This is a genomic window from Asticcacaulis solisilvae (assembly GCF_052327315.1).
GTDB lineage: Bacteria > Pseudomonadota > Alphaproteobacteria > Caulobacterales > Caulobacteraceae > Asticcacaulis > Asticcacaulis solisilvae_B.
Genome location: NZ_CP166197.1, coordinates 634,388 through 690,014, shown reverse-complemented (window position 1 = coordinate 690,014; position 55,627 = coordinate 634,388). Strand labels below are relative to the sequence as shown.

General features: G+C 64.7%; 51 protein-coding genes (1 of these 51 only partly in view). 26 read left to right on the top strand and 25 right to left on the bottom strand.

All coding sequences use genetic code 11. From position 1 onward, the window contains the following. From AB8717_RS21765 to AB8717_RS21755, 3 genes are all read right to left on the bottom strand, one after another. Window positions 1–658 carry the 5' portion of a tetratricopeptide repeat protein gene (locus tag AB8717_RS21765; RefSeq protein ID WP_443751136.1) on the bottom strand. Its footprint begins 869 nt before the window's first position, so the window shows 658 of its 1,527 coding nt (coding positions 1–658); its start codon is at window positions 656–658; its stop codon lies beyond the left edge, outside the window. Continuing rightward, window positions 648–2,471 carry a tetratricopeptide repeat protein gene (locus tag AB8717_RS21760; protein ID WP_443751135.1) on the bottom strand — a complete coding sequence of 608 codons (1,824 nt, stop codon included), beginning with the start codon at window positions 2,469–2,471 and terminating at the stop codon, window positions 648–650. The genes AB8717_RS21765 and AB8717_RS21760 overlap by 11 nt, the downstream gene beginning before the upstream one ends. Window positions 2,472–2,545: 74 nt before the next feature. After that, the gene (locus tag AB8717_RS21755; protein WP_443751134.1) at window positions 2,546–3,004 is read right to left on the bottom strand and encodes a hypothetical protein; all 459 of its coding nucleotides are present in this window, start codon (window positions 3,002–3,004) and stop codon (window positions 2,546–2,548) included. A 486-nt stretch (window positions 3,005–3,490) separates the two neighbouring features. Between AB8717_RS21755 and cyoA the strand changes: the two genes are divergently transcribed. The 4 genes from cyoA to cyoD are packed head-to-tail and all read left to right on the top strand — an operon-like array spanning window position 3,491 to window position 7,450. Next, window positions 3,491–4,366: a ubiquinol oxidase subunit II gene (cyoA, locus tag AB8717_RS21750; protein ID WP_443751133.1), complete on the top strand. Its 876-nt coding sequence runs from the start codon at window positions 3,491–3,493 to the stop codon at window positions 4,364–4,366. A gap of 38 nt (window positions 4,367–4,404) precedes the next feature. Continuing rightward, a complete protein-coding gene (gene cyoB / locus AB8717_RS21745; protein ID WP_443751429.1) occupies window positions 4,405–6,396 on the top strand; it encodes a cytochrome o ubiquinol oxidase subunit I in 1,992 nt (663 codons plus the stop codon). Further along, complete coding sequence (gene cyoC / locus AB8717_RS21740) at window positions 6,396–7,052, top strand: cytochrome o ubiquinol oxidase subunit III (protein WP_443751132.1); 657 nt, start codon at window positions 6,396–6,398, stop codon at window positions 7,050–7,052. Before cyoB ends, cyoC begins: the two co-directional genes overlap by 1 nt. Then, on the top strand, window positions 7,052–7,450 hold the full coding sequence (gene cyoD / locus AB8717_RS21735; RefSeq protein WP_443751131.1) for a cytochrome o ubiquinol oxidase subunit IV: 399 nt from the start codon (window positions 7,052–7,054) through the stop codon (window positions 7,448–7,450). Before cyoC ends, cyoD begins: the two co-directional genes overlap by 1 nt. Window positions 7,451–7,522: 72 nt before the next feature. Here the strand turns inward: cyoD and AB8717_RS21730 are convergent, their stop codons facing one another. Continuing rightward, window positions 7,523–7,684 carry a DUF6496 domain-containing protein gene (locus AB8717_RS21730; RefSeq protein WP_443751130.1) on the bottom strand — a complete coding sequence of 54 codons (162 nt, stop codon included), beginning with the start codon at window positions 7,682–7,684 and terminating at the stop codon, window positions 7,523–7,525. A 316-nt stretch (window positions 7,685–8,000) separates the two neighbouring features. Here AB8717_RS21730 and AB8717_RS21725 point away from each other — a divergent pair, with 316 nt between their 5' ends. From AB8717_RS21725 to AB8717_RS21715, 3 genes are all read left to right on the top strand, one after another. Beyond that, the gene (locus AB8717_RS21725; RefSeq protein ID WP_443751129.1) at window positions 8,001–11,576 is read left to right on the top strand and encodes a carboxypeptidase regulatory-like domain-containing protein; all 3,576 of its coding nucleotides are present in this window, start codon (window positions 8,001–8,003) and stop codon (window positions 11,574–11,576) included. 86 nt (window positions 11,577–11,662) lie between these two features. Next, complete coding sequence (locus AB8717_RS21720; RefSeq protein ID WP_443751128.1) at window positions 11,663–12,679, top strand: hypothetical protein; 1,017 nt, start codon at window positions 11,663–11,665, stop codon at window positions 12,677–12,679. Window positions 12,680–12,759: 80 nt separating this feature from the next. Next, window positions 12,760–14,484 carry a glycoside hydrolase family 43 protein gene (locus tag AB8717_RS21715; RefSeq protein WP_443751127.1) on the top strand — a complete coding sequence of 575 codons (1,725 nt, stop codon included), beginning with the start codon at window positions 12,760–12,762 and terminating at the stop codon, window positions 14,482–14,484. A 2-nt stretch (window positions 14,485–14,486) separates the two neighbouring features. Here the strand turns inward: AB8717_RS21715 and AB8717_RS21710 are convergent, their stop codons facing one another. Together AB8717_RS21710 and AB8717_RS21705 are read right to left on the bottom strand one after the other, a co-directional pair. Next, on the bottom strand, window positions 14,487–16,616 hold the full coding sequence (locus AB8717_RS21710; protein WP_443751126.1) for a Sip1-related alpha-galactosidase: 2,130 nt from the start codon (window positions 16,614–16,616) through the stop codon (window positions 14,487–14,489). Window positions 16,617–16,625: 9 nt separating this feature from the next. Further along, entirely contained in the window at window positions 16,626–19,457 is a 2,832-nt protein-coding gene (locus tag AB8717_RS21705) for a TIM-barrel domain-containing protein (RefSeq protein ID WP_443751125.1), read from the bottom strand. A 159-nt stretch (window positions 19,458–19,616) separates the two neighbouring features. On the opposite strand from AB8717_RS21705, the gene AB8717_RS21700 reads away from it, so the two are divergent. Beyond that, window positions 19,617–20,957 (top strand): glycoside hydrolase family 27 protein, encoded by a 1,341-nt coding sequence (locus AB8717_RS21700; protein ID WP_443751124.1) that lies wholly within the window; start codon window positions 19,617–19,619, stop codon window positions 20,955–20,957. Here AB8717_RS21700 and pdeM read toward each other — a convergent pair. Beyond that, complete coding sequence (pdeM, locus tag AB8717_RS21695) at window positions 20,944–21,612, bottom strand: ligase-associated DNA damage response endonuclease PdeM (RefSeq protein WP_443751123.1); 669 nt, start codon at window positions 21,610–21,612, stop codon at window positions 20,944–20,946. The two genes, AB8717_RS21700 and pdeM, sit on opposite strands and share 14 nt — an antisense overlap. After that, a complete protein-coding gene (locus AB8717_RS21690) occupies window positions 21,596–24,034 on the bottom strand; it encodes a ligase-associated DNA damage response DEXH box helicase (protein WP_443751122.1) in 2,439 nt (812 codons plus the stop codon). Before AB8717_RS21690 ends, pdeM begins: the two co-directional genes overlap by 17 nt. 47 nt (window positions 24,035–24,081) lie before the next feature. On the opposite strand from AB8717_RS21690, the gene AB8717_RS21685 reads away from it, so the two are divergent. After that, window positions 24,082–25,098, top strand: coding sequence for a ligase-associated DNA damage response exonuclease (locus AB8717_RS21685; RefSeq protein ID WP_443751121.1), 1,017 nt, complete (start codon window positions 24,082–24,084; stop codon window positions 25,096–25,098). Next, the gene (locus AB8717_RS21680; protein ID WP_443751120.1) at window positions 25,095–26,672 is read left to right on the top strand and encodes a cisplatin damage response ATP-dependent DNA ligase; all 1,578 of its coding nucleotides are present in this window, start codon (window positions 25,095–25,097) and stop codon (window positions 26,670–26,672) included. The genes AB8717_RS21685 and AB8717_RS21680 overlap by 4 nt, the downstream gene beginning before the upstream one ends. Here the strand turns inward: AB8717_RS21680 and mobA are convergent. The 3 genes from mobA to AB8717_RS21665 all read right to left on the bottom strand — a co-directional run bounded on the left by mobA (window position 26,659) and on the right by AB8717_RS21665 (window position 29,274). Beyond that, window positions 26,659–27,165, bottom strand: coding sequence for a molybdenum cofactor guanylyltransferase (gene mobA / locus AB8717_RS21675; protein ID WP_443751119.1), 507 nt, complete (start codon window positions 27,163–27,165; stop codon window positions 26,659–26,661). The genes AB8717_RS21680 and mobA overlap by 14 nt on opposite strands. A 38-nt stretch (window positions 27,166–27,203) precedes the next feature. Continuing rightward, entirely contained in the window at window positions 27,204–28,175 is a 972-nt protein-coding gene (locus tag AB8717_RS21670) for a quinone oxidoreductase family protein (protein ID WP_443751118.1), read from the bottom strand. 73 nt (window positions 28,176–28,248) lie between these two features. Continuing rightward, on the bottom strand, window positions 28,249–29,274 hold the full coding sequence (locus AB8717_RS21665; protein WP_443751117.1) for a LacI family DNA-binding transcriptional regulator: 1,026 nt from the start codon (window positions 29,272–29,274) through the stop codon (window positions 28,249–28,251). A 274-nt stretch (window positions 29,275–29,548) separates the two neighbouring features. Here AB8717_RS21665 and AB8717_RS21660 point away from each other — a divergent pair, with 274 nt between their 5' ends. Both AB8717_RS21660 and AB8717_RS21655 read left to right on the top strand, forming a co-directional pair. Continuing rightward, window positions 29,549–30,658 carry an acyltransferase family protein gene (locus AB8717_RS21660; protein WP_443751116.1) on the top strand — a complete coding sequence of 370 codons (1,110 nt, stop codon included), beginning with the start codon at window positions 29,549–29,551 and terminating at the stop codon, window positions 30,656–30,658. 29 nt (window positions 30,659–30,687) lie between these two features. Next, window positions 30,688–31,272, top strand: a complete 585-nt coding sequence (locus AB8717_RS21655) for a sugar O-acetyltransferase (RefSeq protein ID WP_443751428.1) — start codon at window positions 30,688–30,690, stop codon at window positions 31,270–31,272. Here AB8717_RS21655 and AB8717_RS21650 read toward each other — a convergent pair. From AB8717_RS21650 to AB8717_RS21640, 3 genes are all read right to left on the bottom strand, one after another. Then, on the bottom strand, window positions 31,259–31,465 hold the full coding sequence (locus tag AB8717_RS21650; protein ID WP_443751115.1) for a hypothetical protein: 207 nt from the start codon (window positions 31,463–31,465) through the stop codon (window positions 31,259–31,261). The two genes, AB8717_RS21655 and AB8717_RS21650, sit on opposite strands and share 14 nt — an antisense overlap. 108 nt (window positions 31,466–31,573) lie before the next feature. Then, complete coding sequence (locus AB8717_RS21645) at window positions 31,574–32,353, bottom strand: hypothetical protein (RefSeq protein WP_443751114.1); 780 nt, start codon at window positions 32,351–32,353, stop codon at window positions 31,574–31,576. Between the two features lie 100 nt (window positions 32,354–32,453). Next, window positions 32,454–33,215: a LytTR family DNA-binding domain-containing protein gene (locus tag AB8717_RS21640; protein ID WP_443751113.1), complete on the bottom strand. Its 762-nt coding sequence runs from the start codon at window positions 33,213–33,215 to the stop codon at window positions 32,454–32,456. 119 nt (window positions 33,216–33,334) lie between these two features. Between AB8717_RS21640 and AB8717_RS21635 the strand changes: the two genes are divergently transcribed. After that, complete coding sequence (locus AB8717_RS21635; RefSeq protein ID WP_443751112.1) at window positions 33,335–34,345, top strand: alpha/beta hydrolase; 1,011 nt, start codon at window positions 33,335–33,337, stop codon at window positions 34,343–34,345. A gap of 1 nt (window position 34,346) precedes the next feature. Here AB8717_RS21635 and AB8717_RS21630 read toward each other — a convergent pair whose 3' ends face one another. Together AB8717_RS21630 and AB8717_RS21625 are read right to left on the bottom strand one after the other, a co-directional pair. Continuing rightward, window positions 34,347–34,904 carry a type 1 glutamine amidotransferase domain-containing protein gene (locus AB8717_RS21630; RefSeq protein WP_443751111.1) on the bottom strand — a complete coding sequence of 186 codons (558 nt, stop codon included), beginning with the start codon at window positions 34,902–34,904 and terminating at the stop codon, window positions 34,347–34,349. A gap of 174 nt (window positions 34,905–35,078) precedes the next feature. Next, a complete protein-coding gene (locus AB8717_RS21625; protein WP_443751110.1) occupies window positions 35,079–35,741 on the bottom strand; it encodes a TetR/AcrR family transcriptional regulator C-terminal domain-containing protein in 663 nt (220 codons plus the stop codon). A 134-nt stretch (window positions 35,742–35,875) separates the two neighbouring features. Here AB8717_RS21625 and AB8717_RS21620 point away from each other — a divergent pair, with 134 nt between their 5' ends. Genes AB8717_RS21620 through AB8717_RS21610 form a run of 3 tightly spaced genes read left to right on the top strand, consistent with a single transcriptional unit; the run spans window position 35,876 to window position 37,686 of the window. Beyond that, window positions 35,876–36,502 carry a DUF2306 domain-containing protein gene (locus AB8717_RS21620; RefSeq protein ID WP_443751109.1) on the top strand — a complete coding sequence of 209 codons (627 nt, stop codon included), beginning with the start codon at window positions 35,876–35,878 and terminating at the stop codon, window positions 36,500–36,502. Between the two features lie 40 nt (window positions 36,503–36,542). Further along, window positions 36,543–36,968, top strand: coding sequence for a YybH family protein (locus tag AB8717_RS21615; protein ID WP_443751108.1), 426 nt, complete (start codon window positions 36,543–36,545; stop codon window positions 36,966–36,968). Between the two features lie 52 nt (window positions 36,969–37,020). After that, window positions 37,021–37,686 carry a hypothetical protein gene (locus AB8717_RS21610; RefSeq protein WP_443751107.1) on the top strand — a complete coding sequence of 222 codons (666 nt, stop codon included), beginning with the start codon at window positions 37,021–37,023 and terminating at the stop codon, window positions 37,684–37,686. On the opposite strand, the gene AB8717_RS21605 is transcribed toward AB8717_RS21610, so the two are convergent. Both AB8717_RS21605 and AB8717_RS21600 read right to left on the bottom strand, forming a co-directional pair. Then, window positions 37,683–37,943 (bottom strand): hypothetical protein, encoded by a 261-nt coding sequence (locus tag AB8717_RS21605; RefSeq protein WP_443751106.1) that lies wholly within the window; start codon window positions 37,941–37,943, stop codon window positions 37,683–37,685. The genes AB8717_RS21610 and AB8717_RS21605 overlap by 4 nt on opposite strands. Next, window positions 37,933–40,251 carry a TonB-dependent receptor gene (locus AB8717_RS21600; RefSeq protein WP_443751105.1) on the bottom strand — a complete coding sequence of 773 codons (2,319 nt, stop codon included), beginning with the start codon at window positions 40,249–40,251 and terminating at the stop codon, window positions 37,933–37,935. The genes AB8717_RS21605 and AB8717_RS21600 overlap by 11 nt, the downstream gene beginning before the upstream one ends. 232 nt (window positions 40,252–40,483) lie before the next feature. Between AB8717_RS21600 and AB8717_RS21595 the strand changes: the two genes are divergently transcribed. From AB8717_RS21595 to AB8717_RS21585, 3 genes are all read left to right on the top strand, one after another. Further along, window positions 40,484–40,963, top strand: coding sequence for a hypothetical protein (locus AB8717_RS21595; protein WP_443751104.1), 480 nt, complete (start codon window positions 40,484–40,486; stop codon window positions 40,961–40,963). Window positions 40,964–41,039: 76 nt separating this feature from the next. Next, a complete protein-coding gene (locus AB8717_RS21590; RefSeq protein ID WP_443751103.1) occupies window positions 41,040–41,783 on the top strand; it encodes an SDR family NAD(P)-dependent oxidoreductase in 744 nt (247 codons plus the stop codon). 5 nt (window positions 41,784–41,788) lie between these two features. Then, window positions 41,789–42,697 (top strand): sigma-70 family RNA polymerase sigma factor, encoded by a 909-nt coding sequence (locus AB8717_RS21585; RefSeq protein WP_443751102.1) that lies wholly within the window; start codon window positions 41,789–41,791, stop codon window positions 42,695–42,697. Here the strand turns inward: AB8717_RS21585 and AB8717_RS21580 are convergent. Then, entirely contained in the window at window positions 42,694–43,647 is a 954-nt protein-coding gene (locus AB8717_RS21580; protein ID WP_443751101.1) for a TraB/GumN family protein, read from the bottom strand. The two genes, AB8717_RS21585 and AB8717_RS21580, sit on opposite strands and share 4 nt — an antisense overlap. A 141-nt stretch (window positions 43,648–43,788) precedes the next feature. Here AB8717_RS21580 and AB8717_RS21575 point away from each other — a divergent pair, with 141 nt between their 5' ends. Then, window positions 43,789–45,888: a TonB-dependent receptor domain-containing protein gene (locus tag AB8717_RS21575; RefSeq protein ID WP_443751100.1), complete on the top strand. Its 2,100-nt coding sequence runs from the start codon at window positions 43,789–43,791 to the stop codon at window positions 45,886–45,888. Here AB8717_RS21575 and AB8717_RS21570 read toward each other — a convergent pair. The 4 genes from AB8717_RS21570 to AB8717_RS21555 form a co-directional block, all read right to left on the bottom strand. Continuing rightward, on the bottom strand, window positions 45,876–46,631 hold the full coding sequence (locus tag AB8717_RS21570) for an AraC family transcriptional regulator (RefSeq protein WP_443751099.1): 756 nt from the start codon (window positions 46,629–46,631) through the stop codon (window positions 45,876–45,878). The genes AB8717_RS21575 and AB8717_RS21570 overlap by 13 nt on opposite strands. Beyond that, window positions 46,632–46,934 (bottom strand): putative quinol monooxygenase, encoded by a 303-nt coding sequence (locus AB8717_RS21565; RefSeq protein ID WP_443751098.1) that lies wholly within the window; start codon window positions 46,932–46,934, stop codon window positions 46,632–46,634. It lies immediately after the preceding gene. 105 nt (window positions 46,935–47,039) lie between these two features. Beyond that, window positions 47,040–47,522: a YybH family protein gene (locus AB8717_RS21560; protein WP_443751097.1), complete on the bottom strand. Its 483-nt coding sequence runs from the start codon at window positions 47,520–47,522 to the stop codon at window positions 47,040–47,042. A 169-nt stretch (window positions 47,523–47,691) separates the two neighbouring features. Then, window positions 47,692–48,246 carry an HAD domain-containing protein gene (locus tag AB8717_RS21555; protein ID WP_443751096.1) on the bottom strand — a complete coding sequence of 185 codons (555 nt, stop codon included), beginning with the start codon at window positions 48,244–48,246 and terminating at the stop codon, window positions 47,692–47,694. Between the two features lie 161 nt (window positions 48,247–48,407). On the opposite strand from AB8717_RS21555, the gene AB8717_RS21550 reads away from it, so the two are divergent. From AB8717_RS21550 to AB8717_RS21540, 3 genes are read left to right on the top strand one after another with little or no spacing between them, the layout of a single operon-like run. After that, on the top strand, window positions 48,408–49,172 hold the full coding sequence (locus AB8717_RS21550) for an SDR family NAD(P)-dependent oxidoreductase (RefSeq protein ID WP_443751095.1): 765 nt from the start codon (window positions 48,408–48,410) through the stop codon (window positions 49,170–49,172). After that, window positions 49,169–50,143: a hypothetical protein gene (locus tag AB8717_RS21545; protein ID WP_443751094.1), complete on the top strand. Its 975-nt coding sequence runs from the start codon at window positions 49,169–49,171 to the stop codon at window positions 50,141–50,143. Before AB8717_RS21550 ends, AB8717_RS21545 begins: the two co-directional genes overlap by 4 nt. 4 nt (window positions 50,144–50,147) lie before the next feature. Further along, window positions 50,148–50,516 (top strand): sensory rhodopsin transducer, encoded by a 369-nt coding sequence (locus AB8717_RS21540; protein WP_443751093.1) that lies wholly within the window; start codon window positions 50,148–50,150, stop codon window positions 50,514–50,516. A 102-nt stretch (window positions 50,517–50,618) separates the two neighbouring features. On the opposite strand, the gene AB8717_RS21535 is transcribed toward AB8717_RS21540, so the two are convergent. After that, window positions 50,619–52,370, bottom strand: coding sequence for a hypothetical protein (locus AB8717_RS21535; protein WP_443751092.1), 1,752 nt, complete (start codon window positions 52,368–52,370; stop codon window positions 50,619–50,621). A gap of 176 nt (window positions 52,371–52,546) precedes the next feature. Between AB8717_RS21535 and AB8717_RS21530 the strand changes: the two genes are divergently transcribed. The 3 genes from AB8717_RS21530 to AB8717_RS21520 are packed head-to-tail and all read left to right on the top strand — an operon-like array spanning window position 52,547 to window position 54,631. Then, window positions 52,547–52,912 (top strand): terminase small subunit, encoded by a 366-nt coding sequence (locus AB8717_RS21530; RefSeq protein ID WP_443751091.1) that lies wholly within the window; start codon window positions 52,547–52,549, stop codon window positions 52,910–52,912. Continuing rightward, the gene (locus AB8717_RS21525) at window positions 52,909–54,222 is read left to right on the top strand and encodes a terminase large subunit domain-containing protein (RefSeq protein ID WP_443751090.1); all 1,314 of its coding nucleotides are present in this window, start codon (window positions 52,909–52,911) and stop codon (window positions 54,220–54,222) included. The genes AB8717_RS21530 and AB8717_RS21525 overlap by 4 nt, the downstream gene beginning before the upstream one ends. 58 nt (window positions 54,223–54,280) lie before the next feature. Next, window positions 54,281–54,631, top strand: a complete 351-nt coding sequence (locus AB8717_RS21520; RefSeq protein ID WP_443751089.1) for a hypothetical protein — start codon at window positions 54,281–54,283, stop codon at window positions 54,629–54,631. A gap of 77 nt (window positions 54,632–54,708) precedes the next feature. Here the strand turns inward: AB8717_RS21520 and AB8717_RS21515 are convergent, their stop codons facing one another. Continuing rightward, complete coding sequence (locus AB8717_RS21515) at window positions 54,709–55,539, bottom strand: HAMP domain-containing protein (RefSeq protein WP_443751088.1); 831 nt, start codon at window positions 55,537–55,539, stop codon at window positions 54,709–54,711. Window positions 55,540–55,627 lie beyond the last annotated feature (88 nt).

Here is a 55,627-nt window from a genome sequence, read left to right as displayed (position 1 = left end):
GCAGGCGCGTGACGTAATCGACCTCGCCCAGGGTGCCCCGCTTGTGCCGGCCTTCGTACCAGCGCCAGCCGGCTGAAAGATCGCCGGTGCCGAGCGCCATGTGCGCGGCGGTCAGCTCCGCCGAGGCGCGGTTGCCTGCGTCCTTGAAACCCTTGGCGCACGTCGTCACGTCATCGAGCGCACCCCGGACATCGCCTTCGTCGAAGCGCACGGCGCCGCGATGGAAGCGGGCGTTAAGATTGCCGGGATCGAGGCGCAAGGCTTCATCGAGGAAGATCAGGGCGGTCGGCCGGTCGCCCTTGGCGACCATGGTCGTTCCAAGCGTTTCCCAAAGCGGCGCAAGCGTCGGGTTGGCGGCAAGGGTCGGTTTCAGGAGGTCGATGGCGGCATCGACCTGGCCGGATTCTCGCAAGGCCTCGGCATAGGCGCGCACGGTCAGCGGGTCATGATCGCCCTGGGCCAGCAGGTGGGCATAGAATTTCGCGGCCATGTCGAACTGGCCGATGCGGAAGGCTATGTCGGCCAGGAGGTGGACGGTTTCATGGGAGGCGGGATCGAGGCCCAGCGCGGTCTGGCAGGCGTCGAGCGCGGCGGGCAGGTCGCCCCGCGCCTGGAAGGCCCTGGCCTTCCGGCGCCAGGCGTCGGCATCACGCGACACGGTTGTCGAACAGTCCCGGCGCGAACCGGTCCTCGACGGCGGCCTTGACCGCGCCCATGACCTCGGTCCAGTCGGTCATCGACGGAGAGAAGAAGACCCTGGACTTCGGATACCACGGGAAGCGGTCGGTACCGAGGCTGTTCCAGGCGTGGGCCTGGGAAACGATCCAGATTTCGGTGCCGACGGCGCCGGCGATATTGCTGGTGGCGTTGGCCGGGCCAAGCACGCAGTCGAGCGCGGCGGTCAGTGCCGCCAGGTCGTCGAGGTCCTGTTTGAGATCGATGTCGGGTGGCGTCCAGATGTCGAGACCGAGCGCGGCCGCCTGTTCCATTTCCTCGGTGGTATCGCCGTACTGGAGATTGATGAACTGCACGCCCGGGACCGACAGGACCTCCTGCCATTGGCTGAAGGGCGAATAGTAGCGGTCGCGGCGCGAGTGCTTGATCAGCGACTTCCACAACAGGCCGACCTTGGGCTGGTCGTTCAGCTCGGCCAGCTGTGCCTTCCAGTAGGCCACGCGTTCCGGATCGGCCTTGAGGAAGGCCGGCTGGTCGAAATCGGAGACCTGCGTGCGGTAGCGCGGCAGGAACTGGCCCATCGTCGCCCAGGCATCGACCTGCGACCAGTCTTCCATGTCGGGGAACAGCCGCACGGGCCGGGTCCTGTATCGCGTGGTGTGGTGGCGCGTTACCGTGCATTGCGGGAAGGACCGCGCGAACAGCGACACCAGGCGTGGCTCGACGCCGATCGTTACATGTCCCTCCGGACCGACCTCATCGAGCAGATCGGGCAGGATGCCGGCGAACATGATTTCGTCGCCCAGGCCCTGTTCGGCCGACAGGAACAGGCGCTTGCCCGCAAGACTGTCGCCCGGCTGCCATTGCGGCCGGTCGATCAGGTACTGCATGTTCTCGTCGGTGCCGTCCTTGTCGCGCGCCTTGTACCAGTCCCAGCCGGGAACGAGGTCGCCGGCGGCCAGATACGAGAAGGCGATCGACAGCTTGCAGGTATGGATGTTGATGGCGTCGGCGAAGATCGGCAGCGCCGTCATCAGGTGGTCGCGGCCCTCGTCGAACTGGCCGAGATTGCACTGGGCATTGCCGAGATTGTAATGGGCATGAACGTGGCGGGGATCGTGGCGCAGGGCCTCGGTATAGAAGATGACGGAATTGGTAAGGTCCCCGCGCGCATTGACCACCGTGCCGAGCGCATTCCACAGCTGGGCGCTGTCGGGCGTCAGCTGGATGGCGCCGCGCAACAGCTCGACGGCGTCGTCGAGGCGATTGCCCTCGCGCCAGACGCTGGCCAGGTTGTTGACGGCTTCGACGTGGCCGGGGCTCATCTCGATGAAGCGCAGGAAGAATTTTTCCGCCAGGTCGTTGAGATCGAGGCGGTAGGCGAGGCGGCCGAGATCATTGATGATCGCGGCATTGTCCGGCATCAGCTTATGGGCGCTTTCGTAGCAGGTCAGGGCGGTGGCGAGGTCGCCGAGCTTTTCGCGCGCCACGGCGAGGTAGTGCCAGGCGTCGCCGCACTTTTCGTCGACGTGCAGCGCTTTCAGCGCCATTTCGCCGCCCTTTTCCCAGTTGCCGGCCTTGAAGGCCAACAGAGCGTCGCGCAGGAAGGCCAGCGTATCGGCGCGCTTGATGGTTTCGGTGTGGGCCTGGAGGATACGCAGGGCTTCGGACGACGCGGAATCGCCCATGATCTGGGCGGCGGGATTTACGGCGGCCTTGGCGGGCTCGAACGGCATGGCCGCGCTGCGCTTCAGATCAGAAACAGGCGGTTTCTGGAAAGATGAGGGCGTGGACATGAAAAAGGCTCCGCATATTGCGGAGCCTATGGTGATGGGATTCGCTTAACAGCGTCTAAAGATTAACGCCTTAGTTAACGCTGCGGCTGGCGAATGTGCGGCAGGCCGTCGACCCAGCGGCTGATCGTGTCGTCCATGCGGCCGAGCACCGCGATGTGCAGCGACTTGAACGGCTGGCTGGCGAGAGTCAGGAAGATCGAGAACATGCCGGTCTGTTCCTGCTGGCCCAGCGCGTTGATCACATCGGTCTTGCGGATGACGCGGTCGATCATCAGGCCGTTGTATTCGAGGCGGTCTTCATGGAGGGTCAGCTTGCAGCGCCAGACGATCGGCGCGCCGAACAGCGCCACCGCGATCGGGATCATGGACAGGACGCAACCGCCGAACTGCGCCGCGACGCCGTGCAGATGGGTGTAGGCCTGCATCACGCCGGCGACGCCGATAACGACCAGGGCCAGGGCGGCCAGGGTCACCAGGGTCTTCACGATCGGACCGAATTGATAGACTCGCGGGTTCATCTCGATCACAGGCATAGAGCCTCCCAAACTCATGACTTTGAAACGACGCAATTTTTAACGGGTGCGTCAATTTGACCGATGGTTACATCGAAACTGCGAGGATTCAACACCTTTTTGCTGAAAATATCGTTCTGTTACGTCAAAAAACATCGTTCTTTCAAAGCTTTCCGGTCCGTGGGCGGTGCCTGATAACCTCGTTTTTATACGCACGTGCGAAAAAATAATGCGGCAGTGCGACATTCTGCCGCTTGCGAGCGTGACCAAAATCCTGTTTAGGACACAAAAAATAAGTAGCGTCCCGGCAGGGCGGAGCGCGTTAACTTCTTTGTGTGCTCTGGGTTTCCAATAGTGCGTCATCAAGATTACAGTTCGGAAGACATGACCTCCTCGATCCATTCCGCGGGGGGTATCTCCGCGTCGAAAATGCTGCGGCGCACAATAAAGCCCGCCACCATGGCTGGCCTGATGGCCGCCGCCGGGCTTCTTTTGTCCGGATGTAAAATGGCCGTGATGGACCCCAAGGGTCCCGTCGGCGCCAGCGAAAAAGACCTGATCCTGCTCGCGGTCGCGCTGATGCTGATCCCGGTCATTCCGGTTATCGTCATGACGGTCGCCTTTGCCTGGAAGTACCGCGCCTCGAACACCAAGGCGACCTACGCCCCCGATTTCGAACATTCCAACCGTATCGAGGCCGTCGTCTGGGCCATTCCGTGCCTGATCATCCTGGCGCTGGGCGCCGTGACCTGGGTGTCGACCCATACGCTGGATCCGGGCAAGGCCGTTGCGGCCACCGCCGCGAACGCCAAACCCGTCGAGGTCGAAGTCGTTTCGCTCGATTGGAAATGGCTCTTTATCTATCCGGACTATGGCGTCGCTTCGGTCAACGAACTGGCTTTGCCGGTGGGCACGCCCGTGCACTTCAAGCTGACGTCTGCCAGCGTGATGAACGCCTTTTTCATTCCGCAGCTAGGCAGCCAGATCTACACCATGACCGGCATGGAAACGCAGCTGAACCTGCGCGCCGATGCCGCCGGTGATTATGAAGGCATGTCGACCAACTATTCCGGCGAAGGCTTCGCCGGGATGAAGTTCACGGCGCGCGCCATGGACCAGGCCGGTTTCGACGCCTGGATCGCCAAGGCCAGGACCTCCGCCAACAGCCTCGACTTGGCCGGCTATGCCCAGCTGTCGAAGCGCAGCCAGGACCTGCCGGCAAGCTATTACGGCAGCGTCGACCCCACCCTTTTCCATCGCGTTCTCAACAAGTGCGCCGACGGCTCCGCCCCCTGCACCGACGACGGTATGAAGATGGCCATGGTCAAGTCCATGTCCGCCGAGCAGTGCAAGAAGGCCACCAAGACCGAACGCAAGAGCTGAAAATCATGCACCCCGCAAAGATCTATCCTGAAAATCTCCTGACCGGTAAGCTCGGCATCGACTCGGTGCCGTGGCACGAGCCGATCATCATGGTCGCCGGCGCCGGCATGGTCGGCGGCGCGCTCCTCGTCTTCGGCCTCATCACCTACTTCAAGCAATGGAAGTACCTGTGGACCGAGTGGCTGACCTCGGTCGACCACAAGAAGATCGGGGCCATGTATATCATCCTGGCGCTGATCATGCTGCTGCGCGGCTTTGCCGACGCGCTGATGATGCGTACGCAGCAAGCCCTGGCATCCGGCGGCGGCCACGGCTACCTGCCGCCCGAACACTTCGACCAGATCTTCACCGCGCACGGCGTCATCATGATCTTCTTCATGGCCATGCCGTTCGTCGTCGGCCTGATGAACGTCGTCATGCCGCTGCAGATCGGCGCGCGCGACGTCGCCTTCCCGTACCTGAACTCGATGAGCTTCTGGCTGACGGCCGCGGGCGCCATCCTGGTCAACGTCTCGCTGGTCGTCGGCGAATTCGCCCATACCGGCTGGCTGGCCTATCCGCCGCTGTCGGAAATCGCCTATTCGCCGGGCGTCGGCGTCGACTATTACCTGTGGGCATTGCAGATCTCGGGTCTCGGCACGCTGCTGTCCGGGGTGAACCTGGTCACGACCATCTTCAAGATGCGCGCGCCGGGCATGACGCTGATGCGCATGCCGATCTTCACCTGGACGACGCTGGCCGCCAACATCCTGATCATCGCGGCCTTCCCGATCCTGACCGTGACGCTGGCCATGCTGGGTCTCGACCGCTACTTCGGCATGCACTTCTTCACCAACGAAGCCGGCGGCAACCCGATGATGTACGTCAACCTCATCTGGGCCTGGGGTCACCCGGAAGTCTATATTCTGGTCCTGCCCGCCTTCGGCATCTTCTCGGAAATCGTGCCGACCTTCTCGGGCAAGCGCCTGTTCGGTTACGACGGCATGGTCTACGCCACCATGTGCATCTGCCTGCTGTCCTTCATGGTGTGGCTGCACCACTTCTTCACCATGGGCGCCGGCGCCAACGTCAACGCCTTCTTCGGCATCACGACGATGATCATCTCGATCCCGACGGGTGTGAAGATCTTCAACTGGCTGTTCACGATGTTCCGCGGCCGTGTGCGCTTCGAAGTGCCGATGCTGTGGACGACCGGTTTCATCATCACCTTCGTCATCGGCGGCATGACGGGCGTGCTGCTGGCCGTGCCGGGCGCCGACTTCGTCCTGCACAACTCGGTCTTCCTGATCGCCCACTTCCACAACGTCATCATCGGCGGCGTGGTCTTCGGCTGCATCGCCGGCCTGAACTACTGGTTCCCCAAGGCCTTCGGTTTCCGCCTGCACGAAGGCCTGGGCAAGGTCAGCTTCTGGTGCTGGCTGGTCGGCTTCTATATCGCCTTCATGCCGCTCTATGCGCTGGGCCTGATGGGCATGACGCGCCGCCTCGACTACATGAACAACCCCGTCTGGCACGTCTACCTGATCGTCGCCATGGTCGGCGCGCTGATCATCTTCGTCGGCATCCTGGCGCAGGTAGCGCAGATCGCCTATTCGATCTGGAAGCGCGACGAGCTTCGCGACGTCACCGGTGATCCCTGGGACGCGCGCACCCTGGAATGGGCGACGTCTTCGCCGCCGCCCTTCTACAACTTCGCCGTCGTGCCGGAAGTCGGCAATCACGACGCCTTCTGGGACGCCAAGCAGCGCGGCGAGGGGCATCCCCGTCCGAAGACCTACGAGCCCATCCACATGCCGCGCAACACGCCGACCGGCTTCCTGATCGGGATCGTCAGCGTCGGCCTGGGCTTCGGTCTGATCTGGCACATCTGGTGGATGGCCGGCGGCGCCCTGCTGGTCATGATCGGCCTCGGCATCGTCCATACCTTCAATGAAGACCGCGACTATTACGTGCAGCCCGAAGAGGTGAAGGCGATCGAAGACGCCTATTTCGCCAAGCTCACCGCTGCCAACAAGAAGGATGCCGCCTGATGAGCAGCGTTTCCGGGCCCGTCGACGGGCTGAAAAAGGAACTCGATTCCGCCTACGACCATAACCCGCACGACCACCATCACGCGGGCGACCATCACGACGAAGGTCCGAAAGTCACGCTTGGCTTCTGGATCTACCTGATGAGCGACTGCATCCTGTTCGCGTCGGTGTTCGCGGGCTATGCGGTGCTGAAGGACGGCACGGCCGGCGGTCCCAACGGCCGCGAGCTGTTCGACCTGCCATACGTGGCGGTCGAAACGGCGCTGCTGCTGATCTCGTCCCTGACCTACGGCCTGGCCATGATCAGCATGGAAGCCAACAAGCTGAAGGGCACGCTGACCTGGCTGGCCCTGACCGGCCTGTGCGGCCTGGGCTTCATGGGCATGGAAATCCATGAGTTCATGAAGCTGATCGCCGAAGGCAACGGTCCCAACCGTTCGGCTTTCCTGTCGGCCTTCTTTACGCTTGTCGGAACGCACGGCCTGCACGTGACGTCGGGCCTGATCTGGATGGGGGCCATGTTTGTGCACCTGTTCAAACGTGGACTTACCCCGCAGAACCGCATCCGCCTGATGTGCCTCAGCCTGTTCTGGCACTTTCTCGACATCATCTGGATCGGTGTCTTCACGATCGTCTATCTGATGGGAGCCGCCTGATGAGCTCTAAAACGTCCAATCATGTCAAGCCGGTGGCCACCGACCAGACCCATGCCGAACTGGCCCATGCCCACCACGAAGGCGGCCACGGCTCGGTCAAGTCGTACCTGATCGGCTTCGCCCTGTCGGTCGTGCTGACGGCTGTGCCGTTCGCCCTGACCATGCTGCATGTCTTGCCGGTCGCCACCCTGATCCCTGTGATCATCGGCATCGGCCTGGTGCAGATCGTCGTGCACCTCGTCTACTTCCTGCACATGAACACGTCGCCCAGCCACATCTGGAACAATGCAGCCTTCGTCTGCGCGCTGATCATCGTCTTCATCGTGATCGTCGGCACCTTGTGGGTCATGTACCATATGAACCACAACATGATGCCCGGCATGATGCCGATAGACTGACGCCAACGGTCTAATGACCGTTGGAATTTTTCAAAATACAGGAAGCCGGCCGTGTCACGCGGCCGGCTTTTCTTATGCGCCCTTCTTCGGCACGTGCGCCTCGCGCAGCGCGATGGCGACGGCCTGGTCATGCGACGTGACCTTGGCGCCGCTGCCGCTCTTCAGGTCGCCTTCCTTGTACTCGTGCATGACCTTTTCGACCTTGTTCTTCTGGCCGGCTGATTCTTTCGGCATGGGATAACTCCTGTTTTCCCCAGCGCGCGCAGGATAGGCGAGGGCGCGCAAGGAAGCCATGCGGGCCTTTCAGGCTGACCTAAGGTCAAGAAAAAATGTTGCGTCGCAGCATTTCAAACGCACCGAAATACAACTGCTACGCCGCTTTTTGGTGGTTTTTAAGGGAATGGTTCGCCCCGTTTGTGGCAAAATCATCGCACCGCAGTAAAGTTGGCGGCGAAACATTGTAACCTATTGCGACTGTCACACTAATTTCAAATGCCACCATTACAGGCGGCAAAACCTCTGCCGGTTTGGCGGGATGATGGGGATTTCGATGTTCAACAAATATATGATGGGCGCGGCGGCTTTCGCGCTTCTGGCGGCTTCGGCCCCGGCGGTCTACGCCCAGCAAACGACCGCCGCCCTGCGCGGCGTGGTCACCGATTCGGCGGGCAAGCCCGTCGCCGGTGCGACCGTCACGGTCATCCACACGCCGACCGGCACGCGCGAAGTCACCCGCACCGACAAGGACGGCAATTATCAGCTGACGGGCCTTAAGGTCGGCGGCCCTTACGAGATCGATGTCGCCTCCGGCGGCTACAGTGACAGCAAGACGGGCGACGTCTACCTCACGCTGGGCGACCAGCAGAAACTCGACGTGGCGCTGGAAACCTCGACCCAGACGGTCATCGTCAAGGGCAAGCGCACCACCCTGGCCAATCCGGGTTCGCGCACGCGCCTCGGCCGCGAAGCCATCGACAACGTCGTCACCTACAAGCGCGACATCCGCGAAGCGGCGCGCCGCGACCCGCTGACCCAGCTCGACGCCGCCACGCGCGGCACGGGGCCGTCGGGCGGCCTCTACATCGCCGGTTCGGCGCCGCGCGCCAACCGCATCACGATCGACGGCGTCAAGTCCAGCGACGATTTCGGCCTCAACACCGGCGGCCTGTCGACCAATCTTGGCCCGATCTCGCTCGAGGCCGTCGAGCAGATGACCGTCCAGGCCGTTCCGGCCGACGTCGAAGAAGGCGATTTCACCGGCGGCGCGCTGAACCTGGTCCTGCGTTCAGGCACCAACAGCTTCCATGGCTCGGCCTTCACCTACCTGCGCGACAAGGCGTGGAACGGAAACCAGCTCTATCACCCGGACACGCACACCGCCAACCGCGTCAGCCTGTACGTGCCGGACAAGAACTACGGCTTCTTCTTCTCGGGCCCGATCCTGAAGGACCGCCTGTTCTTCGCGACGTCGTATGAAAAGTACACCTCGGCGTCGATCGTGGGCACCGGTCCGGCCGGCGGCGGCTTCGGCACCTCGCTGGCCACCATCGGCAACGCGGCGGTCAGCCAGTCCGACCTCGACACCCTGCTGCAGCCGTGGTCGACCTATGCCGCTTCGTCGAAGCTGGCCCCCGGCGCGATCCCGCTGACGACCGAGTTCAAGGACGAGAAGTACTCGATCAAGATCGACTGGAACATCATGGACGGCCAGCGCCTGTCGGCGACCTACCGTCATGCCTATTCGTTCCTGTGGAAGGGTTCGCCGTCGCTCAACACGGCCAACTACAACACGGCCTGGTACACCCAGCCTGAAAACGAGGACAACTACGCCATCCAGCTGAACTCGCGCTGGACCGACCAGTTCTCGACCGAGGCCCGCATCGCCTGGCGCAATTACCAGCGCGGCCAGACGCCGCCGGAAGGCCAGGGCTTCGCCGCCATCAACTACTGTACCGACCCGGCTGGGGTCGGCGTCGCGACGGCGACCGCGTGTACGTCGGGCCGCCTGTCGATCAACTTCGGCCCGGACCAGTTCCGCCAGGCCAACGTGCTGAAGACGACCAACAATTCGGCGTCGTTCGTCGGCATCTACCGCCTGGGCGACCACTCGATCAAGGGCGGTTACCAGGGCAAGCAAATCCACGTCTACAACCTGTTCGTCCAGGCCGCCAACGGCGTCTACTACTTCGACAACCAGGCCGACTTCGCCAACGGCAAGGTCAACCAGCTGTCGTACAACAACGATCCGGGCGGCGACCTGTCGAAGACGCCGGCCAATTTCGACTACATCAACCACACCCTGTTCCTGCAGGACACCTTCGATCCGTTCGCCAACACGACGCTGAACTACGGCCTGCGCTACGACTTCTGGACGCAGCATGACAAGCCGGCGCTGAACCCCAGCTTCACGGCGCGCAACGGCTATTCGAACCAGGGCAATTACGACGGTCTGAACGTTGTTGAGCCGCGCCTGGGCCTCAAGTGGCACAGCGACGACAACACGCTGGACGCGTCGGGCAGCTTCGGCCTCTATACGGGCGGCCTGCCGGACGTCTTCATCTCGAACCGTTTCGGCAATACGGGCATCCTGACGGCCGGCTTCACCGTCCAGCGCCAGGTCGATGGCTCGGGCAATACGACCGGCTTCAAGGAAATCAACTCGGGCAGCACCTACCTGGCCAACGACGCGACCATCCTGTCGCTGATGAACCTCAACAAGTCGGACGCCGGCTTCATCACCACGGTGCCGGCGGCGGCGGCCTCCTACCTGTTCAACCCGACCGTCATCCGCGTAGCGTCGACCAACACCCTGTCCGCCGACTTCAAGATGCCGTCGGACTGGAAGTTGAACTTCGCCGGCCACTGGCGCCTGCCGACGGGCACGACATTGGGTCTCGACGGCGTCTTCGTGCGCAGCAATGTCGGACTGGCCTTCCGCGACGTCCGGGCGCGCAAGCTGACCGTGAACGGTGTGCAGCAATATACGCCCGACGGCCGTATCCGTTACGACGGCCTGGTCGTAAACGCGACCGTACCGTCCACGGCGACCCTCGACGCCCAGAACCAGTCGATCTTCACCGCCCGTACGACGGCCGGCCTCGACGTCGCCAAGAACGCCGACGGCTCGAACATGTATGATCTGGCGAACCCGGGTTCGGGTTACGACGTCCAGGCCTACAACCCGGACGTCCAGTCGACCAGCTCGACTGTCGCCCTGTCGGTCCAGCAGTCGTTCGACAATGTCCGTCTGTTGACCAGCCATGATCACCTGGACCTCTCGGCGGCGCTGACGCACCAGGCGACCGACCAGTACGGCGGCCTGCCGGAATTCGCCACCACCGACTGCTGCGCGGGTTCGTCCTACGGCGACCAGTTCAGCCTGGAAGACCCGAACGCTCCCACCAAGGGCAAGTCGAGCTACGAAGTCCGCACCGGCTTCAAGGTCAATGCCTATTACAAGACCGAGCTGGTCAAGGGCTTCGAGACGCGCATCAACCTGTTCGGCGACATGCACGAAGGCCGTCCGGTCAACTTCTACATGGCCGACCTCTACTCCTCGAGCGCGACCGTGCGCGGCCAGGTCTTCGGCGTGGTCTCGAACAACCAGCTGGCCTTCATCCCGCAGACCGACACGCCGATCGCCGGTTCGGGCGGCCTTGGCTTCATGACGGGCAACGTACCGGTCTACTTCGCCACGACGACCGACCTGGCCAACTTCCAGAAGATCGTCAGCAAGTTCGGCCTGCAACCGGGCATCGTCGGCAAGGGTCAGGCCCGCAACCCCGACGTCAAGCGCTGGGACCTGCACCTGGCCCAGGACGTGCCTCTGCCCTGGTTCGACGGCCACAAGGTCGTCTTCACCATGGACATCTTCAACCTCGGCAACCTGCTGAACAAGAAGTGGGGCGTCGTTGCCGAATATGGCGCCGCCGGCAATGACGGCCGCCAGGGCGCGCAGATGTACAAGGTCGGCTGTACCAATGCTTCGGGTACCGTCGTCGCCAAGAGCGACCCGACCTGCGTCGGCTATCAGTTCTCCAGCGTCTCGACGACGGCGACCACCCTCAGCGTCAATCAGGCGGCGACCCTCTACGCCGTCATGTTCGGCCTGAAATACAGCTTCTAACCTCCGCCTCGCGGCGAAAAAACGGAGGAGCGCCGTACCCCGGCGCTCCTTTTTTGTGATACGTCCCTGTATCCGAGGAGATATCCATGCGTTTCCGTTCGCTGATCCTGTCCCTGGCCCTGGCGTCCGGTGCGTTTGCATCCCATGAGGCTTTTGCCTGGGGCGACACCGGCCACCGTCTGGTTGGCGAGGAGGCTATGCGCGCCTTGCCGAAGGGCCTGCCGGCGTTTCTGTATCGCGTGCAGTCGATCAAGGACGTCGGGCAGTTCTCGCGGGAACCCGATATCTGGCGCAAGGCCGGCGCCATCCACGACGCCGAGCGCGACCCGGCGCACCTGATGCGCCTCGACGACACCGGCCTGACGCTGGCGGGCACGGATCTCGGCAACATGCCGGCGACCCATTCCGACTATGACGCGGCGGTGCGCGCCCACGGCGGCGACCCGATCAAGGCCGGCCATCTCTATTACAGCCTGTCCGATGCCTGGGCGCAGGTACGCAAGGATTTCGGCGTGATGCGCGTCATCGACCTGGCGATTGCGAAAGAGAAAGACAAGCCGAAGCTGGCCGACCTGAAGGAGGCCCTGCGCCGCCGCCAGGACCTGACACTGCGCGATATCGGCATCCTGTCGCACTATGCCGGCGATGCCACCCAGCCCATGCATGTCTCGATCCACTACGACGGCTGGGGCGACCTCCCGAACCCGGACGGCTTCACGACCGAGCACGTCCATTGGCCCGTCGAAGGGCCCTATGTCCACGACCATGTCACCCAGGCCATGGTGCATGACCGCGTCTCGCCGCTGACATCGTGCGCGGGCACACAGGAATCGTGCATTGCCGCGCGGCTGAAGCGCAACTGGACGCAGGTGGTGCCGCTCTACAAGCTGGAGAAGACGGGCGCCTTCAAACCGGACTCGAACGTCGGCGCCGAATACCTCGCGACGCTATTGGGACGCGGCGCGTCGGACCTGCGTGACATGGTCGCCGACGCCTGGACGCAGTCGACCGACGCCGTCGTCAACTCGGCCGGGGTCAGCGTCACCGACGTTACCTCGGGCAAGGTCAAGGACCTCTACGCCGTGGTGATGGGCGATAGCTGATACCGGTTACCTGCCTGCTTGCACAGGGTTTGCGCATCCTCTAAGACTCTCCGAAACTCAGACAAAAGGGTGAGGAAGACATGGTGCGTTTTAGCGTCGCTGCGATGACGATAGGGCTGCTCATAGCCGGGCACGCCCTGGCCGAAACCCCGGCGCCCGGCGCCTGGGTGCCCGATCGCGGCGACGGCACCTATCAAAACCCCGTGCTCAACGGCGACTATTCCGATCCCGACGCCATCCGGGTCGGCGACGACTATTACCTTGTGTCGTCGTCCTTCGTGAACGTGCCGGGCCTGCCGATCCTGCATTCGAGGGATCTGGTCAACTGGGAGATCATCGGTCACGCGCTCGATGCCGTACCGCCCGAAGACCATTTCCGCACGCCCCGGCGCGGCGGCGGGGTGTGGGCGCCGGCCATCCGTTACCATAACGGCCGCTACCTGATCTATTACCCCGATCCCGACTTCGGCATCTTCGTCGTCAGCGCGGCCGACCCCAAGGGACCGTGGAGCAAACCCGTCCTGGTCGACGACAGCAAGGGCGCCATCGACCCCTGTCCCTTCTGGGACGACGACGGCACCGCGTGGCTGGTCCATGCCTACGCTGCCTCGCGCTCGGGCGGGCGCAACAACCAGGTCGTGTTGAAGCGCCTCAACGCCGACGGAACACACACGCAAGGCCCCGAACAGATCCTAGTCGACGGCAAGACGCTGGCACCGGTCGAGACGTCGCTGGGGCCCGCGCCGTGGTTCACCATCGAAGGGCCGAAAATCTACAAGCGCGACGGGTTCTACTACATCTTCGCGCCGGGCGGCGGCGTGAAGAACGGCTGGCAGGCGGTCTTCCGGTCGAAGGCGATCACCGGGCCGTACGAGGCGCGCAACGTCATGGACCAGGGCGCGACGCCGGGCGCCAACGGTCCGCACCAGGGGGCCTGGGTCGACACGGCCTCGGGCGAGGATTGGTTCCTCCACTTCCAGGACACCGACTCTTACGGCCGCCGCGTCTGGCTGGAGCCCATGCAATGGAAGGACGGCTGGCCCGTCATCGGCGTGCGCCAGAAGGGCAAGGTTTATGGTCAGCCGGTCCTGACGTTCCGCAAGCCGAAAACGGCGCCGCAGCCCGTTTCTGTGCCGGTCAGCGACGACGACTTCGACCGTGGCTTCAATCAAGCCTGGCAATGGAACGCCAATCCCGGTGAAGACTGGGCCGACACGACCTCGCAACCGGGCTGGCTGCGTCTGAAGTCGGTCTCGTCCTCGGCCAATCTGTATGAGGCGGGGAACACGCTGACGCAGAAACTGCCCAATACGGTCTTCTCGGCCGTGACGAAGATGACGCTCAATGCGAAATGGGAAGGCGAGCGGGCAGGGCTTGTCCTGTTCGGTTATAACTACGGTTTTATCGGCCTCGAAAACACCAAGGATGGCGTCGTCGTCGAGCAGGTCACGCGGATCGGCGCCGACAGGAATGGCCCGGAAGCCAAGGTCGTCGCCCCCGGAAAAGTAACGGGTGAAGTGTGGTTGAAAGCCAGTTTGACACCCGTTGTCACGCCGGTTGAGCCTCCCGCCGGATACCCAGTTGTCTGGCCGGCCATGCGTCAGGAAACCCACGCGAAGGTGACCTTCAGCTACAGCCTCGACGGCAAGACCTGGACGCCGCTCGGCGACGGTTTCGTCAGCCAGCCGTCGCGCTGGGTGGGCGCGCAGATCGGCCTGTTCGCGCAAAGCCCGTCCGGCACGCCGTCGAACGTCTCGACGCGCGTCGGCTATGCTGCCTTCGACAGCTTCCATATCGAAAAATAGGACTACGCAATTCCGACGTGATAGGTGCGCGGGCCATCGGTCAAAGCGATCCGCACGAGGTGATCATCGATGGTGAAGGCCGAGGCCTTGCCGTCGACCGTCACCGACTGCGGTGGCGTCTCCGACCAGACGAGCAGGGTGCCTTGATCGGCCGCCGTTAACATGACACCGGACGCCGAGTGAACGACGTCGCGCACCGAGGCCAGGCCGTTGAGCTTCTCCGCCAGCCCCAGCACGGCCCGGCCATGGCGTATGGGCGCGATACGGATCAGGTCGTGCCGGAAACGCGCGAAGGCGGCGTGGATGGCTTCGGTCCACCCCGGCCGCATCGCCGTTCGCCCGTAGTGGGTGTAGGCGGCATAATCGCCGCGCGGCAGACCGGTGACTTCGGACAGGCGCGCCTCGCCCGAAAGGTCGTGGGTATCCGCCAGATTGGCGAGCAGCAGCAGAGCGCCGTCGCCGACGCGCGACGACGCCTTGAACAGCTTCGGCGCCTGGATCTGGAACAGGCAGTCGGCCACCGGACGCAGCGGCGTATCGGCGCGTAACGTCCGGCCCTCGGCATCGACCAGCGCCTTGAGCAAGGCCACGTCGTGCTGCCCGGCCTTGTCGGTGACGTAGATGGGGGCGCAGTTGGCGGCGCGGACGGCGGCGTGCAGGCGGGCATTCGGATTGGTCGATTCGAACATGTCGAAGTCGGGAAAGACCATCTCGCCGAAATAGAGGGCGTTATACATGGCCTGAAGCACATGCGCCGCCGCATTGCCTTCCTGGAGGTCGTAGCCTTCGGTGGGCTTGTACGGAAAATAGTCCTCGACCGAGCGCGCCACCGGCGACGTGCCGAAATTGAGGAAGGCGTCGTTGGTCATGTCCATGCAGTTGATCATGGCATTGCCGAAATGAAGCTTGGCGCCGCGATTGAGCGCGCCGTGCAGCGCGGTGGCGAGGTCCCAGACGGGATAGTTGTCGCGGGCCATGCGCTCGGCCACCAGCTGGTTGTCGACCTTGATCAAGGTAAAGCCGGCGGCGGCCAGCCGGGCGTGATAGGCGTCGAAATAGCCGTCGAGCAGGGCCGGGTCGGGCTTGAGAAAGCTGTAGGTCACGGTCGTGCCGGACGTGTCGATCGGCGACGGCTTCTGCGTCCACTGGAACAGCTTGCCCGTGAGGCTACGTCCGAGGTCCGACTCCGGATCGATACCGTTCCAGTAGGCGTTGAAGGCGTGCCACAGGCCGACGTGCTTCAGGCCATGGTCGTTGAGCAAGGCATCGACCACGGGTTTGAACCCGCCCGGGAATTTGACCGGATCGGGCGCCTGCGATTGCAGCCGGCTGTCGCGCGCCTGGAAATGGCCGTCGTCGAGCACGACGGTGCGGATCGGCGCGCCGGCCTTGCGGATAATGTCGACCTGGTCGAGCACCCAGGCGGCCGACAGGTCGTGGCCGAGGTTGGACGCGTTCCACGTGTTCCAGCCGAGCCAGGTCAGGGCTTCGGGCAAGCTCTTCTTGCGGCGCAGGTTTTCAGGGCTGCCCAGCATCGTCATGGCGTCTTCGAAGATGTCGGCCATCACGGCGTAAAGATCGCGGCCGAAGCCGATGGCGACCTGGGGCAGCGGGCCCCGAATACGCGTGGGCGCCAGCGCCGAACAGACGGTGCCGAAACCGTTTCCTGTCTTGCCCAGCGTCGCGCGGAAGCCGTTGCCCCCCAGGGGCAGGGCCACGCCATAGACGCCGTCGCCATACTGCCAGTAGGCGCACTGGATGTCGTCGGCCTGCGCGTCGCCCCAGCGCGTCATGGCCATCGGCTTGGTCCAGGACTTCCACGGCGCGTAACGCCAGAAGGCGAGGCCTTGCCTGAAGCCGGGCGCGCCGGCGAAACTCAGGCCCAGGGTCAGGCTGGACGGAAAGGTGCGCGCATTGCCGGCGGCCAGCGACAGCAGCGTCGTGCCTTTCGCGCCGCGCGTCGCTTTTACGGCCAGGCCGGGAACGGTTTCGCTGGCGTGGACCGACAGGCCGGTCAACCGCTCGGCGCCCGCGAACCGGAAACGCGGTTGGGTCGCCTTTCGCGGCGCGGACAGGGCAGGGGGCGCCAGCAGGCCGGCCGACAGGGCAACGAGGACGTCACGGCGTAACATGGCAGGGCCTCAGGCGAAGGAAAGGGAGAAGGGCTGGCCGAGGACGGCGGCGACGGTCTTCGCCGTCGTGCCTCCGCGCGGGCCGTCGAACAGGGTGACATTCAGCGTAACCGGTCGCGTCTGGCCACGCCCCGTCGCCATGCCGCCCGACAGGGTGCGCGTATGTTCATCCCAGCGCAGCGGCCACAGGACGTAATCGCCGTCTTCGTAGGCGTGGCCGTCACCGGCGTCGTCGTAGAGGTCGAACGTCCCGTCCTGTCCGGCATAGACGTCGATATCGAGCGCAGCGACCGGCGCCGTCGCGTACTGGATACCGGGGCTTTGCGGCACGATGGCGCCGGCCCGGGCGAACAGCGGCATCTGCCCGAGCGCGGGACGCAGCTTCAGCACCGTTCCGCCGGCGTGCATTCCGGGCGTGCCGAAGACGTACCAGTCGGCGCCACCGGGCAGGTAGACATCGACCGTCTTGTCCGGTGCGGTCCGCATATCGGCGCGGTGCAACGGCGTTTCCCATTCGCACCACAGGCTGACCACGTCGGGCGACGGCTGGCTCTGCGTCAGCGCGAAAGCGTAGGCTCGGCCTTTTTCCAACGTCATCTCGAAACGGTACGCGTCATCGCCGGCGTGGCCCTTGAACGAAATCGCGCCGTCGGCGCCGTTGGACTTGCCTTCGTTCAGGCCCGCGCTGGCGACGCGGACCTGGCCGCCCAGGCTGAAGCGGATCAGCCCTTGCGTCAGGATCTGGAAGCGATGGAGCCCGCTTTCTTCGGCGACAATCACGCCTTTCCAGCGCGCGCTGTACGGCTTGCCTTTCAGGGCGCCCGGCAGGTCGCCCGACCATGTCATCTTCAGGTCATCGCTTTGCCGCGTCTCGATCAACCGTTCGAAATCGGCGCCCTCATAGAATGCGACCTCGGCCGCCACGCCGGTCGGGCTACGGATGGCGGTATTGGGGATGAATTCGTACGGATAGGCGGGTGTGTGTTCCAGCGGTGTCGTCACCGGGCACGCCATCAGGCCATGACCGAACAGGTACTGGTGCGGAAAGCCAGCGATCTTCGGATCGCGGGCGAAATCCATGGCGAGGGGCCGCAGGTAGGTCTCATCCTTGAAGGTCACGCGCGCACCTTGGGCGTAGACGTAGGGCATCAGGCGGTAGCGCAGCAGAAGCGCGGCTTTCAGCGCGTCATATGCCGGATCGCCGTCGCTGCCGAAGGCTGAGAGCTCGCGCCGGATCTCGGTGCCGTGGGCGCGGAAGACCGGCAGGAAGGCGCCGAACTGGAACCAGCGCACATAGAGCTCGCGGAAGGCCGGATTGGTCAGGGCATCGGGAAAGCGGTGGCTGACCAGGAAGCCGCCGATGTCGCACGTCCAGTACGGAATGCCCGACAGGCTGATCTGCTGGGCGGCGACGACCTGGTTCTTCAGGGTCTGCCAGCCGGCGAAGATATCGCCCGACCAGGTGACGGCGTTGAAGGCCTGTTGCCCGGCATAGACCGAGCGCGTCAGGATCAAGGGCCGCTTTTGCGGCGAATGCGTCCGCATGCCGCCATACAGAAGCCGCGTCTGGTAATAGCTGAAGGTCAGAAGGTTTTCGCGGATCGGCCCGGCAAAGCTGGTGACGTTTCCGGCGTACGATGCGGTGGTGACGTAGCGGTTGCCGGTCGACAGGAATTCGGGCTCGCAGCCGTCGGTCCACAGCCCGTCGAGCCCCGGTGCGATCAGGCCGTTTTCGATATGCCGCCAGTAGATGTCGCGTGCCCTGGGCGCGGTGATGTCGAGCACCTTGCCGCCGCTCCAGTGCTCGCCCCTGAACAGCAGGCCCTCGGCATCGAGATCGCGATAGATGTGGGATTTCGGCCCGAAGGCCGGCCAGACCGAGGCGATGATATGGGCGTTCTTCGCATGGACGGCGTCGCACAGGCCCTTGGGATCGGGGAAGCGGTCCTTATCCCACACCATGCCGCTGAAGACGTCGTTGCCGCCCCAGTAGCTCCAGTCCTGCACCATGACGTCGATCGGCAATTGCCGGGCGCGATACCCGTCGAGCACGGCCAGCAACTCGTCCTGGGTACGATAGCGTTCCTGGCTCTGCCAGTAGCCATAGGCCCATTTGCCGAGCAGCGGCGCGCGGCCGGTCAGGCGGCGATAGGCCGCGATGACGCCGTCGAGATCGGCGCCCATAAGGACGTAGTAGCGGATGAAACGCCCATCCGGGCTGTCATAGGCGAGGCGGCCGTTGTGCGTATCGAGCCAGGCATGGGTTTGCGTCTCCCACAACAGGCCCCAGCCGTCGGCGCTGACCAGCAGCGGGCAGACGGCGTCGGAATTGGCCTGGGCGAGGTAGGTTATGGCGTTGCGGTAATCGCTCAACGGATCGCGGAACTGACCGAGGCCAAGCAGCGTGGTGTCGCGCGCCGGGGTGAAGCCTTGATGGACGCCGGGTGGGCTGAGCGCTCCGCCTGTATCGCTCAGCCGTAGCCGCCCGTCCTGCGAAAAGGCGATCGTGCCGGCGGGATCGATGGCGATATCGAGATTGCCGCAGGTTACGCGCGCCGCCTTTTTGCCTCGGTTTACATGGATGTCGGGCCGGGAATCGGCATGGGTGAAGAAGCCGTCCGGAATGGCGGCACCGCGCGGAATTTTCACCACCTCGACAACGCCCGGCACCAAGCCTGGGCGGATCACGATGTCCGTTTTGCCTTGGGCGACGCGGACGCCGCTGGCCAGTACCGTCACGTCACCGAACGTCTTTTTCGCAGGCCGCGCGGACGCGGTTACGGGCAGAGTCGATATGGCGGCCGCGGTCAAAAGCGACCGACGCGTGGCGTCGGCGGGCATGGTCTTCGACTCCCAGTTATTTTTATATTTGAATAATGAAAACATCTTTTTTTATTGGGCGCAATCCTATTGTCTTACATTTTTGCGCGCGATTGGGGCTGACAAAGCGCCCGGACTTGTCCTACAAATCTCGAAAAGCTGAAGAGGCGAGGAAGCAAGATGACGAATGGATTGGACCGCAGGACCCTGTTCGGAGCCGCGGCGGCGATGGCCGCGATTGCCGGCCCGGCGGTGGCGAAGACGGCAAAAGCAGCACCGGTTCTGGCGCCCACCCCGCCCATGGGCTGGAACAGCTGGAATTCGTTCGCCACGACGATCAACGAAGCCCAGGCGCTGGAAACCGCGCACATCATGGCGGCAAAGCTTCTGCCCGCCGGCTACGACATCTTCACCATCGATATCCAGTGGTACGAACCGGGGGCATCGAGCTATGAGTACAGCAAGAACCCGCAACCGACGATGGACGGCTTTGGCCGGCTGATCCCGGCGCCCAACCGCTTCCCGTCGAGCGCCGACGGCACGGGTTTCACCGCCATGGCCAAACAGGTCCACGCGCTCGGCCTGCGCTTTGGCATCCATCTGATGCGCGGCATTCCGCGCCTGGCGGTCGAAAAGAACCTGCCGGTCAAGGGCACTTCGTTCCACGCGCGCGACATCGCCAATACCGACAGCACCTGCCCGTGGAACCCCGACATGTATGGCGTCGATATGTCGAAGCCCGGCGCCCAGGCCTATTACGACAGCGTCTTCGCGCTCTACGCCTCGTGGGGCGTCGATTTCGTCAAGATGGACGATATGAGCCGCCCTTACGACGCGCACATCCATGAGATCGAGGGCGCGCACAAGGCGATCGTCAAGACCGGCCGGCCGATGTTGCTCAGCCTGTCGCCCGGCGAAACGCCGGTGGCGCGCGGCAACCACGTGCAGAACTACGCCCAGATGTGGCGGATCAGCGACGACTTCTGGGACGAGTGGAAGCTGCTGGAATCGCAGTTCGTGCGCTTCGAAAGCTGGAACGCCTTCCGCCGTCCGGGCGCCTGGCCCGATGGCGACATGCTGCCGCTCGGCCGCCTGGCCCTGGGGCAGCGCGACACCAAGTTCACGCCCGACGAACAGCGGACTCTGATGACCCTGTGGAGCGTTGCGCGCTCGCCGCTGATCATGGGCGGCGATCTGCGCTATCTCGACGCGCCGACGCTAGCGCTGCTGACCAATCCGGAAGTCATTGCCGTCAACCAGAAGAGCCGTGACAACCAGCCGCACTTCTACGCCGACGATACGCGGGCGTGGACGGCGCGTCCGGAAACGGGGGCGGACTATTACCTGGCGCTGTTCAACACCGGCGATAAGCCCAAGACTGTTTCCTTCCCGCTGGAGGCCCTGGGTCTGAAGTCGGTCAAGGTCCGCGACCTGTGGGCGCGCGCCGATATCGGAACATCGACCGGCTGGGTCAAGGCCGACCTGCCGCCGCATGGCGCGGGGTTGTTCAAGCTGACCTGATGGCGGCGACGGTATTGCGATAGACGAGGTATGGCCGGAAGGGATCGTCTCCGGCCAATTCCGAAAATGCGGAATCATGCAGCGACAGCCCGCCGGTAAAGCTGCCGAATGCCGGCATGATCAGCATGCGGCCGTTCATGGCGAAGCACTTGCCGCGCAAACGATGGCCGCGCAGCTCGGTCGAGATCGCCGGATGGAAGTGGCCGACGACCTGTGGCCGACTGCTGGCGTCGGGCTCGTGGCGGAAGACGAGACCGTCCAGCACGACCTCTTCGCAGAAGTTGAGGCCAGACGCCGTCAGGCCGAGATCGTGGTTGCCCTCGACCAAATGGCAGGTTTCGACGGCATTGCAGATGGCAAGGACGCTGTCGCGTGCCGCCGGCTCCAACCGTGTCCACGCGGCGCGGTCATGGAAGCTGTCGCCCAGCAGGATCAGCGCTTTCGGACGGTAGCGGTTGCGCAAGGCGTCGAGCCGCACCAGGGTGTCGAGCGTGTCGTAAGGCGCCACGGCCGAGCCGAATTGGGCAAGGTAGGTCGATTTTTCGAGGTGCAGGTCGGAGACGACCAAGGCGTCTTGTTCCGGCCAGTAGAGCGCCAGTTCAGCGTCCAGCACCATATCGTGGCCGGCGAACCTGACCTCAATCGACGAGGGCATTTTCGACCTCATGGATCATCGCCTCGGCGGTTTCCTCCATGCCCTGTTCGGCCAGCAGCCGTTCCAGCCCGGCGCCCGGCAGGCGTTCAGTACGAACGTCGAGGATGACGGGCAGCGACAAAGGTGAGGGCCGGGGCAGGGCACGGAAACGGATATGGTTCCGGAAATTCAGAATCATATCCTTCAGCCGTTCCAGGTCGAGCAGTTCGCGTTCGGCGTCGGTGCGCGCCAGTTGCAACAGCACGTGCCCAGGCTCGTACTTGCGCAGGACGTCGTAGATCAGATCGGTGGAGAAGGTCACCTGTTTCAGCGTCTTCCTGGCGCTATTATGGTTCTGCTCGACCAGACCGGCGACGGTCGCCACCCGGCGGAACGAGCGTTTCAGCATCGGCGATTCCGCCAGCCACTCCTCGAGCTCGTCGGCCAGGATATCGGCGGTCAGAAGGTCCGCCATCATGTCTTCGGTCACCGCCTCGACGCTGGTCACCGCCAGGCCGTAATCGGTGACGGTGAAGCTTAAGGGATGGCAGCCCAAGCGTTCCATGCGGCGGCTCATCAGCATGCCCAGCGTCTGGTTGGCGCGGCGGCCCTCGAACGTATAGAGGACGACGCTGAACAGTTTCCCGCGCGGAAAGGACTCGACCAACAGGCGCCTTGTATCGGGCAGGCTGGAAAAGCGCGCCTGTAGTTTCAGCCACGCCCGCACGATCGCCGGCAGCTTTTCGACGTGTTTCTCATCCTGCAACAGGCGGCGCACGCCGTCGGCCAGATAGGTCGACAGCGGCATCTGCCCGCCCATATAGGACGGGATCATCGGATCCTTGGCAGCCGACGGGCGCGCATCGAGCGTCATGTCGTGGATGCGCTCGAATGCCAGGACCTCGCCACCGAAATAGAAGGTGTCGCCGGGGCGCAAAGACTGGCCGAACTGCTCCTCGATCTCGCCCAGGATACGCCCGCCGCGGCCGTGCAGCCTGCGGACCTTGAGCTTGCCGGCCTCGATAATGACTCCGATATTCTGGCGGTGGCGCTGGACGGCGGCATTGGCTGGCGCCCATCTGCCGTCCTCGCCTTGTACCAATTTGTGCCAACGATCGTAATTACGCAGGACATAGCCGCCGTCGACGACAAACCGGAACAGCTGTTCGAACTCCGAAAAGGCGAGATGGCGATACGACCACGCTTGGCAGGCGATTCTGTAAAGGCCCTCCGGTGTGACAGGTTGCGAGCAGGCGGCGTTGAGGATGAACTGGATGGCGACGTCCTGGCTGCCGGGCAGGGGCACGTCACCATCGAGATGGCGCGCCTTGATCGCCGTGATCGCGGCCTCGCATTCCAGCACTTCGAAGCGGTTGGCCGGCACCAGAAAGGCTTTCGACGGCACATCGACGCGGTGGTTCGACCGGCCGATACGCTGCAACAGCCGGCTGACGCCCTTGGGCGCGCCGACCTGGATGACGACATCGACATCGCCCCAGTCGATGCCCAGTTCCAGCGCCGAGGTGGCGACCAGGGCGCGCAGCTTGCCCTCGGCCATCATGGCGATCGTCTTCAGCCGCATTTCGCGCGTCAGCGAGGCGTGGAAGATTGCGATCGGCAGCGCATCCTCATTGGCGTCCCACAGGAATTGAAAGAGCAGTTCGGCCTGCGCCCGCGTATTGACGAAGACGATGGCGGTCTTCGCCTTCACGATCTCCGCCATGATTTCCGCCACGGCGTAACCCGCCATGAAGCCGCCATAGGGAATGGGGTTTTTGGCCTTGAGGATCGTCACCTGCGGCGGCTTGCCGGCGGGGCTGTCGAGGTGATCGACGGGCTGGCCCACCGGCCCCAGCCAGTCGCAAAAGGCCTGAGGATCGGCCACCGTGGCCGACAGGCCGATGCGGCGCACGTCCGGCGAAAAGGCCGCGATCTGCGCCAGGGCCAGCGCAATCAGGTCGCCGCGCTTTGACGCCGCCACCGAATGGATCTCGTCGATGACGACGGCCTGCAACTGCCCGAACATCTGCGGCGCGTCCGGATAGGACAGGAGCAGCATCAGCGATTCCGGCGTGGTCAGCAGGATATTGGGCGGTCGGGCGCGCTGGCGCTGGCGGCGATAGGCCGAGGTGTCGCCGGTACGGCTCTCGATCGTGACGGCGAGCTTCAGCGCTTCGACCACTGCCACGACATTGCGTTCGATATCGTAATTTAACGCCTTGAGCGGCGATATGTAGAGGGTATGCAGGCCACGGGGCTTGGTGGCGGTAATGTCGATCAGCGAGCCCAGGAAGCCCGCCAGCGTCTTGCCGGTGCCGGTCGGTGCGGTCAGCAGCGTCGATTTTCGCGCCTGGTAGCGGGCGACCATCTGCTTCTGGTGCGGCAAAACCGTCCAGCCCTGCCGGTCGAACCAGTGTTGAAAAAGGTCGGGAATGGCCGCCATGTGCCCTTCATATGGGATCGGAATATAAAGAGGCAATTGCCGCCCAAATGCCGAGCAGAATGCACCCGAAAGACTGGATAGAGATCACACGCGAAGGCGTGCTGTGCCGGCCGGGCGGCCTGTATATCGACCCGACACAGCCGGTGGCCGACGCCATCGTCACCCATGGCCACGCCGACCATGCGCGCGCGGGCCACGGCCGTGTTTTCGCCACGCCCGAGACCCTGGCCATCATGCGCGCCCGCTACGGCGACGACCATGCGCGGACCGAATATCCGCTGGCCTACGGCGAAAAAGTCGAGATCAACGGTGTAAAATTGAGCCTGCATCCCGCCGGCCATATACTGGGCTCGGCGCAGGCGCGGCTGGAATATGACGGGGCAAGCATCGTCTTTTCCGGCGACTACAAACGCCGTCCAGATCCGACCTGCGTGCCGTTCGAGCCTGTGCCGTGCGATGTCTTCGTCACCGAGGCGACCTTCGCCCTGCCGGTGTTTCGTCACCCGCCGCTCGACAGCGAGATCGCCAAGCTGCTGGCATCGCTGCGGCAGTTTCCCGACCGCTGCCACCAGATCGGCGTCTACGCGCTGGGCAAATGTCAACGGTTGATGATGGGGCTGCGCGCTGCCGGGTACGACGACACCATCTACCTCCACGGCGCCATGGTGCGCCTGTGCGAACTCTACCAGGATTTCGGCCTCGACCTGGGTGCCTGGGAGGTGGTGACGCCGGAAAACGCCAAGACGCTCGCCGGGAAAATCGTGCTCAGCCCGCCTTCGGCCTTGCAGGACCGCTGGTCGCGCAAGCTGCCCGATGTGCTGACGGCGGCCGCGTCGGGCTGGATGCGCATCCGGGCGCGCGCCAAGCAGAAGGGCGTCGAACTGCCTTTGGTCGTCTCCGACCATGCCGACTGGGAAGAACTGACTGCGACGCTTTCCGATGTCGGCGCGCCCGAAGTCTGGGTGACGCACGGCCGCGACGACGCCCTGGTCCACTATGCCGCACAGAATGGTTTCAAGGCGCAGGCCCTGCATCTGCTGGGCTATGAGGACGACAGCGAATGAGGGCCTTTTCGCGTCTGCTGGAGCGCCTCTATTACGAGCCGTCGACGCTCGCCAAGGAGCGGCTGCTGCTCGACTACTTTGCCGCCACGCCCGATCCCGACCGCGGCTATGCCATCGCCGTCATCGCCGGCGACCTGTCCCTGCCCAATTTCAAGCGATCGATGGTGCTGGAGCTGATCCGCGCGCGCGTCGATCCCGTCCTGCTGTCGATGAGCTACGACTATGTCGGCGAGCTGTCGGAAACGGTGGCACACCTGTGGCCGGGCACGGGCGAACCCGAGGCCGAAGACCTGCCGTCGCTCTCCGATATCGTCCACACTCTGCGCCATACGCCGAAGGCCGATCTGCCGGCCTACGTTGCCGGTATGCTCGACCGCATGACCTCGCCCGAGCGCTGGGCGTTTCTCAAAATCGGCATGCAGTCCTTGCGCATCGGCGTGTCGGCACGGCTGTTGAAACAAGTCTTGGCGAAATTCGGCGATAAGCCGATCGACGATATCGAGACCCTGTGGCACGGTGTCGATCCGCCGTATGAACAGTTGTTTTTATGGCTCGAAGGTCGCGGCGAGCGTCCGGCGGTGCACGAGGCGCTGACCTTTACACCCGTTATGTTGGCGCATCCGCTCGATGAGAAGGACTTTGGCCTGATCACGCCCGAAGCCTATGCCGCCGAGTGGAAGTACGACGGCATCCGCGTCCAGGTCGTGAACAGCCCGCTGGGACGTGCGCTGTTCACGCGCACCGGCGACGATATCAGCCATACCTTTCCCGATGTCCTGGCGCATCTCAACTTCCACGCCGTGCTCGACGGCGAGCTGATCGTCATGCGCGGCGATGAGAACGGCACCTTCAACGATCTGCAACAGCGTCTGGGCCGCAAGGCGCCGTCTGCGAAGCTGATCGCCGACTATCCCGCCGGCATTATCGTCTACGACGTCCTGGCCCTTGAAGGCGAGGACGTTCGCCCGCAATCGTACTCTGCTCGCCGGGCCTTGCTCGAAGTCGCGCTTCAGCATCACAAGCCCGATGCCATGAAGCTGTCGCCCGAATTGGCCTTCGATAGCTTCGACGCCCTGGCGGAAATGCGCGCAAGCGTCGTCAATACGCCTGTCATCGAAGGCGTCATGCTGAAACGCCGCGACAGTTCGTATGTCGCCGGCCGGCCGACAGGGCCGTGGTACAAGTGGAAGATCAATCCGAAACTGGTCGATGCCGTTCTGATGTACGCCCAGCGCGGATCGGGCAAGCGGTCCAGCTTCTATTCCGACTTCACCTTCGGGTTATGGAGCGGCAACCAGATCCTGCCGATCGGCAAGGCCTATTTCGGCTTTACCGACGCTGAACTGGTCGAGCTCGACAAATGGGTGCGCCACAACACGATCCAGACCTTCGGGCCGGTGCGCGAGGTGAAGAAGGACCTGGTCTTCGAGGTCGCCTTCGACGCCGTCCACCGCTCGACGCGGCACAAGTCGGGCTATGCCCTGCGCTTCCCGCGCATCAACCGCATCCGCTGGGACAAGCCGGCGCAGGAGGCCGACCATATGCCGGTGCTGGAGGCGCTTATAGCGAATTGATATTGGCGAAGGCCGCGTCGTCTTCGGTGGGGAGTTTGATCACCGTCTGGCGCTCTACGAAGCGCATGACGGCCAGGCCGCCATCGGCCCCTGCCAACGCCGCTTCAAGCCCCGGTAGCAAGGATACGCTCCAGCGCGCGCAAAGCGGATGATCGCGCATGGTGGCGAAATAGGCGATATCGGCGGCGTCGGCTGCCATCAGCCGGGCAACCATATCCTTGGGCAGGTCCGGCATATCGCAAGGCGCGGTGACGACGTGGTCATTGCCGCGCGCCTGCGCCCATGCCAGTGCCGTACGCACACCCGACAGGGGGCCAAGATCGGCCAGGTCTTCGTCGTCGACCAGCACCGGCAGGCCGAATCGTGCCAGGTCCTGCGCCTGGTCCGGGCGGGCATTGAGCGCCATGGCGCTGGCCTGCGCCGCCATACGGTCGATAACAGCGGCGATCAGCGTCGTGCCGTTCCACGGCGCCAGAGCCTTCGTGCCTCCCATGCGCGTCGCGCGTCCCCCCGCAAGGATGACGACCGCCGTCACGGGATCAGCACCGTCGTGCCGGTGGTGGCGCGGCTTTCCAGCGCCTCGTGCGCCGCGCGCGCCTCGGTCAGCGGAAAGCGCTGGTTGACGGCGACGGTGATGACGCCGCGCCCGATCAGGTCGAACAGCTCGCCCGCCGCCGCCAGCAGCACATCGCGCGAATTCATGTAGGCGAAGAGCGACGGCCGGGTGACGTAAAGCGAGCCCTTGGCGTTCAGGATACTCAGGTCTACCGGCGGGATCGGGCCGGACGACTGGCCGAAAGTGACGAACAGGCCGAGCGGCTTGATAACGTCGAGCGACGCCGGAAAGGTGTCCTTGCCCACCGAGTCGTAGACGACGTCGACCTTGCGGCCGTGTGTCAGGTCGAGCACGCGGGCGACGAAGTCTTCTTCTGCGTAGTTGATGACGTGGTCGTAGCCGTTCTTTAGCGCCAGCTCGACCTTCTCGGCCGAGCCTGCTGTGCCGATGACCGTGGCGTGCAGGTGCTTGGCCCATTGCCCCAGGATCAGGCCAACGCCACCGGCGGCGGCATGGATCAGCAAAGTATGGCCGGCCTCGACCTTGAAGGTCCGGCGCAACAGATATTGCGCCGTCAGGCCTTTCAGCAGCACCGCGGCGGCGACCTCGTCCGGGATATTGTCGGGAATGGGGATCAGCTTTTCGGCCGGCACCAGCCGCTTCTGCACATAGGTGCCGGGACCGTGCATGTAGACGACGCGCTGCCCGACGGCAATGTCGGCGACATCGTTACCCACGGCCTCGACCACGCCGGCGGCCTCATTGCCGGGCGTCAGCGGAAGCGCGGTCTTGTAGAGCCCACTGCGAAAATAGGTGTCGATGAAGTTGACGCCGATGGCGGTGTGGCGGACCAGGACTTCGCCGGGGCCTGGCTGGCCGACCTCGACCTCCTCGGGCGTGAGCACGTCCGGCCCGCCGGGGGTGTGAACGCGGATGGCTGTGACCATGGCAGGCTCCTTGTCTCTTGCGCGCTATATGGCCACCCGCCGCGATTCTCGCCAGTGCACGCGGGCAAGAAAACTAACCGCGCGGCGGGGCGGCGGATGCCCGGACCACCAGACGCGGCTTGACGGTTTCATAGGGGCGTTCCACCGCCTTGATGACATCGAACAGGATGTCGATGGCGCGCGCCGCCATGGTGTCGATGGCCTGCGAAATGGTGGTGAGTGGCGGTGACAGCAGCTTGGCGAACGGCGCGTCGTCAAATCCGACAATGGTCAGGTCACGGGGCAGGGACAGGCCGCTTTCATGCGCGCCGTGAATGGCGCCGGCGGCGGATTCGTCGTTGGCGCAAATGATGGCGGTCGGCTCGGCGCCGGTCTCGCGGATACGGGCAAAGGCGTGGTAACCGGCGTCGAAATCGAGACCGGCCTCTACAGACACCATGGCGGACGGCGCCAGCCCGAATTCGGCGAGGGCGCGCGCTGCGCCGTCGAAGCGTTCGCGCGCCGACAGGTGGTCCTTCAGGCCGAGCGAGAAGGCGAAGCGCCGGTGGCCGAGCTTGAGCAGGTAGCTCATCATCTCGTGGCCGGCGGCTTCGTCGTCCATGCCGACGCCGGCCGCCAGGCCGCGCGTGGCGTGGCCCGACGCCACCAGGATCAGCGGCATGTGGCGGGCCTGCAGCGCACGGATGATATCGGCGTCGTCGGAAAAGGGCGCGGACAGGATGACACCGTCGCATTCGCCGGCATCGACCGGTTGCAGGATGGTGGCTTCGCGGCGCGGCGAGTCGGGAAAGACGAAGTGGTTCTGCAGGCGCAGGCCGTGATGGCCGCAGCCGCGCAGGGCGCCGGATTCGAGCAGCTGAAAATACCAGGCCTGCGGACGGCCCGTGGTCGGCGCCACCAGAAGGATGGTGTTGGGCCGGCCGCCGGCCAGCAGCCGCGCCTGGGCATTTGGCCGGAAGCGCAGGGCCTTGGCGGCGGTCAGGACCCGCTCGCGGTTTTCGGCCGAGACACGCGGATTGTTGTTGAGCACGCGCGACACCGTCGCTTCGCTGACCCCTGCCAATATGGCCACGTCATAGATGGTCTTGCGGATGCTCATACCGGTTGCAGTCCCTGCACAGTGGCCGAATCTTGCTGTGTCCGGTCTGACACGACCATACCCTGCATTTGTTTGGATAAAAAGATTGTTGACAGTGATTTATTTATCACAGCCATCAATGATGGACGTGCCTAATCCCATACGGCACAAGACTTCTCGCACGTGCAGCAAATAATGCCTGCGCATGTAAGCGGTTTCTCGAAGCCCGCGCAAAATTGACAGCGCAGTCAAACCAGCGATCATCTCGGGCGTATTGTATAGCCTGCGAGTTCTCATGACCGACTCCTCCGTGCCCGACGCCACCGTTTCCGGCAAGCCCCACTATGAAGTCCTCGACGGCCTGCGTGGCAGCGCCGCTGTGCTGGTGGTGCTGTTCCACATCATGGGCATGACGGTCAGCTGGGCCGACAGCGGCCAGTTGCTGCACCATGCGGCGCTGGCGGTCGATTTCTTTTTCGGCCTGTCGGGCTTCGTCGTCGCCTATGCCTATGACGACCGCTGGAAGACCATGTCGACCGGACAGTTCTTCGCCACCCGCCTGGTGCGGCTGCATCCCCTGGTTCTGCTCGGAGCGGTTTTGGGGCTGTTGAGCTTCACGCTCGACCCGTTCGCCACCAACCAGAAGGCCATCCCGATGGCGACCGTCCTGGTCGACTTCGCCCTGGCCTGCCTGGTGCTGCCGCATCCTTCGCTGCCCAACCGCTGGACCGACAGCCACAGCCTCAACAGCCCGGCCTGGTCGCTGATGCAGGAATATATCGGCAATATTTTTTACGCCCTGGTGCTGCGCCGGCTGAACACCTGGCTGCTCAGCCTTGTGATGCTGATCGCGGCGGGTTTTCTTATCCATATGGTCTGGCATTCCAACACCATGGACCAGGGTTCGGACTGGACGACAATCTGGGGTGCGCCGACGCGCATGGGCTTTTCTTTCACGATGGGCCTGTGGCTGTATCGCATACGCAATGCGTTTCCGAAGATCCGCCTGGGCTGGGTCGTGCTGACAGGGGTGCTTGTGGCGATCTTCGCCGTGCCGCGGGTGCCAGATGCCATCGCGCACGGCAACGGCCTCTACGAGGCCTTCGCAGCCATCGTGCTGTTCCCGCTGATCATCCTGCTGGGCGCCCATTCGGAGATCGGCAAGCTGGAAATGGCCCTGTGCAAGGTCGCCGGACGCATCTCATATCCGGTCTATATCCTGCACTTCCCGTTCCTGTTCATCTACATGAACTTCATCAACTTCCGGAAGCCGCCGCTGACCACCGCCTATATGGCGGGGGCCGGCGCCTTCGTCATCGTCATGGTCTTTGCCTGGCTGGCGCTGAAGCTTTATGACGAGCCGGTGCGCAAAATGCTGCGCCCGCTGACCGGCCGGAAGGCGTGACCATGCCGCGCGGAGATTGCCCGCGGCCGGTGGCGCGGTCGGAAAAGGAAAAGATGCTGGCGGGCGAGCGCTATGTCGCCGCCTGTCCGGAACTCGACGCCGACCAGCAGCGCGTCCGGCTGTGGATGGCGCGCTATAACGGCGACCCCGCCATGGCTCACGAAATGCAGGAGGCGATGGTCAGAGCGCTGTTCTCCGAGGTCGGGCACACGGTACGCGTCCGGCCGCCCTTCTACTGCGATTTCGGCTATAATATCCGGCTCGGGCACGACGTCTTCTTCAACTTCAACTGCACCATTCTGGACGTGGCAAAGGTGACGATCGGCGACCACGTCCTGCTGGGGCCCGGCGTGCAGATCATAACAGCCGATCATCCGCGCGATGCTGAAAGCCGTAAGGTGTGGCTCGATCCCGGCCGGCCGGTGACGATCGGCAACAGTGCGTGGATCGGGGCAGGCGCCATTATCCTGCCGGGGGTTACGATCGGCGAGGGCGCCATAATCGGCGCAGGCAGCGTGGTGACGAAGGATGTGCCCGCCGGCGCGACCGTCATGGGCAATCCGGCGAGAATCAGGCCAGCGAGAATCAGGCCGGCGAGGATCAGGCGGGCTTGAGCCCGCGCAGGCAGTTGAACGCCACGACGGCCAGGCCCGCGGCGGCAACGCCGAACAACACCATATAGACGATCGAGACCAGGGCGCCGGCCAGGGCGAACAACAGGCTCATGAAGGTGCCGACAAGCGCCAGGATCATCACGGCCTTGAGGTCGCGGTTGTCGAGCATGACCGGAGTGGGTTCGGTGTTCATTTCAAAGGCTCCCGAAGAGGTTGTCGGGAGCATTTCAGCGCATCCGGGCCTTTCACGGCAATTGTGATGAACGCCGCCGGACGTAAAGGCGGCGTTATAGGCCGCCCGTCAGGTGACCAGCCGCAGCGGCGCACGGCCTGCCAGATTTTGAAACCGGCTATGCGGGTTGCCGACAAAATCGTGCGGCCCGGTATGGGTCAGCTGGCCGCGCGTATCGAGCCAGATCTGGCCGCCCAGGGCGCGCCAGCGGTGACAGAACGCATAGTCCTCGCTGAGGTAGAGGCCGGTCTCTTCGTCGATCAGGCACTCGAACAGGGCGTACTGCGTGCCGTCGGTCGCCTTGACGCGCGGATAGGCGTGGATGGCGTCGTAGCGCAAGTGGGGATAGGCCCTGATCATGGTCTCGATGACATGGCGCTTGATCAGCATCATGCCGGTGCCGCAGTAGGAGGCGGTGACGAAATCGCCGTCGCGGATAACGTCGTCGCCGTCCTGCGGCGTGCCGACATAGTGCAGGGCGGCGTCTTCCGGGCGCTCGCCCTCGACGCGTGACTTGAGGGCATTGTCCCAGTCCAGCGCCTTGATCGGATACATGCCGCCGGCCACGTCCTTGTCGGCCTCGATCATGCGCACGACGTGTTCGGGCATAAAGCCGATATCGGCGTCGATGAACAGGAGGTGCGTGGCGTTGCTCTGGTTGAGGAAGGCCGACACCAGGGTGTTGCGGCTACGCGTGATCAGGGCGTCGTTGCCCAGCATGGCCAGGGTCATGTGGATGTTGCGCGCCGAGGTATATTGCATCAGCGCAATGACGGACTGCATGTAGCCTTGGGTAACCAGGCCGCCGAAACAGGGGGTGGCGACAAAAATGGTAGACTGTTCAGACATTTGACGAAGGGATTCCGGTACGATTCGCGGGATGCGATACGCGACCGTAGCCGGGGGCCGTGTCGTGAGCGCGGAGATCGCACGTCACGCCGGACATATATCAGGCCGTCGCGTCCAGCCAGGCGTCGAACGCCTTGCGGCGGTGGCGGCTGAGCGGCAGGCTGAGGCCGGTGACCAGTTCGACGCGGTTGGCGTCGGCCGAGCGGATCGCCGTGTCGGCCACCCAGTGCGAGCGGTGGATCTGGAAGCCGTGCGGCAGGCCTTCGACGGCCTCGGCCAGGGTCATGTGGATCAGGGCCTCGCCCTTGGGCGTGTGGACACGCAGATAATGGTCCTCGGACGACAGGGCCAGCACGGGTTCGGCGCGAAGCCCGCGCGGCAGCTTGGCGCGCAGGTCCGACGCAGCTTCGGCGGATGGGGCGGATGTTTCGATCTGGCCGCCGTCGCGGATGCGGGCCCACGAGATCAGCAGGCTGACGGCGCGGAAGATCAGGGCCAGGATCAGGTTCTGCCACAGGAAGTCCAGCGGCTGCAGGCGGGCAGCGACCCCGGGCACGATCAGGTGCAGGCTGAGATACACCACCGCCGCGGCGGGCCCGGTCAAAGCCAGATCGACCAGCAGCGCGGCCCATAGCGGCCAGAAGCCTTGGAAGAACCGCCGCGCCACGGCGTAGGAGACGATCAGCGACGCCGAGCCGATCAGGGTGGCGCACAGCATGAAATGGCCGATACGCTCGAAAAGGCTCATGCCGGAATAGCTGCCGAACGGTCCGATCAGGCCAAGGATCAGCCCGGCCAGCGGCAGGGTGACCAGGGCGCGCCACGGCAGGATCGGTGCGGACCGGAATGTGAGAAACGGCATCGGACCCCCAGGGTTTGCCATTGGCGAAAGAAAACGGCCACTGGCGAAAACCCCTGAGACATAAGGCGCGGCGCTGTCTTAGGCAAGCGGCGTCAATCGCACTCCAGCTGGGGAAACACATGCACTTTCAACACGTCCTGAAACATCTCGTCCGCGGCCTTGTCGTCACGCCGGTGGTCATGGCGGCCGTCGCCGGCGGCGTCCTGGTCTTCACCGCGCCGAAAACGCCGAAGCCCATCGCGGCCATCGAAAGCGCAGGCGATCCGCTCAGGGCCTTTGCGAGGCAGCAGCCGCCGGCGCGCTTCATGAAGGCGCGCGACGGCCAGACGCTGTCCTACCGCTACTATCCGGGCAAGCCGGGCGCCGGGGTTGCCGTGGTGGTGCACGGGTCGTCCGGCACGACGGTCGCCATGCAGGGTGTGTCGGCGGCGCTGTCGGCCCGCGGCATAACCGTCTATTCGATCGACCTGCGCGGCCACGGCCTCAGCAAGGGGCCGGACGGGCGCCTGGGCGACGTCGTCTATCGCGGCCAGTACGAGGACGACCTTGAGGATTTCGCCAGGCTGGCTGCGCGCGAGCATCCCGGCGAGAAGCGGCTGCTGCTCGGGCATTCCATGGGCGGCTCGACCATCCTGCGGACGGCCGGTATGGCCCGTTACGCGAAGAATTACGATGGATACCTGGCCCTGTCGCCCTTCATCGCCCAGGGTACGGCCATGGACCGTCCGGACGAGGGGGGGTGGACCAGCGTCAGCGTGCCGCGCATCGTGGTGCTGACCATCCTCGACAATATGCACATCACCGCCTTCGACCACCTGACGGTGCTGGCCATGGCCGTGCCGGACAGCGACCGCAATATGCGCCCCCGCGCCTACAGTCACGCCCTGCTGGCTTCGGCCAACCTGCCGCACACATGGCAGCCGGCGATCGCGGCGATCCACGCTCCGACGCGCGTGCTGATCGGGGCGAACGACGAACTCTTCCACGCCGAGGCCTACCCCGCCGCCTTCGCCGCGGTCAATCCGGCCATCCCCGTGACCGTGCTCAAGGGCGTCGGGCACATGGGCATGGTCTATCAGCCCGAGGCGCTGAAGGCCGAAGCCGATACGGCGGTCGAGATGCTGAAGTAACCTACATCGGCATTTTGACGCGCTGGGCGAAGAGCGCGATCATGGCGTCGTTGAAGGCCGGGATGTCGTCGGGCCGGCGGCTGGTCACCAGATTGCCGTCGGTCACGCACGGCTCGTCGACCCAGTGGGCGCCGGCATTGGCCAGGTCGGCCTCGAGCGAAGCCCAGGACGTCATCCGCCTGCCCTTGACGCCGCCGGCATTGATCAGCGTCCACGGGCCGTGGCAGATGGCGGCGATCGGCTTGTTCGCGTCGACAAAGGCTTTCACGAAGGCGACGGCGCGGGGATCGATGCGCAACCGGTCGGGATTGATCACCCCGCCGGGCAGCATCAGGGCATCGAAATCGGCGGGATCGGCCTGGTCCAGCGTGGCATCGGCGCGGACCGTATCGCCCCAGTCGCGCATCGACCAGCCGCGGATATCGCCGCTTCGCTGCGAAACGACGGTGGTCTTGGCGCCGGCCTGGTCGAGGGCCTCGCGCGGCTTGCGCAGTTCGGATTCCTCGAAACCGTCGGTGGCGAGGATGGCGACCCGGAAATGGTGGAGTTTGGCGGCCATGATGTGTCTCCTGGCATGGGGCCGCGCGCCGGGACGTCCCGGTGGCGGGGTTGCATTTGACGATGACGCGACGCTGCCGGCGAGGGTTATGCCGGTTTCAAACGGACACCCGGAGTCTGGGCCTGCGGGCGTAAGTTTCCCATAAGTTTCCGGCCGGACGGCAAAAAGAAGTGATCAGCCTTTTGCCGCCGCGAAGCCGTCAAGCAGCAGATCGAGGCCGAACAGGAAGTCGGCTTCCATCAGCGCGGCCGCGCCCCCGTCCTTCTGCGCCTCGGCCATGGCGTGCATCATGGCGGTGACGATGTGGGGATAGTCCTCCGGGCGGATGGCGGGGGCGACGTCGCGCACCGCGTCGGGCAGGGCGTCGGACGGCGGCAGGGCGCTTTCACGCAGCGTAAAGCCGTAGATGTACGAGTCGAGAACGGTCAGCGCCCGGCAGGCGAGCGAAAGCGAAAAGCCGTCACCGGCCAGCAGGGCAAGACCGGCTTCCTGCATCCTGAGGCGTGCGGGACCCGACGCCAGGCGCGACTCGAGAAGCCGCGCCGCCCAGGGATGGCGCAGGCATATACGCCGTGTCGCGACTGCCCGGGCGTGCAGGCCTTCGCGCCAGCCGGAGCCGGATTCCGGCAGCGGGATATCGGCGGCGATACGGTCGGCCAGCGCATCGAGCAGGGCATCCTTGCCGTCGACATGGCGATAAAGCGACATGGCGCCGGCTTTCAGCGCCTCCGCCACGCGCCGGATGGTCACGGCGGCAATGCCTTCCGCGTCGGCGATGGCGATGGCGGCGTCGACGATGCGGCCGCGATCGAGGCGGCGGGACGCGGATTCCGGCATGATACTCACTTTCGGCCTTGACGTGCGTACACTGTACGCGTACATCGTACGCCCATAGCGCTAAGATCGGGTTAGCACTGTAAGGGAGGCGGGGGATGGGGGGAAGACCAGGGGGCTGGGCGGCGGCCGGAGGGTTGCTGCTGCTGGCCATGGTGCCGGTGATCGCGGGGACGGCGCGGCTGCACGAACTGGCGTCGCACGCGCCGGTGACGGCGGCCAATGCGCGTTTCTTCGCGGCGCCGCTGCCGATCGTCGTCCATCTTGCGGCGTCGCTCGTCTTTGCGGTGCTGGGGGCGTTCCAGTTCGTGACGGGGATCCGGTGGAAATGGCCGGCCTGGCACCGGATGGCCGGCCGGCTGCTGGTGGTGTGCGGTCTTCTGGCGGCCCTGTCCGGCGTGTGGATGGCGGTGTTTTACACGCTGCCGCCCAGCGACGGCGAGGCGCTGAAGGTCATCCGCCTGGCCGTAGGGACCGCGATGATCGTGTCGATCCTGCTGGCCCTGGCGGCGATCCGGCGGGGGGACGTGGCCACGCACAGCGCCTGGATGACCCGGGCCTATGCGGTGGGCATGGGAGCGGGGACGCAGGTCCTGACCCACCTGCCGTACTTCGTGCTGGTGGGCGGCATGCCGGACCCCGTGGTGCGCGCCTGGCTGATGGGGGCGGGCTGGGGAATCAACCTCGCCGTCGCCGAAATCGTCAATCTGCGGCGGAGGCGGGCTGCACGCTTGAGGCTTCCTGGCCCGTCCGGACGGTGGTAGGCTGCAGCGGGGAGGGGCGCCGCATGGAGGCGCACCGCAGATGACCACCGCCGACGATACCGTGAAGGACGAAGCCGCCATTCGGGCACTGGTCGACGCCTTCGTCAAGGCCATCCGCGCCAAGGATGTCGAAGGCGTCATGTTCGCCTTCGCGCCCGACGTCGTGTCCTTCGACCTGGGGCCGCCGCTCAGGCATGGCCGCGAAGACTTTCGCGGTCGCTGGCAGGCGCTTTTCGAAGGCCACGGTCCGCCGCTCGACTACGATGTCAGCGATCTGAACATTGCGGTCGGCGGCGATGTCGCCTTCAGCCACAGCCTCAATCGCACGAGCGCCACGCCGGAGCGATGGGTACGCTGGACGGCCTGTTACCGCCGGATCGACGGCTGGTGGCGGATCGTCCATGAGCATGTGTCGGCGCCCGTCGATGTGCGCGCCGGCACGGCGGTTCTCGACCTCGTGCCCTGACTTGACGGTGGGCATGACGGTGGTAGCCTGCGGCCTGATGAGGGAGGCCGCCATGTCCGCACGTCTGACCAAGGGGTCGAGAATCGACGGAGACGACTTCGTTGAGCTTATCATGGGTATCGAGGAAGACTTCGGCGTCCGTTTCGCCGATGACGCCTTCGACGATTGCCTGAGTGTCGGGGACGCCTGCGATGTCGTCTGGGCGGGATTGCCCCGGCGGTTGACCTCCGGCGGCAAGTGCCCGAGCCAGATGGCGTTCTACCGCCTGCGCGCCGCCATCGGCGACCCGGCCCTGCGGCCCGACACGCCGCTGCGCGATGTGAAGGGACTATGCTATGTCAGGCTGCGGGAGACACTGGATGCGCAAGGATGGGCCATGCCCGCGCGCACCCCGTCGCTGGCGACGTTGGGCCTGTCGGTGCTCGCGGCCATACTGGCCACGGCCGGGCTTTGGCCTGTTATTGGCCCGTGGGCGTTGCTGGGTGCGCTTATTGTCCTGATCGTGACGGTGCAATGGCTGCATGGCCGGATTTTCACCGTAGGCTGGCCGTCGGCGCGGACGTTCGGGGAGGTTGCGCACGAGATGGCGTACCTTAATACCAACAGGCTGCTCCTGCGGGGCGCGAGCTATAGCCGCCGCATGGTGTGGGACCGCTTCGTCAGGGTGCTGGGCGAGGACGCGCACGGCCCCGTCGTCCGCCAGTCCGGATTCTACTAATCCACCACCGGCGCGTGGCCGCTCCACGATACGGTCAGCGTGTCCAGGATCTCGAAGCCGGTATAGCCGAGTACAAGCAGGCAGGTGGCTGTGACCACCGTCATGGCGGCGATGAATCGGCCGGGCTTCGACTTCAGTGACAGGACTGTCCCGTCAAGCATCCTGACCTGGCCGGCATGCCAGATGCCGAGGATCTTGAGCAGGGCGTAAAGCATCAATGCGAACAGGCCGCCGGTGATCAGCATGTCAGCTGCCATACCGGACGCTGCTGCCGCTGCCCGGGCCGTTGGCGGGCTGGGCGGGCGTGTTCTTCGGCGGGGCGTAGACGCCCGACCCGAAGCGGCGGCTGAGGCTGATATAGAAGGTGGGCGCCTGCTGGCTGTTGATATTCCAGCTGTCGACGAAGCTGGTATGGCGCACCGAGGCCGACTTGGTGGCGCGCAGGGGCTCCTGCACCGCCACGATCAGCTTGGTCGAGCCGTTGAGGTCGTGGCTGTAGGTCAGGGCGCTGCTCACCGGGCTGAGGCGATAGCCTTCGCCGGTCAGTGTCCTGCCGGGATCGTTGAAGCGCACGCTCCAGGCGTCCTTGTTGGCGGCGGTATAGGTCAGGTTCAGCTGGGTGGCGACGGTCAGCTGCGACTGGCGGCCGGGCACGTTCGGCGCCACCATGTGCACTTCGTAGACATTGGTCGTGGCATTGACCCGCCACTTTTTATTCAGCACGCCGGTGAAGTTGGCCTGGACGCCGGTCTGGTTCGAGGTGCCGTCGTTGCGGCGCGTCGTCAGCACGACCTGGTTGCCGGCGTTCTGCGGATCGGCGATGAACGAGCTGACCGGATTGAGCACCTTGTAGGATTGCAGGTGATAGCCGCGCAGCGACCAGCTGAAGTCCTTGCGGCCGTATTCGTAGGCGGCCTCGAACGAGTCGGTTTCCTGGGGTTTCAGGCTGGTCGAGCCGACTGTCACCGCGGTCGAGCCCTGGTAGACGACCGACGGATTGAGGTCCTGCGGCGTCGGGCGTTGCAGGCGGTGCGAATAGTTGAAGCGGATCTTGGCTTCCTGCGAGATGATGTAGGTCGCAAAGAAGCTGGGGTTGAGCTTGGTGTAGCGGACATGGACCGTTGTGCCGGTCTGGACCTGGGTCGAGTTGAAGTCGAGCGTCTCGGACCGCACGCCGCCCAGCACCGTCCAGTGCTGGCCCAGCGCCTTCTGCCAGGTGACATAGGCGGCGCTGAGCGTCTGGGTATAGACATAGGCGTTGGTCAGGGCCGAGTTGGTCACGGGCGTGCCCGATCCCGGCGTATAGGGCAGGGTGACCTGGCTGTGGCTTTTCACGTCGTCGTGGGTGATCTGCACGCCCGTGGTCAGCTGGTCGTCGCCGAAGCTGGTATTGTAGTCGGTGCTGAAGATGCCGGTGGTCTGCGCCGAGCCCGAAAGAAAGCCCGAGGCGCGCGGCCCGCTGTTCGACGGAATGTTGGACAGGGAATAGGTGTTGGTGGTGTCCGACGTCAGGCCGGTCAGAACGCGCGTCAGGCGATAGTCGACCTTAAGGGTCTCGCCCGGCTTGGCGCCCTTGTGGTTCCACGAGGTGCCGAGCGTTGTCGAGTCGCTGAGATAGTGCGAGGCGCTGACGCCTGTATAGCGTTCGGTATTGCTGCCCGCGGCATCGTAAACGGCGCTGTTGCCCGTATAGTCCGACGCATTGTCGATGCGCATGTAGTTCAACTGTCCCGTCAGGCTGTCCTGCGTGTTCAGCATGTAGTCGATATTGCCGTTGGTCAGGACGATGTGCGTGTCGCTGCGGCTCTCGCCGTTGCCCTGGGTCGTGCGCGTGGGATGGCCGCTGGAATCGAGTTGCGACAGCGACGAGCCGAAACCGCCATTGCGCTTCTGGTCGCCCAGCATGCCGAAGCCCGTGGCGCTGAGCTTGCCCTGGTTATATTGCGCGAAGCCGTTGAGCGTCGCGCCGCCGTTCGACATGACCTGGCCGGTGAGATTGGCCAGGTAGCCCGGCGGGCCGGAGGTGCGCGTCACCAGGTTGATGACCCCGCCCGAGCCTTCGGAGCCATACTGGGATCCGGGATTGCTGGAGACCTCGATGGAGCTGATCATGCTGGACGGCATGGCTTGCAGCGCCGCGGCGCGGTTGTCCCCCTGCATCAGGGGCGACGGCTTGCCGTTGATCAGGATCTGCACATTGTTGCCGCGCAGGGTGACATTGCCCTGGTTGTCGGCAGACACGCCCGGGACCTTGTTGAGCGCGTCGGCGGCGGTGGCCGTCTTGCTGTCCGGGTCCTTGGTGTTGTCGTAGACCTGGCGGTCGATGCGGTTGAGGGGCTTTTCACCCGTGACGATGACGGGATTGTCGCCGCCGGATTTATCGTCTGTCGCCTTGTCGTCGCTCTTTTTGGCGGGATCGGTCTTTGCCGCGGGCTTTGCGTCGGGGGGCGCAGGTTGAGACGTCTGCGCCATGGCATGCCCGCCAAGGCCGAACGCGAGAAGCGCCACGGATGTCAGCCACGCAGCCTTGCGCAACCCGGTAACCGGTTGACGAATGTCCCCCATCATATTCCCCTCGATATCGCCTTGGCCATGTTTACCGGCTTCGCGAGGAAATAGAAAGGCGCGCGATCGAACATTTCTGATCATTAATGTTCGGGCACATTTCGTTGCTGTCGACACGATCACAACCTTCGGCATAAATTTTCACCCCAGGGGACTTTCGCGTGACGAAGGGCTGCGCTAGATGGAGCCGGCCGGCCGGCCGGAGGGGACGGCGCCTTGGGGGGATATTCAAATGAAAGTGTCGCGTGTTTTACTGTGCGTGTCTGCCTGCGCGGCGCTCGGCGCCTGCAAGCCGTCGCAATCGGCGCTCGACGCCGCGACGAAAGTCCAGTGGCAGGTGGAGATCGGAGGCCTTCAAAGCGAAGCGGCCTTCATGGACGAGCATGCCAAGGGGTTCGACGACAGCGTCCGCCTGGTCAAGGAAGTCAGCGCGTCGGTCGGGCAGTCCGACAATGGCGAGGCCGAACGGTCGGCCGAGATCGCCAGGCAGGACCGCGAGCAGGCGGCCTATGACCGTTACCTGGCCAAGGGGGTCTACACCGCCATGAAATCCTCGTCTTGCGCCGAGGCGAAGCCGAAGCCCGGCAACAATTGCGATGTGGTCTTTGCCGTGAAGACGGCGGACGGCAAGAGCCATGAGCTGACCGGCCATTACCGCTTCGACAAGGTCGATGGCAAGCTGGCCGTGGTCGAGGTCAACCACAACAACTGATCAAAAAAATTCCGGCGGCGATGCATTCCGCCGGGGCCGGTCGTCTCACCCTGCGTCACTACAGAGGAGAGATGACATGAACGACCTTACCGATGTGCCCGTTACCCTGATCGGCGCCAGCCGGGGCCTTGGCCGGGTGCTGGCCGAAACCTTCCACGCGCTCGGCGCCGACGTCCTGGTCGTGGCGCGCGGACAGCAAGGGCTCGACGCCATCGCCCGCGACCTGCCGGGCGTGAAGACCCTGGCCTGCGACGCTACCCGGCCCGACGCACCCGACCGCGTCCTAGCTGTTCAGGCGCCGAAGATCCTGGTGCTGTGCGGCGGGGCCATGACGGTCAATATCGCCTTTCCCGGCCTCGACTGGGATGCCTTCAACGTCAGCTGGGAAACCGATACACGCATCAGCTTCAATTTCCTGAAGGCCGTGCTGGAACGGCCGTTGTCGCCGGGCTCGGTCGTGGTGACGATGTCGAGCGGCGCGGTGGTCAACGGCTCGCCGATCTCGGGTTCCTATGCCGGCGCTAAGCGCATGCAGATGTACCTTAGCAGCTATGCCCAGAAGGCGTCGGACCGTGCCGGGCTGGACCTGCGCTTCGTGTCGTTGGCGCCGGCGCGCATCATGGCCGAAACCGATCTGGGGGCAGCGGCTGTCAGGGATTATGCCGCCTATAACGGCACGACCGAGGCGGGGTTCCTGGCGGCCATCGGACCGGCGCAGACGACCCGGCAGGTGGCGGACGCCGTCCTGGAGCTTGTCCGTGACGCCACGAACAGCGGCCATTTTATCGTTTCCGCCGAGGGCATGGCGGCGCTAAGCTGATGCGCATGGAGACATTGCCCGGCAACCCCATGTCAGGAGCGCCCGATCCGTCGGGCGCTTTTTCCGCGCTGGCGGCGGAGGTGCGCGACGCGCTGAAACGCCACTGCTACCGCATGATGGGCAGCGCGCAGGACGCCGAGGACTGTGTCCAGGAGGCGCTGCTGCGCGGCTGGCGCGAATACGCGGCCTTGCGCGATCCGGGGCACGGCCGCGCCTGGCTCTACAGTATCGCCACGCGCGTCTGCCTCGACGCCTTGCGCGCGCGCAAGCGGCGGCAGACCCTGTTCGGGCCCAGCCTCGACGAAGGGGCACCGGGGACCGAGCCGTGGGTCGAGCCGTGGGTGGGCGAAAGCGCCGACGATATCCGCCTGGCCTTCGTGTCGCTGTTGCACGGTCTGTCGCCGCGCGCCCGGGGCGTGTTGTTGCTGCACGACGCGGTGGGTATGACGGCCGCGGAAGCCGGCGAAGCGCTGGGCCTCAGCACGGCGGCGGCCCGCAGCGCGCTGCAGCGGGCGCGCGAAGCCTTGCCGCCGCGCGTGCCGATGAAGATCGACCTTCCCGTCGCCGCCTATGTCGACGCCTGGAATGCCGGCGACCTGCCGGCGCTGATCGGGCTTTTACACAACGACATCGTCATGACCATGCCGCCCTGGCGCAGGACCTTTGTCGGCCTCGGCGCCGTGGAAGCCTTCCTGGCCTCGGTCTGGCCGCGCCACGACGGTTTCCGGGCGGTCGCCGTCACCGCCAACGGCCAGCCGGCGGTAGCGGTCTATACGAAGCGAGGCGACGGACCCTATCTGGCGCATTCGCTGCATATCCTGGCCGGGCAGGGGACGGTGTCGGAGCTGGTTCTCTACGCGCCACCGCTGGGCGCGGCCCTGTTCACGGCCTTCGGGCTCAAGACGGTGTTTTAGTCGTCCAGCCCGGCCGGCGCCGTGACCTCGACGCCGGACTGGGTAAGCTGGTCCAGGACGCCGCCCTTGTACAGGAGCCAGCCAAGCGGCACGGCGGCGACCTTTTTGCCAGGCGTGCCGAGGGCGTCGGCGATGACCGCGGTCCAGCGCCGGGCATTTTCGCGCAGGATGAAATCGCTCTCGATGCGGTCGGCGGGCACACAGCGGTTATCTTCAGCCGGCCACAGCTTCAGCACCGTCGGGATGTCCGAGGCCTGCCAGGCGCGGATAACGGTGGGGAGATCGTCCAAGGTGAAGTCGACGCGGTCGAGCATGCTGTTGAGGCAGGCCTCTTCGCCGGCAGGGTCGAGTTCATTGCGTATATTGCGCTGGTCGAAGGAGCCGACGAACAACGGCACATACCGGGTGCTGGTGCCGGCCGAATGGGCCAGACGCAGCATGTCGGACGGGAAGCTTTCATTGACGAGGTCGAGCCGGGAATAGGCGCTGCCCACCAGATCGTAGGCTGCCCACGACGGGTGGAGTTTCTGGAGCCTGCCGAGGGACCTGTGCTGGCGGTTGACCGCCGCGACGAAGCGGTCCCAGGTCGCCGGCGAAACCACGTCCTTTACCGTCACGCCCCAGGGCAGGGATCGCGGGTCCGACTGTACGCTGACATATTCGCTTTGCAGGAACAGCGTGTGCGCGCTCTTCAGAACGTGCTCGAAACAGCTTTCCTGCCACCGCATGTGCCGGGTTTCGGTCATCAGGGTCGGCATGACCCATACGGTAGCGTTGTGGTATCGCAGCCGCCACATGGCTGGGCAGCCGTCGAGGCGGGCGTGGACAACGACCTCGGCGCTGCCGCTCCAGCGGTCGTCCGGCTGGGCCGGTGCTCCGGTTTGGGCCGACGCATTGCCCGCGATCAGGACCGCGCACAGGGTGGCCGCCATCCAAGCCTTTTTGATCATGATTTCCCCCTTATTATCGTCAGACAGATTAATATCGATCATGGCCGCTGGCAACCGGACGATAAAAGCGGTCTGGCTTCAGCCTGGCTTCATATTGCGCGGCTAGGGAATGGCGACCTTCAGCCGAATACAGACCGGATCATGATCAAGACCTGGCCCCTTGCCCTGTGCGCGACCCTGGCCGCCACGCCCGTTTTCGCGCAGGACAAGGCGCCGGATACGCCCGTGATCGTAACCGGCAAGCCGCCGGCGGTCAGCAACAAGGTCGACCGCAAGGTCTACCGCATGGATTCGGATATCCAGGCGACCACAGGCAGCGCCGCCGACGTGCTGGGCAATATCCCGTCGGTCGAGGTCGATCCCGACGGCAACGTCTCCTTGCGCGGCGACGCCAATGTCAACATCCTGATCGACGGAAAGCCCGTGGCGCAGATGCAGGGCGCGTCGCGCGCCGCCGCGCTGCAAAGCCTGTCGGCGTCGGATATCCGCCAGATCGAGGTCATGACCTCGCCTTCGGCCGAGTTCAAGCCGGACGGCACCGGCGTCATCAACATCGTCACCAAGGGGCGGGCGCGCAAATCTTCGGGATCGGTGCTGGTAAACGAAGGTGACGGCGGCCGTTACAATGCCGGCGTTGCCGGCACCTATGCGACCAAGGCCTTTGCTTTGCATGGCGGTTTGAACGTACGCAACGACGTGCGCAAGCGCTTCAATGACACGCAAACGGCGTCGACCCAGGTTGGATCGGAAGGCACGACGGTATCCCACCAGACGATGACGGACACCGGCAGCCGCAAGTCGGGCAATATCGGCATCGACCTGACCCCCGACAACCGTCGGACCTTCGGTATATCGGCCGACTATGCGTCGCGCGACGAATGGCGCTCCGGGCGCCAGGATTCGGTATCGGCCGGTGCGTCCAATACCGCCTTTACGCGCTTCAGCCGCGGCGGGGGACCGCGCGTCAATACCGGCATGGGCCTGACCTTCGACCAGAAGCTGGCTAGGCCGGGCGAAAGCCTGTCGGTGGCGCTTAATCTCAGCCAGGCGACCGAAAAGCACACGTATGACTTTACGACCTTTTCGGCGTCGGACTCGGAGGAGAAGGACTATCGCCGCGAAGCTTACGGTGTGTCCGAACTGACCGTCGGCTACGTCCGGCCGGTGTCCGGCGGCACGCTGAAGCTGGGTTATGACGAGGAATACGACCATAACGGCTTCGACGATGTGGTGGCGAAAAGCGTGGTCCCGGGCAATCCGTTGACGGTAGATCACGCCTTCGACAACCGCTTCCGCTATCGCCAGACGATCGGCGCGGCCTATGCGACGCTCGATCGCACCTTCGGCAAGCTGGAAGTGCTGGGCGGGGTGCGGCTTGAGCAGGTCGATGTCTGGACGCTGCAGGGCGTGTCGGGCGACACCGGCACCCAGGCTTATGGCACCGTCTATCCGACGCTCAACGCCACCTACGCCCTGTCGGACAGCGACACGTTGACGGCGGGTTTCAGCAAGCGCGTTCGGCGTCGCGACCCGGAGGATCTCAACCCCTATATCAACGCCTCGGACCCTAACAATCTCCGCCAGGGCAATCCGAAGCTGAAGCCCGAAATGACCAATGCGCTTGAGGTCGGCTACCGCCACCAGCCGGCGGGCGGCGGCAGCTATCAGGTCACCGCCTATTACCGCAAGAGCCGCAACGGCGACACCGAGCTGTGGACCGTGATCAGCAGCGACGTCGTGCTGATCACCGAGGCCAATCTGCCGTCGTCGCAGTCGGGCGGCGTCGAGTTTTCGGCCTCGGGCAAGATCGTGCCGAAGCTGGGCTATTCGCTGAACGGTAACGTTTTTTATAACGAAATCAACGCCGTGGCGCTGGGCGCCTCGACGCGCTCGACCATCGGAATGAGCATGAAGGCGTCGCTCGACTACCAGCCGACGGCGCGCGACCGCTGGCAGGTCAGCACCAGCTACAGCGGCAAGCGGCTGACGGCACAGGGCTATGTCCTGCCGGTGACGCTGACCAATGTCGGCTATCGCCACCAGGTCGCCGACAGGCTAGCCCTGGTGATGACGGCGTCGGACATTTTCGACGGCCAGCGCCAGAAGCGGCTGTTCATCTCGCCGGGCTATACGGGGACCTATGTGCGCCGCCAGCCCGGCCGCGCCGTCTATCTCGGCCTTGCCTGGACGCTCGGCGGCGGCAAGAAGGCCAAGGACAGCGACTTTACCTACGACGACTGAAACGTTGCCCGGTACTGCGTCGGGCTCATGCCGACCAGCTCGCGGAAGCCGGCGTTGAAGGCCGACAGCGAGTTGTAGCCGACGCTCATCGCGATGTCGGTGACGGGCAGGGGCGTTGTCGCCAGCCTTTCGACCGCCTGCATCAGGCGGATGCGGCGTAAGGCCTGCTGCCAGGTCATGCCCATCTCGTCGGCAAAGCGGCGCGCCAGGGCGCGCGGCGACTGCCCGGTGTCGCGCGCTATGCCCGCAAAGGTCGGGTCCTCGGCAGCCTGCGCCTCCGTCAGGTCGAGTGCGCGTTGCAACTGGACAGAGGATGGCACCGGCAGAACGAAGGGACTGGGGGTTTCGGCGAGTTTCAACACCACGGCGCAGAGCGTCCGGAACAGGGTGAGGCCGTAGGCGGTGGGTTCATCGTCAGGACCAAAGGCCAGACATTCACCGATCAGCGCGCGGGCCAGCGGCGACAGGTCGAAGACCGTCACGGCTTGGCGCGGGGCTGGCATGAAGTCCGGGGCGAACAGCACCGACGCTGTCGTCAGCTGCGTCAGGATGGCGATCGTGATCGGATGGTCGGCCGCGATCAGTGCGGCCCGCGCCGGCGGCAACGTCCAGCGCAGGCCTTCGGCTTCCAGCCTCAGCGTACCGCTTCGGGCATAGAGAAGATAGTGCCGGCCGACCCGGAACGGCGCCGGGCCGGAGGGGGCAAAGTCCCTGGTAAAGCAATAGGCGTCTGGCGGGTTCATTCAGTTCGCGGGTTGCAGCAGGTTGACGTCGAAGCGGCGGCTGACCGGCGCGCCTGTCATCATCGGCCTGAGGACGGTGTTGACGGCCGCGAAACCGGGCGAGTTGAGATAGGCGGTGAAGTCTTCGCCCGTCTCCCACTCGTGCACCACCCCCAGCCCCCCGGCAACCGTCGGATCGATGAAGGGGATGAAGGCAATGCAGCCCTGCATGTGCCGCACGGAAGCGACTTCGGCAAGCAGGGCGTCGAGCGCTGTGCTCTGGTTTTCAGGGGCGACCGTGAAGGTGACGTGGGCGAGGCGCATGGCAAAATCCTTATGGCCGCTCCAGTGCGGCGACCGGGATTTAGCCCGCGGGCAAGGGGAGACGCTTCCGCGCCTATGCCGCAAATGCGCGTCTATCGGCCGTAATCACGCGACCGGCTGGCCGAGAACCAGGCTCTGATAGGCCGACAGCAGGGTCGGCTGTTCGATCGAACCGTGGTGATGCACCTGCCGCCAGCGGCCCTCGATGCGCATGAACAGCCGCGAGGTGCGGATGTTCAGGTCCAGGATCTGATCGCGCGTTTCGCAGGTGCCGGTTTCGCGGCCGATGAACTGGCAGCAGTCAGTGTCCGCGATCTCGTAGACGTCGTGCAGTTCGACCGTAACGCGGGCGTCGCCATAGAACAGCCGCTTGTAGCCCTCCGCGATGTCGCGCCAGCCGTGCCGGGTGCCGCCGACCGGATTGTCCATCACCGGCACTACGCCTTCCGCCCAGTTCTTTTCCAGAGCGTCGAGGTCGCGGCTGTTGAAGGCTTCGTAAAAGGCCGAAAGGGCGGCCAGGGCCGAGGCTTTCGGCAGGCCGGCGTCATGGCCGGTAATGGGTTGTCTCAGAGCGTGCGAAGTGGCCATGGTGTGCGTCCCTGGCGATGGTCCGCGCACAGGTAACCTTAGCCGGTATTATGAATCGATATGGTTTTTCAACCTCAGGGGGAGACTGCCGCACGCTGGCCAGCCGCCATTTATCCTCGTCAATCGGCGTCAAACGGGGCCGGGTTCCACGCGCAAGGCGGATCGGCGTCTATCCCCCGTTGATCAAACCGGAAGCGGGCGCGTCGTCGTCGTCTTTCCGTGGATACCGCGAGGCTAGCGCCGCGCGGAGGCTCGCTGCTGCCGTTTCTTCACCCAGTCCGGTCGCGGAAAGGGTATGGACAAGATGATGCCGGTGCGTGTCCGGCCAACCCTCGTCGTTATCGTCGATGGCCAACCAGTCGCTCAAGCCGGCGCGCTTTGCCCAGCGCGCGATCTGCTGATAGCGTGTCATCCGATCCCAGACCGTTTCAGGGTAGCGTAACGGCGGACCGTGGTCGGACACCTTCATGCCAGTGTGCCAGGTCGCGCCGATAACTCTCTGGCCAAGCGCCGGCGGAAGCGCGGCTTTTGCCCGCTCGAATCCCAGGAATCTCGCCCATGACGAAGAAATGACGATCCTGATGTCCGGGAGGTCGGCCAAGGCGTCTTCGACGACGTACGCCCACATGAATAGTTCGCCGGCCACGGCAAGATACGGCCTGTTCCCACGGGTGTAGACCTCGTCGGGATGCAGGACGCCGTCGTAGTCGAGAAACAGGATCATGCAGGTTCCATATTCGAGCCGAACGAACAGACTAACGCAACTGGCGGTGGGGCAGAAAGACGCCCCATCATTTTTTCACAATTCGGATGCGCTTGTGTATGGGGACCCGTACGTCGTCTTCGCTAAGGTTACACTGTAACCAACTTAAAAGAGCGAAAGCGATGAATACTTCCCGGCGGAATGTCGTTGTCACGGGTGCGGAATCCGGCATCGGCGCGGCCTGCGCCAAGATCTTCGGCGAGGCCGGCGATCACGTCGCCATCCTCTATCATTCAGACGGAACCGGCGCCGAAGCCTCGGCCGAGGCCGTGCGGCAGGCCGGCGGCGAGGCGATCACCATCCAGTGCTCGGTCGACGACGAGGCCTCGGTCGAGGCGGCGTTTACCCAGGCCGAGACGGCGCGCGGCCCGGCCAGCGTGCTGGTCAATTCCGCCGGTATCAACATGTCCGGCATTCCGGTCCGCGAAATGGAGCTGAAGATCTGGACGCGGATGCTGGCCACGGATCTCACAGGGGCGTTCCTGACGTCGCGGCGTTTTCTGAGGGCGATCCCGGGGCCAGGTGCGATCGTGCATATTTCGTCGATCCATGCCGAGGCGGTGCGCGCCGGCGGCGCGGACTACTGTTCGGCCAAGGGCGGGCTGACCAACCTGGTCAGGACCCTGGCCATCGAGGAGGCGCCGAACAATGTCCGCATCAACGCCATCGAGCCGGGCATGATCCTGACGCCGATGAACGCGCGCGCCATCGACGACATCGCGTACCGCAAATCGCTGGAAGCCAATATTCCGATGAAGCGTGCCGGCAGGCCCGAAGAGGTGGCGTATCTGGCGCGTTGGCTGGCTTCGAACGAAGCGGCCTATGTGACGGGCGCGAGTATCGTCATGGACGGCGGCCTGTCGCTGCTGCAGGGGGTGGGCGCATGAGCACGACAAATGCCGACCTCGACAAGCCTGATCCCGTCACCGGCGACCGCAAGGAGACGGTCAATCCAGGCCGTGGAATCCTCGATTTCAATGTCGAGGACCTGCAGGAGATCGCGCTGACCGGTCCTGACGCCGTGACGCGGCGCGACCTGATGAGCCCCTATGTCTGGAAGGCCGGGGACGGCCGCTTCGGTGTGATGGTGCGGGCGGTGCCTGCGCTGGGCACCAAGCTTACGGACACCGGCCAGATCTGGGCCGGCTGGAGCGAGGACGGGGTCAATTTCGAGATGCTGGACCAGCCGTCGATCGTCGGCGGCCCCGACGAACAGGATATCGGCGGCGTCGAGGACCCGACCGTGCTCCTGCGCGACGACGGGTCCTACGTCGTCTACTATACCGGCGTCGCGTCCGACATGACGCACGGCGAGATGTTCTACGCGATCGGCCCGTCGCTCGACAAGCTGGAGAAGACCGGCGTCGCCCTGGCTTCGACCAAGTCGGTCGGCAATACCAAGGAGGCCACGATCGGCCGGACCGTGGACGGTCACTGGCGCCTGTTCTACGAATATGCCGCCGAGGACGCGTCGCGCATCGGCCTGGCCATGGGGCCGGATATCGCGGGGCCGTGGGACGAGCAGCCGACACCGTTCATGCCGCGCAAGGACGGCTGGGACAACTGGCACCTGTCGCCCGGGCCGATGCTGATGGACAAGCCGGACGAGCCCGTCATGTTCTACAACGGCGCCACCCGCGACGCGCGTTGGCGCATCGGCTGGATCGCCTTCGACCGCGAATGCCGGACGGTCGTCGATCGCTGCATCCAGCCGCTTTTGACCCCCCCGCCGGTCGAGGACCGCACCGCCACCGACATCGCCTTTGCCGCGTCGGTCGTCGTCGATGGCGCAGACATCTGGCTCTACTATTCGCTGGAAGACCGCCGGCTGATGCGCGCGCGCATTCGCAGGAGTTGAGGCCATGATCGGACATACGCGCTGGACCATCGCCGAAGGCTATCTGCCGCCCGACGACGATGCATCGAAATCGCGCGCCCTGGTCAGCCACGAAGCCTTCTGCGTCCTGAACCCCAACGACCGGGACTGCGACATCGAAATGACGATCTATTACGGCGACAGGGAACCCGTCGGGCCGTACCGGATGAAGGTCGCGGCCCGGCGCACGGTGCATTTCCGCTTCAACGACCTGTCCGATCCCGAGCCGATCCCGGTCGGGACGGATTATGCCAGCGTGATCACCGCGAGCGTCCCCATCGTCGTGCAGCATACCCGGCTGGACAGCCGCAGCGGCACGATCGCCCTGATGACCACGATGGCATATCCCGGATAAGGGTGGACCTGAGACTCAAGCAAGAAACCCAACCCCCACATCTCACCGCTTCGCGGCTCGTGCGGTCCTCCTCCCCATGGCTTCGCAACGGGGAGGCATAGTTTAGTGGTTATTCTGGAAGTCCGGATCGGACGGATCGACGATGGAGGCGGCGTCTTCGGCGGCGATCGCCTGGTCGAGCGCGTTCAGCACGTCGGCCGAGGCATAGGTCCAGTCTTCGCGCGCCGTTACCATTACCCCGGATGCGACAGGAAGGGGCTGGAGCGCGGCTCCCGACAGGTCGGCTTTCGACGCTGACGCCAGCTTGCCGATCCAGTCCTTCGCCGGCTGCGTCAGGGCGCCGGGGCGCGGATTGTCCGCCACCATGCGCAAGGCGCCGACGGCGTCGCTGTTGTTTCCCAGCCAGGCATAGGCCAGGCCCGCCCGGTAAGCATAGGCGTCAACCTGGGGGGCCGACAGGTAGGCGATGACGGCTGCATTGGCGGAGTCGGTGTCGAAGCCGCCCATCACTTCGGCCTCGGCGCGCGAGAAGTCGTAGGCGATAGCCGGCGATTTCGGATCGAGGCTGCCGGCCTTGTCGAAGGCCGCGACCGCGTCCTTGGCGGCGCCCGACCGCAACAGGGCCTTGCCTTTCAGGGCATAGAGCTCGGCGTCCTGGGTCGAGGCGGCGATCAGACCGTCGAGGATGGTTTTCGCCTGGGCGGCATCGCCGAACCCGGCCTCGGCGCGCGCCAGCACGGTCCGGGCGTAGGCGTCGCCGGGATATTTGGCGGCCTCGTCGCGCGCCGTTTTCAACAGGTCCTGGCCGCGCGCGTCGGAGGGGCAGGCTTTCAGCGCGGCCTCGGTCATCAACAGGTGCTCGGCCGAGACCGGCATCTGCGCCACGCTGATATCGGCGTCGGGCACGGTCTTGACCGACAGCTTGAGCGCTTCGAGCTTGCGCACGTACGCCCACAGGATGTGGTTGAGCTGGCCGGGGGTCAGGTCGAAGGCGGCCTTGAAGGCCTTGACGCGGTCCTGACCGTCGCCCACCGCCTGGAGATAGGCCTGGAATTTTTTGAGGTTGTCCTTGTTCGACAGGATCCAGTGCGTCAGCACCCAGGACCGCGCCTCGAATTCATTGCGGATACCCGCCGCACCCGCCTGGTTGGTGCCTTCGTTATCGTTGCCGACCAGGACGTCGGCATAGTCGAGGCTGTACATGTAGCCGGCGCCCAGGCGTTGCAGCAGGGTGCCGAGCGCATTGGGCGCCATGCCGACGATGATCTGGTTGCCGTCGAAGCGCGCCGTCGAGAAATACTGAGCGTAGCCTTCGACGAACCACAGCGGCGTATTGGCCGTGGCGTGGCGGCGGAAGAAGTCCCGGGCATAGGCCTGGTAGATATAGCTCAGGCCTTCGTTTTCCGGCCGTTTTTCCAGGGCCAGCTTGGGTTGTTCCGCATAGTACATGTGCACGCCGAAGCCCGCTTGCGCGTCGGCGCAACTGGTATAGAGGCCGATGGCGTAATCGGGGTCCTGCGGATCGACCAGGCCAAGCGCCTGCTCGTCGGCCAGGTAATAAAGCACCTGTTTGGGGGCGTCGGCGGGGGCGTCGATATCGGCATGGGAGAAGGCTCGCAACGTCAGCCAGAAGCGCTCCATCTTGGTCATCACAAGCTCGACATCGGGGCGTGCGGCGTCGCTGTATACGACGAAATGCTGGCTTTCGGCACGAACCCATTTATGTGGATGTTTCACCGGCCTTTCGCCGTGCACCACGACGCTCTGATCCGGCGAGGTCTGCGCGAAGGCCGGTGCGGTCGACGCAAACACCAGCGCCAGGGCGGTGGCGGCGCCCATATATCCGTTTTTCAATGTCCCCTCCTGTCGCGGTCGTTGCCGCCTGGATGATACAACATAACGGTAACTGCTACCGGTGTCACGCGTCCTTTTGTGAAATGTTTGCAGGCCGTGGCAGGGCTCGCCGGCGCCGCACGGCCGCGATCGGGCCGGTATGCGGAACTCCTTTTCCCGGCGCTACGCCTGACGCCATGCCGAAAAAATCACGACCCTTCACCACGCCGCGCGCCCTTTCCGCCGCCATCGACGCCTATTTCGACAGCCGCACGCCGTCCGACCGCCCGACCGTCACCGGACTGGCCATGGCCCTCGGTCTGAACCGGCGGCAACTGATCGGCTATGGCGATGACGACGACTACGCCGACATCGTCGCCATGGCCCGCGCCCGCGTCGAGGCGTTCAACGAGAACCGCCTGTATGACGGCAATGTCACCGGCACCATCTTCAACCTGAGGAATAATTTCGGCTGGGAGGACAAACGTCCTGCGGAGGCGCCGAACGGCGCGGTGACCGTGGTGACGGGTGTCCCGGCGGCCGACGGGGAGGGCAGCGAATGACGACGGTCTCCCTCGGCTATTTTCCGCGCGACTGGCAGCGCGAATGCCATCGCAAGCGCCGCCGCTTCACCGTCTATGCCCTGCACCGCCGGGCGGGCAAGACCGAGCTGGCCATCATGGAGCTGATCGACAAGGCCATGCGCTTTTCGCAGGACCTCGGCCTGTTCTTCTATGTCGCGCCCTATCTCAAGCAGGCCAAGGCGATCGCCTGGGCGCGGCTGAAATCGCGCATCGAGCCGCTGCGGCGCTATGGCCTGGTCGACATCAGCGAGGCCGAGCTGTCGGTGACCTTCCGCCGTAACGGCGCGGTCATCCGCGTTTACGGCGCCGACAATCCCGACGCCATGCGCGGCGTGCGCCTCGACGGCGTCGTCATCGACGAGGTGGCGCAGATCCGTCCGGAAATCTGGAACGACGTCATCCAGCCGGCCCTGTCCGACCGCAAGGGCTGGGCGCTGTTCATCGGCACGCCGCAAGGCGTGAACCTGTTCTCCGAGCTGTTCCACAAGGCGCGCGGCCTGCCGGATTGGCACAGCGCGCGCTACACGGTTTTCGACACTGCGGCCATCGACGCGGGCGAAGTCGAACGGCTGAAGCGCGACATGTCCGAAGCCAGTTTCGCGCGAGAATACCTGTGCGATTTCTCGGCCGCCGGCGACGACCAACTGGTCAGCCTGTCGGATGTCGAGGCGGCGGCGCGGCGTGTCGTGCCCATGGCCGACGTGCAGCTGGCGCCGCGCATCATCGGTGTCGATCCGGCGCGCTTCGGCGACGACCGCAGCGTCATCTTCCGGCGCCAGGGGCTGGTGGCGCATGAACCCGAGAGCTTACGCGGTCTCGACAACATGGCGCTGGCGGCCCGGGTTGCGTCGGCCATCGACGCCTTCCGGCCCGACGCCGTCTTTGTCGATGCCGGCAACGGGGCGGGGGTCATCGACCGTCTGCGCCAGCTGGGTTACGCGGTCATCGAGGTGCCGTTCGGCGGGCGGGCCTTGTCCACGCAATACGTCAACAAGCGCGCCGAGATGTGGTTCGAGATGGCCGACTGGCTGCGCGGCGGCGGCAGTATTCCCGACCGCACCGACCTGAAGCAGGACCTGGCGGCGCCGGTCTATGCCTACGACGCGCAAGGCCGCAAGCAGCTGGAATCGAAGGACGAGATCAAGAAGCGGGGTTTGCCGTCGCCGGACCTGGGCGATGCGCTGGCGCTGACCTTCGCCTTTCCGGTGCGGCCTAAATCCGAGGCCGAACGGCTGGGGATTCGGCGGGCGCCGTCGCGCGATTACGATCCGTTCGCCAGGGGGCGTTAGCGCCATCCGATTGCCAGAATCGGCGGCATAGACTGTTCGTCTTTGAGCGGGGATGTCGATGAAGCGCGCCTTCGTCTTTTGTAGTCTGTTGATGGCGCCGGCGCCGGCCTGGGCGCGGGTCGACCTGCCGGCCGGACAAGAGGTCACAGTCAAGGCGACTGTCGTGGCCTGGGGCAAACAGCCGCCGTATTCGGGGGATTGGGCCTTTTACCGGCGTGTCGTGGTGGCGGAATACGGTGTAGCGCGCCGCGATCTGTGGGCCTTATGGCTGAGCGACGACAGTCTTCCGCCGGTCGGCGCCGAATGCCGGATTACCTATCACCTTGGCAGGCTGAGGGGCGATACGGTCGAACCGGTCAATCCCTGGCGCGACCAGGCGCTGCTCGACCGTTTCGACTGCAAGTCCTAGCGCATGATGATTTTAGCTTCGCTCATGCTCAGGGTTTTAATTTATCCGAAAAGTGCGTCACACGTTTTGGATCGCACCTAGTCCAGCATGATCTCGCGCAGCTTGAGCTCGCGTTCGTGCTCGGCCTGGCGCAGCTGCTCGGCCTCGATGGCGTGGAATTTCAGCACGGACAGGGCCTGCCAGACCTCGCCGATCTCGGTCTTGCCGTCGCCGGCGGGCAGGGGCACGGCGTAGTCGCCCTTTGACGTCCGCACGATGGCGGCGGCGAGCTGGCGCAGGGGGCGGGTGACGAAATGGGTCACCAGCCACAGGGCTGCGGCGAGCAGGATCAGGATGCTGCCGATGCAGGCGACCAGGAAGACCGTGGTGCGGTCGCGATTGCGCGTTTCGGTTTCGGCCTTGGCCGTATTGAGCTCCGACACGGTCTTCAGCACGATGGCGTCGACCTTGTTCTGGAAGGCGATACGGTCGGCGCGGTTGTTTGTCGAAAGCGTATGGGCGTCTTCCAGCCGGCCGGCGGCGGCATATTCGGCGACCTGGCGGCGGAGCGAAATGAAGGCCTGGGCGTCCTGCTGGATCGCGGCCAGGCGGTCGCTTTCCGACGGAGTCAGGCTGGCCTCCCACTGCGCCAGCGCCAGTTGCAGGGCGTCGAGATTGGTGTTGAGCCCCTTCACGAAGCCCCGGAGTTCTTCATCGCTGCGAGCGACGTAGAGGCCGCGCGTTTCCAGCACGACATTGCTGACGATATGGTTCAGCCGCTCTGCGCGCAGGGCATTGTCGTAGGCGTGATCATAGGCGTGGAGCGACCGGTTGTCGTCCGCTATGGTCTGCAGCCCCAGCCCCGTGACGACGAGGGCCAGGATGGCAAAACAGCTGACCAGGGTCAGGATTCTCGCGCGTATCGACACTGTTGGCTCCCTTTTCTGGAAACGATTGTAAGGGAAAGAGTTAAGCAATCGGTGAATCGGGCGTGGGCGGCATCTTCTGGCGGCCCGG

What these genes read in the sequence shown, in the direction of transcription:
- AB8717_RS21640 (WP_443751113.1), bottom strand. Translation starts at nt 33,215, where the DNA reads ATGCCGTTTCTCACATTCCGGTCCGCACCGATCCTGCCGTGGCGCGCC.
- AB8717_RS21565 (WP_443751098.1), bottom strand. Translation starts at nt 46,934, where the DNA reads ATGCGCCTCGCCCACGTCACCTTCACGGTCGCCCCTGAAAACCAGAGC.
- AB8717_RS21550 (WP_443751095.1), top strand. Translation starts at nt 48,408, where the DNA reads ATGAATACTTCCCGGCGGAATGTCGTTGTCACGGGTGCGGAATCCGGC.
- AB8717_RS21720 (WP_443751128.1), top strand. Translation starts at nt 11,663, where the DNA reads ATGCGTTTCCGTTCGCTGATCCTGTCCCTGGCCCTGGCGTCCGGTGCG.
- AB8717_RS21615 (WP_443751108.1), top strand. Translation starts at nt 36,543, where the DNA reads ATGACCACCGCCGACGATACCGTGAAGGACGAAGCCGCCATTCGGGCA.
- AB8717_RS21670 (WP_443751118.1), bottom strand. Translation starts at nt 28,175, where the DNA reads ATGGTCACAGCCATCCGCGTTCACACCCCCGGCGGGCCGGACGTGCTC.
- AB8717_RS21645 (WP_443751114.1), bottom strand. Translation starts at nt 32,353, where the DNA reads ATGTCTGAACAGTCTACCATTTTTGTCGCCACCCCCTGTTTCGGCGGC.
- cyoA (WP_443751133.1), top strand. Translation starts at nt 3,491, where the DNA reads ATGGCCGTGATGGACCCCAAGGGTCCCGTCGGCGCCAGCGAAAAAGAC.
- cyoC (WP_443751132.1), top strand. Translation starts at nt 6,396, where the DNA reads ATGAGCAGCGTTTCCGGGCCCGTCGACGGGCTGAAAAAGGAACTCGAT.
- cyoD (WP_443751131.1), top strand. Translation starts at nt 7,052, where the DNA reads ATGAGCTCTAAAACGTCCAATCATGTCAAGCCGGTGGCCACCGACCAG.
- AB8717_RS21630 (WP_443751111.1), bottom strand. Translation starts at nt 34,904, where the DNA reads ATGGCCGCCAAACTCCACCATTTCCGGGTCGCCATCCTCGCCACCGAC.
- AB8717_RS21595 (WP_443751104.1), top strand. Translation starts at nt 40,484, where the DNA reads ATGAAAGTGTCGCGTGTTTTACTGTGCGTGTCTGCCTGCGCGGCGCTC.
- AB8717_RS21525 (WP_443751090.1), top strand. Translation starts at nt 52,909, where the DNA reads ATGACGACGGTCTCCCTCGGCTATTTTCCGCGCGACTGGCAGCGCGAA.
- AB8717_RS21660 (WP_443751116.1), top strand. Translation starts at nt 29,549, where the DNA reads ATGACCGACTCCTCCGTGCCCGACGCCACCGTTTCCGGCAAGCCCCAC.
- AB8717_RS21635 (WP_443751112.1), top strand. Translation starts at nt 33,335, where the DNA reads ATGCACTTTCAACACGTCCTGAAACATCTCGTCCGCGGCCTTGTCGTC.
- AB8717_RS21725 (WP_443751129.1), top strand. Translation starts at nt 8,001, where the DNA reads ATGTTCAACAAATATATGATGGGCGCGGCGGCTTTCGCGCTTCTGGCG.
- AB8717_RS21705 (WP_443751125.1), bottom strand. Translation starts at nt 19,457, where the DNA reads ATGCCCGCCGACGCCACGCGTCGGTCGCTTTTGACCGCGGCCGCCATA.
- AB8717_RS21730 (WP_443751130.1), bottom strand. Translation starts at nt 7,684, where the DNA reads ATGCCGAAAGAATCAGCCGGCCAGAAGAACAAGGTCGAAAAGGTCATG.
- AB8717_RS21680 (WP_443751120.1), top strand. Translation starts at nt 25,095, where the DNA reads ATGAGGGCCTTTTCGCGTCTGCTGGAGCGCCTCTATTACGAGCCGTCG.
- AB8717_RS21715 (WP_443751127.1), top strand. Translation starts at nt 12,760, where the DNA reads ATGGTGCGTTTTAGCGTCGCTGCGATGACGATAGGGCTGCTCATAGCC.
- AB8717_RS21605 (WP_443751106.1), bottom strand. Translation starts at nt 37,943, where the DNA reads ATGGCAGCTGACATGCTGATCACCGGCGGCCTGTTCGCATTGATGCTT.
- AB8717_RS21625 (WP_443751110.1), bottom strand. Translation starts at nt 35,741, where the DNA reads ATGCCGGAATCCGCGTCCCGCCGCCTCGATCGCGGCCGCATCGTCGAC.
- pdeM (WP_443751123.1), bottom strand. Translation starts at nt 21,612, where the DNA reads ATGCCCTCGTCGATTGAGGTCAGGTTCGCCGGCCACGATATGGTGCTG.
- AB8717_RS21710 (WP_443751126.1), bottom strand. Translation starts at nt 16,616, where the DNA reads ATGTTACGCCGTGACGTCCTCGTTGCCCTGTCGGCCGGCCTGCTGGCG.
- AB8717_RS21530 (WP_443751091.1), top strand. Translation starts at nt 52,547, where the DNA reads ATGCCGAAAAAATCACGACCCTTCACCACGCCGCGCGCCCTTTCCGCC.
- AB8717_RS21610 (WP_443751107.1), top strand. Translation starts at nt 37,021, where the DNA reads ATGTCCGCACGTCTGACCAAGGGGTCGAGAATCGACGGAGACGACTTC.
- AB8717_RS21580 (WP_443751101.1), bottom strand. Translation starts at nt 43,647, where the DNA reads ATGATCAAAAAGGCTTGGATGGCGGCCACCCTGTGCGCGGTCCTGATC.
- AB8717_RS21590 (WP_443751103.1), top strand. Translation starts at nt 41,040, where the DNA reads ATGAACGACCTTACCGATGTGCCCGTTACCCTGATCGGCGCCAGCCGG.
- AB8717_RS21755 (WP_443751134.1), bottom strand. Translation starts at nt 3,004, where the DNA reads ATGCCTGTGATCGAGATGAACCCGCGAGTCTATCAATTCGGTCCGATC.
- AB8717_RS21560 (WP_443751097.1), bottom strand. Translation starts at nt 47,522, where the DNA reads ATGGCCACTTCGCACGCTCTGAGACAACCCATTACCGGCCATGACGCC.
- AB8717_RS21555 (WP_443751096.1), bottom strand. Translation starts at nt 48,246, where the DNA reads ATGATCCTGTTTCTCGACTACGACGGCGTCCTGCATCCCGACGAGGTC.
- AB8717_RS21585 (WP_443751102.1), top strand. Translation starts at nt 41,789, where the DNA reads ATGGAGACATTGCCCGGCAACCCCATGTCAGGAGCGCCCGATCCGTCG.
- AB8717_RS21700 (WP_443751124.1), top strand. Translation starts at nt 19,617, where the DNA reads ATGACGAATGGATTGGACCGCAGGACCCTGTTCGGAGCCGCGGCGGCG.
- AB8717_RS21575 (WP_443751100.1), top strand. Translation starts at nt 43,789, where the DNA reads ATGATCAAGACCTGGCCCCTTGCCCTGTGCGCGACCCTGGCCGCCACG.
- AB8717_RS21540 (WP_443751093.1), top strand. Translation starts at nt 50,148, where the DNA reads ATGATCGGACATACGCGCTGGACCATCGCCGAAGGCTATCTGCCGCCC.
- AB8717_RS21665 (WP_443751117.1), bottom strand. Translation starts at nt 29,274, where the DNA reads ATGAGCATCCGCAAGACCATCTATGACGTGGCCATATTGGCAGGGGTC.
- AB8717_RS21570 (WP_443751099.1), bottom strand. Translation starts at nt 46,631, where the DNA reads ATGAACCCGCCAGACGCCTATTGCTTTACCAGGGACTTTGCCCCCTCC.
- mobA (WP_443751119.1), bottom strand. Translation starts at nt 27,165, where the DNA reads ATGGGAGGCACGAAGGCTCTGGCGCCGTGGAACGGCACGACGCTGATC.
- AB8717_RS21685 (WP_443751121.1), top strand. Translation starts at nt 24,082, where the DNA reads ATGCCGAGCAGAATGCACCCGAAAGACTGGATAGAGATCACACGCGAA.
- AB8717_RS21650 (WP_443751115.1), bottom strand. Translation starts at nt 31,465, where the DNA reads ATGAACACCGAACCCACTCCGGTCATGCTCGACAACCGCGACCTCAAG.
- AB8717_RS21600 (WP_443751105.1), bottom strand. Translation starts at nt 40,251, where the DNA reads ATGGGGGACATTCGTCAACCGGTTACCGGGTTGCGCAAGGCTGCGTGG.
- AB8717_RS21520 (WP_443751089.1), top strand. Translation starts at nt 54,281, where the DNA reads ATGAAGCGCGCCTTCGTCTTTTGTAGTCTGTTGATGGCGCCGGCGCCG.
- AB8717_RS21760 (WP_443751135.1), bottom strand. Translation starts at nt 2,471, where the DNA reads ATGTCCACGCCCTCATCTTTCCAGAAACCGCCTGTTTCTGATCTGAAG.
- AB8717_RS21690 (WP_443751122.1), bottom strand. Translation starts at nt 24,034, where the DNA reads ATGGCGGCCATTCCCGACCTTTTTCAACACTGGTTCGACCGGCAGGGC.
- AB8717_RS21545 (WP_443751094.1), top strand. Translation starts at nt 49,169, where the DNA reads ATGAGCACGACAAATGCCGACCTCGACAAGCCTGATCCCGTCACCGGC.